The sequence below is a fragment of the Puerhibacterium sp. TATVAM-FAB25 genome (assembly GCF_046535855.1).
Taxonomy (GTDB): Bacteria; Actinomycetota; Actinomycetes; order Actinomycetales; family Cellulomonadaceae; genus Puerhibacterium; species Puerhibacterium variabilis_A.
Map to the genome: position 1 here is coordinate 55,254 of NZ_JAXUAK010000013.1, position 46,658 is coordinate 101,911.

A 46,658-nucleotide genomic window follows, 5' to 3' on the forward strand; every position below is an offset into this window, starting at 1 on the left:
CCTCGTTGGCCTTGTTGGAGCCGGCGGACTGCAGCCAGTTCACCTCGACCGCGTCGCCGAGCTCCTTCTCGATGAGCCCCTGGTCGCGCACGACGAGGCTCAGCGGGTTGTACGTGGCGAAGTCGATGTTCAGCGTGTCGGTGCTCCACTCGGAGCCGGCCGTGGAGTCCCCGGCCTCGGCGGCGGAACCCTCGCCGGCGACGCAGCCGACGGTCGCCATCAGGGTCGCGGCGGCGAGGGCCGAGGTGACGGTGGCGAGGCGGGCGGTGCGGATGCGCATCAGGACTCCTGGGTGGGGACGGCGAGCGGGGACAGGTCAGGGGTGGTGCCGTGGTGGGCGTCGACGCCGAGGCCCGCGAGCAGCTCGACGCGCAGCTCGGCGAGCGTGCGGTCGGCGCGGTCGCGCGGGCGGGCGCCCGGCACCTCGACGACGCGCGCCACGCTCGGCGCGGCGTCGGCGTCGTCGGCGGTGCCGCCGAGCGAGCGGAGCAGCAGCACGCGGTCGGCGAGGTAGAGCGCCTCCTCGACGTCGTGCGTCACGAGCAGCACGGTCGTGGGCCGGGCGGCATGCACGTCGAGCAGCAGGTCCTGCATGCGCAGGCGGGTCAGCGCGTCCAGCGCGCCGAACGGCTCGTCGAGCAGCAGCACGCCGGGGTTGCGCGCCAGCGCCCGGGCGAGCGAGGCGCGCTGCGCCATGCCGCCGGAGACCTGGCGCGGGCGCAGGTCGGCGGCCTCCTCGAGGCCCACGAGGTGCAGCAGCTCGGCCACGCGCTCGCGGCCCTCACGCCGGGCGGTGCCGCGCGGCAGGCCGAGCGCCACGTTCTGCGCGAGCGTGCGCCACGGCAGCAGGCGCGGCTCCTGGAAGGCGACGGCGGTACGCGGGTCCGCGGCGGTCACGGCCGCGCCGTCGAGCAGGATGCTGCCCGACGTCGGCGCGTCCAGGCCGCTGACCTGGCGCAGCAGCGTCGACTTGCCGCAGCCCGAGGGCCCGACGATCGCCACGATCTCGCCGGCGCGCAGCTCGACGTCGACGGCGCGCAGCACCTCGCGCGGGCCCGCCGGGGTGTCGAAGGAGCGCGCCACGGACTGCAGCGCGACGGCGTGGGCGGCGCGGCGGCCCGGCGCGTCGGGGCGCGCGGTGCCGGCGGGGCTCGTGAGCGTGGAGGTCATGGTGGCGTCCTGGGTCGGCGTCGTGGTCGGGCGCGACCGGCCGGACGCGCCGGCGGCCGCGGGGGCCTGCGGGGCACCGGTGCGAGCTCCGGGAGGTCCCGGTCCGCGCCGAGGCGCGGTCACATGCCGGTGCGGCTCCGCATTCGACAGCGGCGCCCGGGGCGCGCGGCGGCGCAGCCCGGGGCACGGCGCACGGGGAGGGCGACGGCGGTCATGGCGGTCTCCTCTCCGGGCGGGCGCCGGTCGGCGGGCGGGGTCGCCCGGCGGACGCAGGGCGGCCGAGCGGCTCCCTGTCTCATATATCGAGACGTGTCCACCACTCGGAACGAACGCTAAGGAGCGCGGCACTCGGGCGGAACCCGCGTCCCGCGATGTGGACAGGTAAAACAGCCGTACCGTGAGACGGTTGCCACGGACCGGCGACATCCCGGGCGCCGGAGGTCCCGCGGCGCGAGAGACTCGGCGGGCACCCCGTCGTCGAAGGAGGACCCCATGACCGACGTCGCGCTGCTCGGCACCGGGCGGATGGGCCACGAGCTGGCCGTCCACCTGCTGCGGGCAGGCCACCGCGTCACCGCCTGGAACCGCACGCCTGCCGGGGCGGACCGCACGGTCGACGCCGGCGCCGAGCGGGCCGCCACCGCGCGCGAGGCCACCGCGGGCCGGCCCGTCGTCATGACGGTCCTGTTCGGGCCGGACGCCGTGCAGGAGACGGTGCTCGACGGCGACGTGCTCGACCCCGGCACCGTGTGGCTCGACGTCACGACCGTGGGTCCCGAGGACGCCGCCCGCTACGCCCGCTGGGCCGCCGCGCACGGCGTGCGGTACGTCCACGGCCCCGTCGTCGGCACGCTCGGGCCGGCCCGCGCCGGGAAGCTGGGCGTCTACCTCGGCGGCGAGGAGGCGGCGGTGCAGGAGGTGCTGCCCCTCGCACGGCTGTGGGCGGACCCCGAGCGCCTGCGCGTGGTGCCGCGCCCGCAGGACGCGGCGGTGGGCAAGCTGCTGGCCAACCTCGCGCTCGGGGTGAGCGTCCAGGGCCTGGTCGAGGCGCTGCGGCTCGCCCGGTCGCAGGGCACCGCCCCGGCCGACGCGCTCGCCATGCTGGGCAGCACCGGCCTCGGCTTCATCGCCGGCATGAAGCGGGACGTCATCCTCGACGGCACGTTCGAGGACACCCAGTTCTCGGTGGACCTGCTCGCCAAGGACGCCCGGCTCATGCTCGCGGCCGCGGGGACGTCGCTGCCGGCCGTCGAGGCGCTGCTGGGCACGCTCGAGTTCGCCCAGGCGGCCGGGCGCGGCGACCACGACATCGCCGCCGCCGTCGTCCCGGAGCTCCCCGCCGACGACTGACCCCGTTGTGGGTACAGAACACGCCGTGCGGCCCGCGGGACGCACGGCGTGTTCTGTACCCACAACCTCTGGGCGGACGGGCTCCGGGTCAGCGGCGGACGAGCGCCGGGTGCCGCGGGTCGTCGGCCCGCACGACGACGTCGGCCCGCCGCTCCGGCTGCACCTCACGCCGGTAGCGGTCGTACGCGGCGAGCTGCCACGCGTCGTCGAGCGGGGTGTTGCGCGTCTCGGTGGGCGTGCGCAGCGCGAGGTGCACGGTGAGGTCGACGTCGAGGCCCCGGCCCATCGCGAGCGTCCCGTCGAGCACGACGACGGTGCCCTCCGGCGCGTCGGCGTACGGCGCGCGCGTCGAGCGGTCGGTGACGGGGTCGCGCAGCGTGGGCAGGTAGCGCCCGCGCTCGACGACGGAGCCGAGCACCTCGCGGTTCAGGCCGCCGACGTCGATCCAGGCGTCCAGCAGCGAGTCGGGGTCGCGCCGGCCGTGCTCGAGCCGCAGCGAGGCCGCCCGCAGGAAGTCGCGCACCCGCACCCGGGCGACGGGGCGGCCGGCCGCGCGCAGCGGCTCGACCAGGGCGTCCGCGAGCGCCTCGGGCCGGGTCGAGGGGTGGCCGTCGACCAGCACGCGCACCGCCCGCCCGCGGGGCCGGTCGGTGACCAGCCCGACGACGTGGTCTACCACGACGTCGAACGACACGGGCTCCACACGCACCCGGCCATGCTGCCACGCCGCCCTCGTGTCCCGCCGAGACCTGGGCTGTGGCCGCCTCCGAAGGTTCCGAGGCGGCCACAGCTCAGGTCTCGGCGCAGGTCGACGGCCTGCGAGCGCGCCCGAGCCGTGCCAGCCTCCGCCCATGACGACCGACGCCACGCAGCACAGCGCGACCGACCCGCAGACCCGGCTGTCGCGCTCGGTGAGCGGCAAGCTGCTGTACCTGTTCATCCTCGGCGACGTGCTCGGCGCCGGCGTCTACGCCCTCGTCGGCGAGATGGCCGGGGAGGTGGGCGGCGCCGTCTGGCTGCCGCTGCTCGTCGCGCTCGGCCTGGCCCTGCTCACCGCCGGCTCGTACGCCGAGCTGGTCACCAAGTACCCGCGGGCCGGCGGCGCGGCGGTGTTCGCCGAGCGTGCGTACAAGCAGCCGGTGATCTCGTTCCTGGTCGGCTTCTCCATGCTCGCCGCGGGCGTCACCAGCGCGGCCGGCCTGTCCCTCGCGTTCGCCGGGGACTACTTCGGGGCGTTCGTGGACGCGCCCCAGCGGCTGGTCGCGGTGCTGTTCCTCGTCGCCGTCGCCGCGCTCAACATGCGCGGCATCCGCGAGTCGCTGCGCGCCAACGTGGCCATGACGGTCATCGAGGTCGGCGGCCTCGTCACGGTCGTCGTGCTCGCGCTCATGGTGCTCGGCCGCGGCGACGGCGAGCCCGGCCGGGTCGGCCAGCTCGCCGAGGGCGTCGCGCCCGGCACGGCCGTGCTCGGCGCCGCCGTGCTGGCGTACTACTCGTTCGTCGGGTTCGAGACCTCGGCCAACGTGGTGGAGGAGGTCAAGGACGTGCGCCGGGTCTACCCCCGGGCGCTGTTCGGCGCGCTCCTCACCGCCGGCGTGGTCTACGTGCTCGTGAGCGTCGCGGCCGTCATCGTCGTCGAGCCCGAGACCCTCGCCGGCTCGAGCGGCCCGCTGCTCGAGGTCGTCGCCGCCGCCGGCGTCGTCCCCGAGCAGGTGTTCTCCCTGGTCGCGCTCATCGCCGTGGCCAACGGCGCGCTGCTGACCATGATCATGTCGAGCCGCCTGGCGTACGGGATGGCGGAGCAGCAGCTGCTGCCCACCGTGCTGGGCCGCGTGCTCCCCCGGCGCAGGACGCCGTGGGTCGCTATCGTCGCCACCACGCTCGTGGCCATGGCGCTGGTCTTCACCGGCGACCTCGCGGCGCTGGCCGAGACCGTGGTGCTCCTGCTGCTGCTCGTCTTCCTCAGCACCAACGTCTCGGTGCTGGTGCTGCGCCGCGACACGGTCGAGCGGCCGCACTTCCGCGTGCTCAGCGTGGTGCCGGTGCTCGGCGCCGCGAGCTGCGTGCTGCTGCTGACCCAGCAGGACGGCACCACGTGGCTGCGCGCCGGCGTGCTGCTGGCGGTCGGCGTCGTCCTCTACGTGATCATGCGGATCACCCGCCGGTCGCGGGGCGCCGACGCGACGCCGGGCACCGCCGTCCGCGCCGACTGACACCCCTCCCCTCGCCGAGACCTGACTTGTGGCCGCCTCCGACACCTCGGAGGCGGCCACAAGTCAGGTCTCGGCGCTCGTCCACCGGGGCTCGCGGCGCCCGCCGGCCGGCGCGTCAGCGCGCGTGCTCGACGCAGCGGGTGGCCGCCGGGCGCGCCTCGAGCCGCCCCGGCGGGATCGGGCGGCCGCACACCTCGCAGCGGCCGTAGGTGCCGGCGTCCACCCGGGCCAGCGCGGCGAGCAGCCGCTCGCGCTCGGCCGCCGCGCCCGTGGCTAGGGCCGCCGCCTGCTGCCGCTCCCACGCCAGGGTCGAGCCCTCGGGGTCGTGCTCGTCGTCGGCGTTCGCGTCCCGCCCGGACTCGGCGATCTCCGCCGCGAGCGCGGACTGCCCGGCCAGCAGCCGCTCGACGTCGGCGAGCCGGGCGTGCAGCCGCTCGCGCGCCCGGGGCAGGTCCACGCCGTCGTCCGTCACGGGCCCATCGTGCCCGGCCGACGCCCGGCGGGCGCGGCCACGCGCGCAGCACCGCGCCCGCGGCGGGCGGCGCCGACGACGGACGTGGTGCGCCGGCGTGCCCCAGCGCCGGCGTGCCTCAGCGCCCGGGGCCGGCGCGGCCGCCCGGCGTGTCGTCGTCGCGCGCGTAGAGCTCCGGCTCGGGGGCGCCGACGGTCTGCGGCGGGGCCTCCGCGGGCGCGGAGGCGTCGACGTACATGGGCCGCAGTCGGGCCCACACCGCGAACACGATCGCCGCGGCGACAAGGGCGATGCCCGTCCACAGGTTCGCGTGGATGCCGCCGGTCTTGTCCAGCTCCGGGTCGGCCACCGCCGCGACGATGAGGAGGAATATGCCGATGAGGCCGAGGGCCACGGCGATGAAGTACCGCACGTCGAACGCGCCCACGGTGCGTCGTGCTGACGTCGGGCCGACGGATGCCATGGTCGTCTCCTTCCGAGGTCAGCCGAACAGCAGGTTGAGGCCGATGACGAGGGCGAGGGACACGCCGGCCATCGGCACCGGGCGCTGGTACCACGGGTGCCGCGAGGCCTCCGGGTCGGTGCGGCGCTCCTTCGGGGTCAGCGAGTACACGAAGCCGACGAGATCCTTCTCCGGCTTGGGCGCGGTGAACTGCGTGACCACCACGGACACGACGATGTCGACCACGAACGCCGTGGACGCTGCGACGAAGGAGAGCCCCTGGTTGGACAGGTCGAGCACTTCCATCCGGCCGAGGATGAACACCACGACGGCGGACAGCGTGCCGAAGACCAGGCCGGACCAGCCGGCCGCCGCCGTCATCCGCTTCCAGAACATGCCGAGGATGAACGTGGCGAACAGCGGAGCGTTGAAGAAGCTGAAGAGCGTCTGCAGGTAGTCCATGAGATTGGAGAACCCGCCGGCGATCAGCGCGGTGAAGATCGCCACGATGGTCGCGATGACCGTGGCGATGCGCCCCAGCTGCAGGTAGTAGCGGTCGGGCTTGTCCTGCTGGACGTACCGCTGCCAGATGTCGTAGGTGAACACGGTGTTGAAGGCGGAGACGTTCGCCGCCATGCCGGCCATGAACGCCGCCAGCAGGCCCGTGATGGCCAGGCCCAGCAGACCGTTGGGCATGACGTCGCGCATCAGGTAGATCAGCGCCTGGTTCCATGTCACCTCGCCGCCGGACGGGCCTCCCGCCTCCTTGTACTGGATCATCTCCGGGACGAGGACGGCCGAGATGAGGCCCGGGATGATGACGATGAACGGCACGAACATCTTGGGGAACGTGCCGATGATCGGCGTCATCCGGGAGGCGCGGATCGAGTTCGACGCCATCGCTCGCTGGACCTCGACGAAGTTGGTGGTCCAGTAGCCGAAGGACAGCACGAAGCCGAGGCCGAACACGAAGCCGATGATCGACAGCACCGGGTTCTCGATGCCCGACAGGTTCGAGCCCGGCCAGGAGGACAGCTGCTCGGCGCCGCCGCCCGCGGAGGCAGACACGCGCTCGACGAAGCCGTCCCAGCCGCCCACGCGGTTGAGGCCGATCAGCAGCAGCGGGAGCAGCGCGGCGACGATGACGAAGAACTGCAGCACCTCGTTGTAGATGGCTGCGGACAGCCCGCCGAGCGTGATGTAGGACAGCACGATCGCCGCGGCGATGATGAGCGTGACCCACATCGGCCAGCCGAGCATCGCGTTGACGATGGTGCCCAGCAGGTACAGGTTCACGCCCGCGATGAGCAGCTGGGCGAGGGCGAAGGAGATGGCGTTGACGAGGTGCGCCGCCTTCCCGAACCGCTTGAGCATGAACTCCGGGACCGACCGCACCCGGGAGCCGTAGTAGAACGGCATCATCACCAGGCCGAGGAACAGCATGGCGGGGATGGCGCCGACCCAGAAGTAGTGCACGGTCGGGATGCCGTACTGGGCGCCGTTCGCCGACATGCCCATGATCTCGACGGCGCCCAGGTTGGCGGAGACGAACGCCAGGCCGGTGATCCAGGCCGGCAGGGAGCGCCCCGACAGCAGGAAGTCGATGGCGTTCGAGACGTGCCGGCGACCGAGGAAGCCGATGCCGAGCACGAGCGTGAAGTAGATGACCAGGGGGACGTAGTCGTACCAGGCCACGTCGATGATCGTGTCCACGAGCAGCCTTCCTTCCCGGTCGACGACACCGGTGGCTGCGCTGCGGCGACGGCGTCATCGGCTCACGAGCGGCGCGGGTCCCTGCGGCCCACCTCTCCATGGTGGACCTGCCCCTCAGAGGCCGCGCGCGGGCGCCTGCCGCGGGGTGGGCAGGCTCCGGTCAGAGCGTCCGGTGGGTCCAGCGGCCGGCGAGGAGGGTGCCCGCCACGGGCATCGCGCGCAGGTCGGTGGCGGCGTCCAGCGGGTCGGCGTCGAGCACGGCGAGGTCGGCAGGCATGCCGGCCGCGAGCGCCAGGGGGGCGCCGTCGACGGACGCCTCGAGCGCCGGCACGACGCCGATGCGCTGCTCGGGGTGCCACGGCGCGCGCCCGTCGCGCGAGCGCGTCACCGCCGCCGCGACCGCCTGCCACGGGTCGAGCGGCGCCACTGGCGCGTCCGAGCCGAGCACGATCCGCACGCCCGCGGCGAGCATCGTCGCGAGCGGCATGTTGCGGTCGGTGCGCCCGGCCCACAGCCGGTCGGCGACGTCGCGGTCGTCCATGGCGTGCTCCGGCTGCACGCTGGCGACGACACCGAGCGCGGCGAACCGCTCGACGTCCTGCCACCGCAGCAGCTGGGCGTGCTCCACCGAGCCGCGCGCGCCGGTGGCCGCGAACGCGTCGAGGGCCAGGGTGTTCGCGCGGTCGCCGATGGCGTGGATCGCGCAGCGCAGCCCGGCGGCGTGGGCGCGCGCCATGACCGGCACCAGGTGCTCGGGCGCCACGTTGAGCACGCCGTGCGCGTCCGGGCCGGTGGAGCCGGCGTACGGCTCGAAGCAGCAGGCCGTGCGGGTGTTGAGCGAGCCGTCGCTGATGACCTTGAACGGCCCCTGGGTGACCAGCGCGCCGTGCCGGGTGTCCCCGGCGAGCGGGTCCCCGGTGCGCAGCCCCTCGGCGAGCACCGCGTCGAGGTGCTGCTCCCACACGCCCGCGCGCACCCGCAGCCCGTCCCAGCCGGCGGCCAGGCGGCGGCGCCAGACGGCGAGGTTGTCGGCGAGCTCCAGGTCGACGACGCCGACGACGCCGCGCGCCGCGGCGGCCCGGGCGGCGTCGGCCACGAGCGCGTCGGTGACGTCGTCGGGCACGGCCACCAGCCGCGGGCTGGCGGGCATCCACTCCTCCTCGCGCAGCAGCCCGGTGGGGTGCTCGACGCCGAGGAACCGCAGGCCCGCGCTGCTGGCCCACGCCGAGTGCAGGTCGCCGGAGACGAGCACCACCGGCACCTCGCCGGCGACGGCGTCGAGCACGTCCGCCCTCGGCTCCTGCGCCCAGGCGGCCCACCGGAAGCCGAACCCGACCAGCGGCCGGCCCGGCGCGGGCGCGGTGGCCGGGTCGGCCAGCCCCGCACGCACGAGCGCGGCGGCGTGCTGCGGCGACGACGCCGCGGACACGTCCAGGCGCCGGCGCACCAGGGCCCACTGCGTCAGGTGCGTGTGCTGGTCCCACAGGCCGGGGACGAGCGTGCGCCCGTCCAGCGCGACCCGCTCCGGCGCGCCGACGTCGGGCCCGGTGGCCGCGGTGCCGGCGGGGACGACGGCGCTCACGGCGCCGTCGTCGACGCGCACGTCGACGAGGCCGTCGCGCCCGAGCACGCGGGCGCCGGTCAGCAGGAGCGAGGCGGTCACCGGCACACCGTAGCCGCGCCCGCGGAGGTCCTCGGACCGGGCGTGCTCAGACCAGCAGGCCGCCGAGCGCGGACAGCCCGACGGCGAGCGCCGCCGCCGCGGCGAGGACGGCGAAGGCGCGCGACTCGGTGCGCGGGCGCACGGTGGTGGACAGCGGCAGGTCGGCGGTCGTCGAGGTCATGGCTCGACGCTACGGACGCCCGCCCGGGCGCCGCGTCGCCGCCCGGGCGGATCTCCCCGGCGGCGTGTCCGACCCTGGGTGGACACCCGGTTCCGCCCGGCGGGCGAGCGTCCCGGGCCCGACCCACCCTGGCGGCATGGCCGGTGGGCTCCCGGACGAGCGCGTGCGGCCGGCGCTGAGCCTGCAGCGCTGGGACCGCGTGGCGTTCGTGCACTGGCGCTACCGCCCTGACGAGCTCCGCCCGCTGCTGCCGCCCGGGGTGCGGCTGCAGGTGGTCGACGGGTCCGCGTGGGTGGGGCTGGTCCCGCTCGTCCTGCACCTGCGCGTCCCCGGACTGCCGGCGCCGGGCTGGGCGACGTTCGCCGAGGTCAACGTGCGCACGTACGTCACGGACGGCGAGCACGACGGGCTGGTGTTCCTGCGGGTCCACTGCGCGCGGCGGCTCGTGGTGGCCGCGCTGCGGGCCGGGCTGGGCCTGCCCTACGCGTACGTGCCGGGCAGGGCCGGCACGCGGGCCGGCGTGACGACCTGGGCGATGACCGGCACGCGGGTCGCGGTGGAGGCCGGGACGCCCGCCGCGCCGGACCCGCTGCTGACCGCGCTGACCGCCCGGTTCTCGGCCTTCACCCGCCACGTCGGCGCCACCTGGCGAGTGCCGGTGGAGCACCCGCCGTGGCCGCTGCACGAGGCCCGGGTGCTGCGGCTGCGCACGGACGCGCTGCGCCGCGCCGGCCTGCCCGACCCGCGGGACGAGCGCCCGCTGGCGCACTGGTCGCCCGGCGTGGACGTCCGGGTGGGCGCCCCGCGCCCGGCGGCGCCGGGGCGGGTGGCGCTCTGAGCGCCGGCCGCCGTCACTCGCAGGCGACGCCGTCGCCGTCGCCGTCCATCGCCTCGCGGTAGCCCGGCTCGCCGCGGTGCAACGGGGCGGCGCCGGCGGCGCGCGCCTCGGAGCACCCGGCGTAGGAGACGGCGGGCTCCTCGGCGGGGGCCGCGGGCGACGGTGCCGCGGACGACGGTGCGGCGCTCGCGGCGCCGCGCAGGCCGCCGGCCGGCAGCGGCTCGTCCGGGCAGCCGGACAGCACGGCGACCATCGCGTCCTGCTCCGCCTGGGTGACCCACAGCCCGTACAGCTGCTTCACGGCCACCTGCCGCGCCACGTACTCGCAGCGGAAGGAGCGGTTCGGCGGCAGCCAGGTCGCGGTGTCGCCGTCGCCCTTCGACTGGTTGACCGACCCCTTGGACGCCATGAGGTTGAGGGGGTCGTTGGCGAACGACTGCCGCGTGGCGGCGTCCCACTGCTGGGCGCCCTTCTGCCAGGCGTCCGACAGCGCGACGACGTGGTCGATCTGCACCATCGCGCTGGTGTCCTGCCCGCGCTCGAACGCGATCGTCTCGCCGGAGTACGGGTCGTGGAACGTGCCCGTGAGGATGACGCAGTCCTGCGTGCCGGCCTTCGCGGTGACGTCCACGAGGTCGCGGCGCAGGACGTCGTTGCGCTGGTCGCAGCCGTTGTGGTCGACGTCGGCCCACGCGGCCCCGAAGTTGGCGCGGTCGTAGCCGGTCTTCGGCGCGCGGCCCTTGACGGTGAGCTCCCGGGCGGCCGCGAGCGCCGGGCCTGCGTCGGGCGTCGTCGTCCCGGCGGACGCGCCGGCGGACGCGTCGGGCGACGATGACGGCGCGCTCGGCGTCGCCGTGCCGCCGACCTGCGGCGACACGTCGGCAGGGGAACCCGCCGAGGTCTCGACGGCGCACCCGCCCAGCGCGAGGAGCGCGGCGACGCCGGCGCCCAGCAGGCGGGCGACGGGGCGGCGGGCGGCCGAGGTGGTGGCGGATCGGGTGGAGCGGGTGGTGCGGGACGCGGTCACGGGGTCCTCTCGGGCGGGCGGCGGGCGCGACCCCCTACTCTCTCGCGCCGTGCGCCCGCCCCGGCACCGCCGGCCGGGTGACGTGCCGCACGCCGCTCAGGAGCAGTCGCCGGCTCCCGGGCCGGTGCGGACCCACGAGGGAAGGTCCGCCCGGAAGGCCTCCGCCACGGCGGGGTCCCCGCTGAGGGACCAGCGCACCTGCGCGTCCACCTCCACCTCGTGCTTGTCCCAGTCGAACCAGTTGACCAGCCGCAGGTCCGGGAAGCGCACGTGGACGTCGTCCGAGAAGACCTGGCGCCACCAGGTCCGCTTGATCTCGAGCGCGAGGTCCGGGTCGGCGTCCGCGGTGACGAACGCGGCGGTCTCCGGGATGGCGAGCGGCTTGCCGTGCTCGTCGGTGTACGTCGCGTAGAAGTCCGGGAGGTTGCGGTCGTCGCCGCCGAGCCCGTCGTAGGTCCCGGTGAGCTGCGCCGCGAACTTGCCCTCCTCGGGGACCTCGTCCTCGCCCCAGGGGTACGTGCTGCCCCAGTGGTAGAGCGACATGCCCACCCAGTCCACCGCGTCGTCGCCCGGGTAGTACGGGGCGTACGGGTCGTCCGCCTGGGTCAGCTCGCCGTCGCCGTCGACGTCCAGGCGGTCGCCGTCGGCGGTGCCGACCTCGGCGGCGTGCCGGCCGCCCGCGAACGGGTACCCGCCGCCGTAGTTCGGCGCCCAGAGCATCTGGGACGCCGGGGCCCCGTCATGGACGGCGGCGGCGACCCGCCGGAACGTCGCGACGTAGGCCTCGGGCTGCTGTCCCCAGGCGTACCAGGAGCCGTTCATCTCGTGCGCGAAGCGGACCAGCACCGGCACCCCCGTGGCGTTGATCTCGGCGAGCAGCTCGGTGAGGTCGGCGATCGACCCGTCCGTGACCGCCGCCAGCCCGTCGTGCGGCTCGAGGGTCAGCATCAGCACGCCGCCGGTGGCCCCGACCTGCTCGGCGGCGGCCGTGACGTTCTGCGCGTCCGTGGCGGTCAGAGGCATCCCGACGAAGGACACGGCCGCCCCCGGGACCAGCTGCGTCGCGTCGGTGAACTGCTCGAGCGTCTCGGAGCCCCAGTCGGGGTTGACGCCGAACGTGACCTGCCCCGCGGGCAGCGCGGCGTCCGGCGGGATCGCGGGGCAGGGGGTGGGCGAGGCCGACGACGAGGCCGGCGCCTGCCCCACGTCGTCCGCGGCGCCGCACCCCGCCACGGCGAGCCCGCCGAGGGCGAGGCTCGCGGCGAGTGCGGTCAGGTTCCGGCCGGGACGGCGGGTCGAGATGGCGGGGCGGGGCACGTCACTCCTTCGTCGGGTGCGTCGGGTCCGGCTCACGCCGCAGCGCGATCACGGTGAGGTCGTCCTCCTGGGGCCCCGCGGCCGCGGCCAGCGCGACGACGGCGTCGGCCGCCTCGCGCGCCGAGCCCGCGCCACGCAGCGCGGGCTCGAACCGCCGGAGGCTGTCCACCGAGCCGCCGGCGGCGTCCAGGACGCCGTCGGAGAAGATCAGCAGCACGTCGCCGGGGCCGACGTGCACGGTCGCGGCCTCGCGCGCCGACCCGAAGCCGACGCCGAGCGGCGGGCCGAGGGCGAGCAGGCGCTCGGCCGTTCCGTCCGCGCGCAGGAGGAAGCTCAGCCCGTGGCCGGCGTCGCCGTAGGTCACGAGCCCGCTCGCCGGGTCGAGGTGGGCGCGGAAGGCGGTGACGAACGCGGCGGCGTTGACCAGGTCGTCCGCCATCGCGTCCTCGGTGCCGGCCAGGGTGCCGGCCACGTCGGCGCCGCGCGCGTGGGCCTGCAGGGTGGCTCGGGTCGACGCCGCGAGGATCGCGGCCGCGGGGCCCTTGCCCATGACGTCGGCGAGCGTGACCACGAGCCCGCCGCCGTCCGCCTGCCAGTCGTAGAAGTCACCGCCGACGGACCGGGCGGGCACGAAGCGGGCCGCCAGCTCGTAGCCCGGCACCTCCGGCGCGCGGGCAGGCAGCAGGCTCGCCTGCATCGCCGCCGCCCGGCGGAGCTCCTGGCGCTCGGAGGTGACGTCGCGCATCACCGTCACCACGCCGCCGCCGCTGGCCGCGGGCAGGCGGGCGGTGGTGAAGGTGACGATGCGGGACGTGGAGGCCGCGGGCGGGCGCACCAGCAGGTCCGTCTCGGTGACCTCCTCGCCGGCGAGCGCCCGGCGGAACGGGAGCTCCTCGGGCGGCAGCGGCGAGCCGTCGAGGCGGCGCAGCCCCGCGAGGTCCTCGCCGTCGGCGGCGGGCCCGGCCGCGGTCCCGCCGAGCAGCAGCCGCGTGGCCGCCGGGTTCCGCACGACCAGCCGGCCGGCCGCGTCCACGACGCGCACGCCCTCCGCCATCGTGTCGACGATCGTGGTCAGCAGCGCCGCCTGCGCCTGCGCGGCGTCGCGCGTCGCCGACAGGTCGCGCAGCAGCCGGTCGCGGTCGTCGGTGGCCAGGGCCAGCGAGAGGGCGAGCACGCAGGCGAGCCCCACGTAGAGCTGCGCCACCGCGACCTGCGACGTCGGGGAGGGCATGCCCACGAAGGGGCCGACGCCGTGGGCGGTGAGCGCCACGACGGCGGAGGCGACCACCGTGTTGTGCACGGTGACCACCGGCGACGGCAGCCGCACCCCCGCCCAGACCGACAGCGCGATGAGCGGGAACACGAGCACGATCTCGCCCAGGGCGATGAACCAGGCGACGTAGACCACGGGTGTCAGCACCAGGACCACCGCCCACTCGGCCGGCCGCGCCCGGCGGACCTGGCCCGGGGTCGGCAGGCCGGTCCGGGCCCGGCGCAACCAGGCACCGAGCACGAGGCCCACCGTGCCGACCACCACCACGGCGCCGCCGTTGCGGGCGCACCACAGCAGCAGCACCTCCCACGACCAGGTGCCCGAGTCCAGCCAGACGGCGAGGCCGGTGAGAGGCGCGGAGGCCAGCGCGCCGGCCGCCACGGCGGCGAGGAACCACCCGAGCTCGGCGTGAGGCAGGGCCCGCGTCCCGCGGCCCGCCCAGACCCGGCGGCAGCCGCGGGCCATCACGGCGCAGGTGACCACGGTCTCGACCACGGTCGCCAGCGCGCCCACCGCGGCGCGCTCCGGGCTCGCGCCGGTGGCGGCCACCACGGCGGCCGTGGCGCCGAAGAGCACCACGACGTCGAGCCAGGGCCAGGGCCGCCGGGCGCGGGCCAGCAGCCAGAGCACCCCCACGCCGGCGGCGGGCCACACGAGGCTCACGTTCGAGTCGGGAAGGACCGTGAGCCGGCCCAGGACCGCGGCCACCACGTACGCGGCCGCGAAGGCGGCCAGGAGCCCCAGGTCTCCCCTGGTCGGCACCCCGCCGCGCGACGGCGTCCGCCGCCCTGCACCCCCTGCCACCACGTCCCCCGCTCCTCGTCCGCACCGGCAGCCTAGGGGCTGCGGGCGCACGGCACAGCGCGAAGGGGGCGTCTTGTGGCAGGTCAGCGGCACGGCCGCTACCTTCACGGCATGGGGGGCATGCACCGGCGCGCAGCAGCCGCCGAACCACGTGACGTCCGGCTCCTGCTGCTGCGGATCGTCGCGCTGCTGACCATGGTGCTCGGCGTCAACTACGTCGTGTGGCGCTGGCTCGAGTCGGTGAACTGGAGCGCCTGGTGGATCGCCGTGCCGCTGGTGATCGCCGAGACGTACAGCTTCATCGACGTCGGTCTCTTCGCCATCACCATGTGGCGCGCGCGGCGGCGGCCGGAGCCGCCGGCGCCGGCCGAGGACGCCACGGTCGACGTGTTCGTCACGACGTATAACGAGCCGATCGACCTGGTGATGCACACCGCCGTGGCCGCCCGCGCGATCCGCTTCCCGCACCGCACCTGGGTGCTGGACGACGGCGCGCGGCCGGAGCTGGAGCAGGCCGCCCGCGCGGCCGGGATCGGCTACATCGTGCGGTCCGCGGACTGGCAGGACCGGCCGCGGCACGCGAAGGCCGGCAACCTCAACAACGCGCTGTTCCAGACCGACGGGGAGTTCCTGCTCATCCTGGACGCCGACCAGGTGCCCGACCCGAGCATCCTGGACCGGACGCTCGGGTACTTCCGCGACCCCGAGGTCGCCCTCGTGCAGACCCCGCAGTACTTCACCAACGTGCCCGACGCCGACCCGCTCGGCAGCCAGGCGCCGCTGTTCTACGGCCCCATCCAGCAGGGCAAGGACGGCTGGAACGCCGCGTTCTTCTGCGGGTCCAACGCCGTGCTGCGGCGCGAGGCGCTCATGCGCCTGGGCATCGTCGGGTACGTGCGCGAGACCGAGACCTCGGTCCGCGAGGCGCTCACCGCCGCCCGCCGGATGCTCGCCAAGGCCCGGCGCCGCGCCACCGACCCGGCGCAGGCGCAGGCCCTGGAGACCCTCGAGAACGGGGCGCGCGACGCGCTGGCGCGGATGCGCGCCGGGGAGCCGGTCGCCGAGGTCACGTACGGCTTCCAGCGGCAGGTCGACGCCGCGTCCGCCGCGCTGGTCACGGCGGACGCCGCGCAGATGGCCGAGGACCTGCGGGCCATCGCCGCGCTGCCGGTGCAGCGCGACAGCGAGCTGGACGCCGTCGTCGTCGACGAGCAGGCGCTCGCCCGCCTCGCCGAGCGCGACTGGACGCCGCTCGGGGCGATCGAGTCCGTCCAGGCGCTGATCAGGGCTGTCGACGTCGACCGCTCCGCGGAGGCCCAGGCAATCATGCCGCTGGCGACGATCTCGGTGACGGAGGACATGGCCACGGCCATGCACCTGCACGCGCAGGGCTGGCGGTCGGTGTACCACCACGAGCGGCTCGCCCTCGGCCTCGCGCCGGAGGACCTGAGCACGATGATCACGCAGCGGCTGCGGTGGGCCCAGGGCACCCTGCAGGTGCTGCTCAAGCAGAACCCGCTGCGGCTGCGGGGCCTGACCGGCGGCCAGCGGCTCATGTACTTCGCGACGATGTGGTCCTACCTGTCCGGCTTCACCGCCGTCGTGTACCTCGCCGCGCCGATCATCTTCCTGTGCTTCGGCGTGCTGCCGGTCACCGCGTGGTCGGTCGACTTCTTCGCCCGCTTCATCCCCTTCCAGATCGCGAGCCAGCTGCTGTTCCTCGTCGCGGCGCACGGCGTGCGCACGTGGCGCGGCCAGCAGTACAGCCTGGCGCTGTTCCCGGTGTGGATCCGCGCCACCGTCACCGCCGCGGCGAACGTGTGGTTCGGCCGCCCGCTGGGCTTCGCCGTGACCCCCAAGGTCCGCGGCAGCAACCGCGGCGCCTGGCGCCTCGTGCGGCCGCAGCTGGTCGCGATGGCGCTGCTCGTGGTGGCCGCGGTGGTCGGCATCGTCCGCGCCGGGATGGGGCTGGCGCCGTGGGTGGGCACCACCGTCAACCTGCTGTGGGTCGCCTACGACCTGGTCGTGCTGAGCGTGATCATCAGCGCCCTGCGGTACCGCGGGTACCAGGGCGCAGGAGAGGAGAGCTAGATGGAGTTCCGGGTCGAGGACGTCGAGGACGGGGCCACCGTCATCGCGCCGCAGGGGCGTCTCACCATGACGTCGGCCGGCGAGCTCAAGGCGCTGGTGGACCGGTCGGTCTCGCGCGGCCGCCCGATGGTGGTCGTGGACCTCGCGGAGACCACCTTCATGGACTCCTCGGGGCTCGGGGCCCTGGTGGGCGGCCTGCGCGCCACGCGGACCGCGGGCGGCGACCTGCGCATCGCGCGGCCGACCCCGCAGGTGGTCACCGTCCTGGAGCTCACGACGATGGACCGTGTGCTCCAGCCCCGCACCAGCGTCGAGGAGGCCCTCCGTGCCGGCTGAGACCGAGCCCGTCACCGTGCGCCTCGAGGGGCCGGCCGACGGCGAGCTCCTCGACGCGGTCCACGAGAGCGTGGCGCAGCTGTGGGCGGCGGCGCCCGACGTGCCCGACACCGACCGCATGCTCTTCGAGATCGCCCTCGTCGAGGTCGTCGCGAACGTCGTGCAGCACGCGGTCCCGGTCGCCGAGGGCGTCCACGTCGAGGTCGACCTCACCGCCGGCGGCGGCGGCGTGCAGGCCGAGGTGACGGACGACGGCGCGGCCACGCCCGTCGACCTCGACCGCGCCCTGCCCGCCGACACGTCGACGAGCGGCCGCGGGCTGGCGCTGATCCAGCGGACGGTGGACCGGTTCACGTTCGAGCGCACGGGCGACCGGAACGTGTGGCGGCTCGTGCGGGGCTACGTCCTGCAGGGCTGAACCGGACGCGTGCTGCTGAGCGGCGTGCCGCTCGGGGGGTGCCGCTCAGCGGTGCGCCTCGACCCAGGCGGTGAGGGCGTCGCGCACGAAGGCGGCGCCCTCGGGGCCGCCGTAGCTGGCCGCGAACCGCTCGTCGGCGACGTACATCTCCGCCAGGCCGAGCACGTACTCGGCCGGCGGACGCCCCTCGGCGTGCCCCGGCGTGCCGGGGATGCCGGCCAGCCAGGCCGCGTGCCGCCCGGCGAGCGCCTGCGCCCGCTCCCCCGCGGGGTCCGCGCCGTCCCGCCAGGCGCCTGCCAGTCGGCGTTGAGCTCGCCCACCTCGCGCAGGAACTCCTGCTGCTGCTCGGCACCGAGCCCGCGCCACCACGCGTCGCCGCGGGCGTACGCGTCGCGGCCCCAGCGCTGCTCGACCTCCTCCCGGTGCTCGGTGTGGTCGAACCCGTCCAGCATGTCGGCGGCCATGATCGTCTCCCTGTCGTCGTCCCCGGTGCCCGGGCCGGTCTCCAGCGCCACGAGGGTGCGGCGCACGGACCTGATCTGGCGGTCGATCCGGTCGCGCTCGCGGCGCAGCCCGTCGAGGTGGTCGCGCAGGGCGCGGGCCTCGTCGGCCTGCTCGCTGAGCACGCGGCCCACGGCCTCGAGCCCGAGCCCGAGCTCGCGCAGCAGCAGGATGCGCTGCAGCCGCACGATCGCCGTGCGGTCGTAGCGACGGGTGCCGCCGGCCGCGACGCGGCTCGGCGGCAGCAGCCCGACGGCGTCGTAGTGCCGCAGGGTGCGGCTCGTGACGCCGGCGAGGCGCGCGACCTCCTGGATCGACCAGTCCATGCCGGCCACCGTAGGAGTTGACGCTGCGTCAACCGCAAGGGGGTTCGGGCGGCCGTCCGTCGCTCGGGGCGGAGCCGCGGGTCAGAGCCCGGCGGGGGGCACGGACCGCCAACCCGGCAGCACCCGGTCGAGGGCCTGCCCGAGCTCGATGGAGTCACCGTCCTTGCCGCCCGCGCCGAGCACGAGCGGGGGCCGCTGCGGGCGCGGGTGCACGCCGCGCAGGCGGTCGACGACGGACAGCGGCGCCGTGAGCACGTAGAACTCGGCGTCGGTGCCGACGGCGGCGGTGCGGTCGACCCGCAGGTACCAGCCGCGCAGCGGCGTGCGCGCCTCGCCGCGCCCGCCGTACCCGCGCACGCGCAGCGGCTCCGGCTCGAGGCCCACCCGCCGCGCGACGTCGACGAACGCCTCGAGCATCGCGGCGGCGTGGGCGTGCTCGGCGTCCTGCTTCGCGCGCAGCCGCTCGGCCTTGACCTGCGCCGCCTCGGTGCGTCGCTGCGCCCAGTCGTCCCGGCGTGTCTGCTCGCTGCTCTGCTCGCCCACGGCCCCAGTCTTCCAGCGGGGCCGGTCGCACGTGCAGTGGTTGCCGCCGCGCGCTCGCGACACCCGCGGGGCCCTGCGCGCGTCAGCCCTGCAGCACCTCGCGCAGCCGCTTGGCGAACGGCTCGGGCTGGCCGGTCTGCCCGTACTCGCCGCCGAGGAACCCGTCGTGGCCGCCGGGGAACTCGAGCGGCTCGGTCCCGAGCCGCTCGGCCAAGGCGATCGCGGCGCGGCCGGTCATGACGCTCCGCGACTCCTCGCCGTACGCGGGCACCACGACCGTCGGCGCGGCGCGCACCGCCTCGAGGTCCGGCTCCCAGTCCGGGTACGTGCGCATGTTGATGCCCATCAACGGCTCGTCCCGCGAGCCGTCGTCCTCGGTGGGCATGCCGAACATCGCCGGGTCGGGCGCCGGCATCGCGACCACCTCGTCGGTGTACTCGCCCTCGTGGCTCACGATCGCGATGAAGTGCGCCATGCCGGCACCGAACCCCTGGGCCATGTAGATCTCGTGGTTGCGGCGCATGGCTGCGGCCGCCAGGTCCCGGTCGGGCAGCACCGCGGGCAGCGGCGGCTCGTGCGCCACGAGCGTCGCCACGTCGTCGGGGTGCGCTGCCACCCACGCCAGGGCCTCGACGGCGCCGCCGCTCGAGGCGAAGACGTCGACCGGGCCGCCGCCCACCTCCTGCACCAGCCGGTGCAGGTCGTCCGCGCGCGTGTCCGGCGTCACCGGGTCGTCGCCGGTCAGCGTGCTGCGCTCGACGCCGCGGGGGTCGTAGGTGACCACCCGCCGGTCGTCGAAGTGGCCGGCGAGGGTGGTGAAGCCGGCGGCGCCCATCGGCGACCCGATGAGCACCAGGGTGCGCTCCGAGCTCGGCGCGGCCGGCTCGCGCACGTCGTAGGTCAGGACCGCACCGGGGACCTCGAGGGTGCGGGTGGTGGGCTCGGGCATCGTCGTCCTCCGTCGTCGGTTCGCTGCGGTCAGCAGGGAAGACGGCGGGTGGATGCCGAACTCATCGGCGGGCGCGGGCAGCGCGCGCAGCAGGCCGAGAACCTTCTCGGCCGGGACCTCGCACGGCCGCAGCACCGGGCCCGACGACGTCAACCACACGTTCGCGCCGAAGCTGTCGGCGCCGCCGAGCTGCTCGGCCTCCAGCGTCACGGTGCGGCCGTCGCCGCGCGCCACGCGGCTGACCGCCCAGGGCCGCCCCGCGATCTGGAACCGGGTCCAGCCCTCCGGCACGCGGGCGAGCAGGCGCCCCAGCTCCTCGGGCCCGACGTCGCCCGCCGCGGCGCCTACGCCCGCCGCGCCGGCCTCGCCCGCGTCCGCCACCGCCGTCGTCACCCCTTGAAGGCGTGCAGCGCCTCGACGACGAGCGCGTGGTCGTCCTGCTGCGCCAGCCCCGAGACGGTGACGACGCCGACGATGCCCACGCCCTCGACCCGGACCGGGAACGCGCCGCCGTGCGCCACGTACTCGGTGAACGGCAGGCCGTGCTTGTGGTTGAAGTCCTGGCCCTTGGCGCGCGCCCTGAGGCCCTGGAGGTACGACGACGTGCCGAACCGGTAGACGGTGCGGACCTTGCGCTCGACCCAGGTGTCGTTGTCGGGCGTGGTGCCCTCGCGCGCGGCGTGGAACACCTGCTGGGTGCCCTTGCGCACGTCGATCGTCACGGCGTGGTTGCGCTCGGCGGCGAGCTCGAACAGCAGGCAGCCGAGGCGCCAGGCGTCATCGTGCGTGAACCGCGGCAGCACCAGGTCGCGCTCCTCGGCCTCGACCTGGGCGATGGCCGTCGCGATGTCGGTCTCGTCGATGTCACCGGAGGTGTGCGCGCGGGTGGTCGTCATGGGTCCAGGGTGGCACGGGCGCCGGACGTTCGGCGGGTGACCGGCGGGCGCGCTGTCCGCGCTCGCCGGCCACTCGCCCGGTCACTCCGTGGCGGGCGGGCGACCGGGTCGGCGCACCATCCCCTGGCCGTCCTGCGCGAGCCGCGGCACGAGATGGAACCCGTCCGGAGTGTCCGGGTCGTACAGGACGACGGCGTTGAGCTCCCGCAGGTCGCGCAGCCAGGAGCTCAGCCGCAACCTGCCCACCGCGCCCGGGCCCTGCCCCGCCCGACGACGCGCCTCCATGCGCAACATCGTCGGGTGGTAGCCGTGCTGGTGCTCCGGTTTCACGTGCAACCAGGGCAGCAGGTCGTCGTCCGGGTGCGGCTCGGCGGAACGAGACGTCATGGGTGCCTCCCACGTCAGGAGGAGCCGTCGCCGAGGCTTGAACGAGCCGCCGGCGAGAGCTGCCTCGCACTTCCCGCGGCGGTTGCCGGCGGGCCGGTCTTCCTCCTGGGGCACCGTGCGCGAGGGGCGCGGTTGCCGGACCAGCACGCGGAGGGCGTATCGCTGATCGCTCGTGACCTGGACGCGGACGGTAGTGCAGGTCAAGGCGGTGACGCAAGGACGCTCAAGCGCGGCGAGGCAGCGCTGAAGGGCTGCTGGGATCGGGGAGGCGGCCCAGGAGGCGCGAGACGAGAGCTAGCCGACCGCGGCGACTGCTGCGACCACCTTCTCAGCGGCGGCGGCAGGGCTCTCGTGCTCCCACAAGCGGAGCACCTTCCAACCCATGGCTGACAGCACCCGATCGGTATCGCGATCGCGCACCTGATTCGCCGTCAGCTTCCTCGTCCACCAGTCGCTGTTGGCGCGAGGTCTGGTCCCGTGCTCCGGGCATCCGTGCCAGAAGCATCCGTCGACGAAGACAGCGATCCTCTTTCGCGTGAAAGCGATGTCGATCGTCCTGCGTCGCTGCCCTGGGACGGGGTAGGCCACGCGATATCGCAACCCACGGGCGTGAAGCTGCCGGCGTATCGCGAGCTCGGGCGCAGTGTCGCGGCGGCGAGCCGTACTCATCCGCCGCGACACGACAGCCGAGGACGGACCAGGGTGCGCTGGGACGAACTGCGGATTCAACGTCAGCTCGCAAGCGCCTCGACGTGCACGTCGGAGCCGCGGGCGGTCTCGGCAGCTGGCTCCAGGATCCTCATGAGATCGGGCTGATGGAACGTCGGCGTGCCGATCGACGGCGCGACCGTCTCATCCCAAACACGAGTCTGCGAGCACGCCTCATAGAGACCGGCCAACGCGGGGTCGTCCGGAAGTGCGGATCGGAAGTGGTGACCCATGAACTGGACGAGCGCGAACTTGACCGCACCGACGTGGACGGCGTTGCCGAACTGCTTGTAGAAGGCGCGGTCCCACTGCTCCGGCTTTCTGGATCCGTCGTGCCGCAACCGCGCCATGGCCTCATACACGCGGTCCGGGAATCCCTGGAGACGCCCGGCCTCGTACGGACTCAGCCGGCGCATGTCTGACCCGAGGATCGGCGTCTGCGTGATTGCCACGAGCGCAGGGGCGTACGTCGCCTTTTTTATCCGGATGCCGGAAGGGCGAAGCTGAATCAGACACTCGTCAAGAGAGCGCGCGTCGCCGGCTTGCCACTCGAGCTTCTTCCAACTGTTGTTGCCGAGAGCGAGGATCTCCTCGCGCGCGCCCGCCGCATCGATCTCGGTGGCGTAGTCGTCCAGGAACTTCACTGACTTCCTGACGAAATCCGCCTTCCACGGTTGCCCCATGGCCGCCGCTTCCGCGTACTGCGACGCTCGCCACGTCGGTTCTGCGACACGGAACCAGATCGGATGTCCAGGGAACGGCACGGCACCGTCCGGAAGGCCGTTGTTCACGACAGCAGCCAAGAGGTCGCGCCAGGGGGCCACCCACTCCTCGTCGGCGACCGCGAGGTCTCGGCCATCGACGTCGCAGAGACTCGCCAGGCGTGCGGCCGTCTCCGGGTCCGCTGAACGAAGCCACGCCTCGCTGATCGCCGCAGGCGCCTCGTCCCACAGCTTCGTCTCGGCGATGCGCCACGTCGTAGGATCCCAAGACCCGAAGTCGAACCCGGGAAACTCAGTTTCGTTCACCGCGAGGTCGCGACGGATCGCCATGATGTAGACGCGCTCACGAACCTGCGGCCCTCCGCCGAGATGGTTCGCGATCTTGTGCGGCGAGATCAGCGTCGGCTTGTCGCTCACGACATAGCCAACCCCACGGAGCGCTTCGACGATCGTCCTGAACGTCGAGTCCCTGTGCTTGGGGCCTACGAGGTTGCGCACGTTCTCGAGAAAGACGATCTTCGGGTGCTTCTCCGCCACGATCCGAAGAATGTTGTAGAAGAGCGTTCCGCGCGTCTCGTCGAGCACACCCTTCTGGTGACCAGACTTGCTGAACGCCTGACAGGGAAAACCGGCAGCGAGGACGTCGAAGTCAGGGATGTGCTTCAACGTTCCGCCACCGGCACGGCGAGCAGTCTCGGCGAGCTCCGCGATCGTCGACACGTCGTCCAGGGGCGGCACGTCGTCGTTGATGTCCCGGGTGAACGGAAAATCTTCGGCGACATCCGCGAGCCATGCGGTCTTGTACACAGCGCGCGCGTCGTCGTCCATCTCCGCGACGTAGACGCACTCACCGCCGAGCGCGCTGAGGGCGGCATGGAACCCGCCGATACCTGCGAAGAGATCGACGAACCTAAACGTGGACAAACCGACCCCCAGAGGTACGCACCGAGGACGCGATGATACGTCCGGGTGACGGGCAGAGCTAGTCCGTGATCCACAGCGTCGCGCGTCGCCGGCCGGGCTCGCGGCCAGCGCGCCGGAGGTCTGGCGCTCCGTCATGCAAACCCCGGACCGCGACGTCCTGAACGGCGGAAAGTTCACCCTCTCGCCGCCTCGGCGCCGCGACACGATGCGAGTCGCTCGCGGCGGGCGATGTGTACTGTTTCCAGCACTATGCGGCACGCGGCTGAGCAAGGGGGACTGCTGGTGGAGTACGCCAGCGCCACCTCCAAGTCTGCAGCGGTGGCAAGGATGTACCTGCTTGCCGGCATCCCTGCCGAGCCCCTTGGTCCTGGGAGCAAGGAGAAGCGCTCCGCGCTCGAGGCACTCGGCTCCGCTGTAGGACTCGATCTCCGCGAGACCCGGACCAAGCACCGTTGCGCAGAGGAGATTGCCCACGCCGTCGACGTCGCCTGGGACGACCGCTGCAGGTCGACCGGAGACACGATCACGCTCGAGGGGATGAACCGCCTCGTCGATGCGGTGGCTCTCGCGCGGCTTCGAGCCGTATCGGCGGACGAGTCCGCCAGCCTCGTAGAACGACTTCTTGCCTCTCGAACACCGGATCCCTACCAGGGATCGCAACCGCACGACAAGGAACCCTTCATGCCGCAGGACGCCACCGAGCTCGAGCAGAACATCGCTGACTACCTCGCGCGGCTCAGCGAGCCAGGGCCGGTGCCCGAGGACTTCGACGAGCCCCACGAGAGGTTCGCAGCCGAGGACGTCCGCTTCGACGACGGCTCATGGCGCCAGCGTCTCGCCGATGTCCAGGCGTGGCTTCATTTGCCGTCCCCGCTCGACGAGACGTCACCTGCAGCGTTCGACGCGAGCCTCAGCGGCGCACTTGGCCTTGAAGTCTCCGCCATGCCGGAGGATCTCCTCGACTCCCTCGCCCAGCGGCTCGACCGCGCTCTGGCACTCCGCGAAGAGTTCGCGGCTGCGATGGAGCGGACCGTCGAAGGCACGGAGACTCTCACGAGCGCTTCCCTGAAGTGGTCCGACGCCTGGGAGGACGCGGCGGAGGACGACGGTGTCGAGCAGAGTGGCCAGATTGACGCCACGGCAGAGACATGGCCGATCCAGGACTTTGTGCAGCGTGCGCGCTACGGCCAGCTCAACCTCAGCCCCTCCTACCAGCGTGCTGACGTCTGGCCGACCGGGGATTCTCAGCGGCTCATCGAGTCGATCCTTCGGGGCATCCCCCTGCCGTCCGTAATCATCTTGGAGAAGGTGGTCGATCGACGCACCGAGTATGAGGTCGTCGACGGGAAGCAGCGCCTCACGTCAGTCCTCCGGTTCATCGGTGCCCACCCGCACGCTGTCGAGGTCGTGAAGCAGAAGTCCGACGAATGGTCCGAGCCCGGGGCGCTCGAGTTGTTCAGGCGCAATTACCCCGAGTTCAAGGCGCTATGGGCCAAGCACGAGAAGCAGCGTCTGACAGCGCAGGTGGAGCGGCAGAATCACTTCCCATTCCCGCTCCGGGCAACCGACACTGCAGACAGCCGCAACCCGCTGACCGGCGACCGGGAAAAACTTCGCGGCAAGTACTACTGCGAGATCCGTGAAGAGATCATCGAGATCCAGGGGCAGCCGCTGCCCGTGAACGACATCTTCGAGATGGCTTCGACCTACAAGGTTCCAGTCATCAAGTACAAGAAGGTGACGACGGCGCAGGTCCACGAAGTCTTCTCTCTCTACAACAAGCAGGGCAAGCACCTGAACGCCGAGGAGATTCGCAACGCGCTCTACCACGAGCTCCATCTGATGCGAGCGCTTCTCGTGACCGCAGGCGACTCGAAGGACGTGAAGGTTGTCGCCGACTTCCTCGTCGACGACTGGGACGACCTTCGATCGACCGGTGAGATCCTCACGCAGTACGCGTTCGGTGACGTCGGCTACAAGCGCACCAAGATTCTCTCGTGGGTCGCGGCCGCGCTCTTGCTTGAGGAGCCCGGTGTCACAGCGATCACCCGCTCGACCGCAGGCCAGATCAACGCGCTGCTCCACCGCGTGAGCGAGAACAAGCGAGATCACCTCCGCAACCCCGAGATCGTGCGCCAGCTGATGCTCCTGATTGACCACGGCCTCGATGCTCATGCGGCACCAGCCGAGGTTTGGTCGAAGTCGTTCCGAAGCGGCAGCGAGAGGGGTTCAGGGAAGTGGCAGGAGCTCCGACTCGTCGCGAGCCTCATCGGCCTGACCGCAGCGGCTGCCGTGCTCGGTGACGATCTGACGGACGCGTTCGAGAGTGTGGCGCCAGATGTTCTCGAGGCCTCGGCAGCCTGGGGCAAGCCTGCGCGCAATCAGTCCAAGCAGCAGTGGGACTGGATCGGGTTCGTCGTCGGTCAGCTGCTCGAGCTGGTCGGAGTGGACGCTGACAAGGCGGACCGCGCGCTGCGGGAGCGCTTCGGCTCGTCCGGCCTCAAGACCCTTGTCGGTCTTCCTGAGGCCGCCCAGCAGTCGTGAACGAGAGCAGCACGCCCTACGGCACTGAGACTGTCTCTCTCGCGGACCCGCTCGTCGCGTCCTGGTGGTCCGCCTACTCGAACCGGCTTCAGGTGTCCGGCATCGGGAGCGCGAGCAGGGAAGTGATTGGTGCCGATGCCCGGTACATCGTCGAGAACGGCATCTTCGGTGCTGGGCCAGCCGGTGCGCCAGCGTGGCCAGTGTCCCGCGAACGCCGCGGTCTGGTGATGGGTGCGGTCCAGTCCGGAAAGACCGCGTCCATGATGGCAGTCGCTGCGATGGCGCTCGACGGCGGAGTCGATGTCCTCATAATCCTGGGCGGCACCCGTACGGCACTGTGGGTGCAGACGCTCGAACGCTTCGTCGATCAGCTCGACACCCTGCCTGACTCTCATCTGAGACGGGTCCGGATGCCAAGCGGCCCCCCAGGTGCAGTCGAGGGTACTGACTTAGACCTGCTGTACTCGATGAACACGGGGCGAGCTACCCGTGCCGTCGAGCGCAGGCGTCCGATCGTGTGCGTCGCGATGAAGAACACCGCGCATCTAGAGAGGCTCGGCCGCGCCCTCCACGAGACCGTCTTCCCAGCCGCGAGCCGGACTGGCGAGCCCTTTCACCTCCTTGTCATCGACGACGAGGCCGACGACTCGTCTGTCGTGGACGCAAGTGCCGACGGGCCTGATCAGATCGACCTGTTGCGCAAGCAGGTTCCACGCCGGATTGTCGATCTTTGGGAGTCCCGCCAGCGCCCCGGTCAGACGGCTGAGCCAAACCTGTACGCGACGTACCTCGCGTATACCGCTACACCGCAGGCGAACTTCCTGCAGGACGTGCGTAACCCGCTGGCACCCGTGGACTTCGTCGCGAGCCTGCGCACTCCTGGCTCGTCCGGTGATCCACGAGTCCGTGAGTCGTCCTACCGCGTGCCAGAGGGCCTCAAGGGTTGGTACACCGGTGGGGAGATCTACTACAAGTCACTCGTCTCCGCCCCGCTCTGCGTACCGACGGACGCGGCCGAGCCGGACGACCTCGTGCCCGACGCCGCGCGCGCGTACCTCGTCGCTTCTGCCGTGCGGGTACTTCGTGAGGCGGAGAGGCTGAGCCCTGCTGCCGCCCGTGGCCGAGCGTTTGGCTCACGGGACGAAGCCAAGAGCAGCGTCGTGCCAGTGATGTCGATGCTGGTCAATCCGTCGGCAGCGATGGAGAGCCACTTCGACGTCGCAAATAGCCTGCTCGCATGGTCGTACGGTTCAGATTCTGAGATACCTCGCGAGGCCGACGGGCCGTCCGGGCGGCCACTGGGCACGCGCGGCATCGAGCTCGACATGGACGAGAACGCGGGACGCTGGGCAGTGTGGCTCGATCGCTACCGTGCGACCGCGAGCGAGGTGGAACGTACTTTCGCGCTCGACACTCCGCGGCCCGTCCCTGCTGCCGAGTCGTGGGACGAGGTGCGCCGGACCATCCTGACCGAGCTGGTCCCGGGAACCGGCGTCTCCGTAATCAACAGCGACGAGAAGGCCGACGACCGCCCGGAGTTCTCGCCGCGCAAGAACGACGACGGCACCTGGTCTGCCCCTGCCAACCACTCGACGATCTTCGTTTCTGGCAACGTCATGTCGCGCGGCCTGACGCTAGAGGGCCTGACCACGACAGTCTTCACCCGGAGCGCCTCGACGCCACTCGCCGACACCCAGATGCAGATGCAGCGCTGGTTCGGCTATCGCGGGGGATACATCGAGCTGTGCCGCGTGCTCATGCCGCAGGATCAGATCGACCTGTTCACCCAGTATCACGAGAACGACGAGGCGCTCCGCCGCGACGTCCTGGCCGCGATGGAGGCGGGCAGCACCCCTGACCTGACGATCTTGCAAGGTCGTTCGTTCCTCGCGACAGGCAAGATCGCCAACCTCCGGTCCGAGCCACTGTTTCCTGGGCACGAGCCGTTCATCAGGCACATGAATGCGCCCGGGAACGACGACGACAATCTCAAGCTCGTCTCCGAGCTCTTCAGCGGCGACGCTCACCCCGTCCCTGACGAGTCGGCGCGGCGCGGTTTACTCCTCGACGAGCCAGTGAACCTTGTCGAGGCGGCTGACATCCTCGATCGACTGCGGTACGCCGACCACGGCGCGTCTCCGACAAGCGTGGAGGCAGCGCGGTGGATCTCGGTCGCGCATCACGCACAGATGCCCGACGACGACCCGCTGGTGCCGTTCTACCGTGCACCGGTCGTGGGCGCCTCGGTCGAGCTAGGCGTCTCCTCGCCCTACTCGATCGCTGCCTACCTACGGCTCTGGGCGGCAGCCATCACGCGTGGTGTGCCTGCCTTGATGACTACCGACGCCCGACCAGTGCGCTGGAACATTCTCACCTCTGCCGAGCGCGAGAGGCGCGAGCCGCGGTTCTGGCTCGGCCTCCGCTTCGGCGCCGGAGACCCTGTGACCGAGGGCCCGCTCTCCTCCCTGCGGTGGCCGGTCCGCCCGATGAAGCGCCGGCTGGTCGACGCGACGAATGACCTCGACGGCACCTGGGGCTCCCGGAACCGAGCAGGCGAGACGATCCGCGGCGACGAGGTCTTTGACTACACGGCTCGGGGCATCGACCCGCCCCTGAACCTTGATGGGGCCCGCCTGCCGGGCTCGGACGGCATGATCCTCTTTCACGTGATCGGTCGTGAGGACGGTTCGCAGACCATCGCTGTCGGTCTCGGCATCCCGCTCGGCGGTCCGGACCATATCCGTGCACGAGCGGGGACCGAGTCGTGACCGCCATGACCAGCGCGACGTTCGAGGCGTTGCGCGCCCGGCTCGAGCGCCACCCACCTGCAGCCGCCCAAGATCTGCGCGAGCTTGTTTGGGCTGACGGTCAAAGGTCGCTCGCCGGCTCCCGAGACGTGAACGGCGCGCTTGAGGTGTTCATCGTGGGCCGTGCGCTGCAGGCGATCACCCCGACGCTCAAGGCGGTGCTGCACCACCAGGTATGGCAGACCTCGACCGGGGAGTCACTCGACGCGAACCACATCGTCCTGCCCGACGAGGCCAACTTCCCAGGCGTCGCCGCATTCATCTGTGCAGAGCTTCTGGCCAACGGTCTGGTCGCCGACCCGCAGACCGCCTTTGCGCGGACCGAGCCGGTGATTGCCGCCCTCCTGCAGCGCGAGCAGATCGGGAGCCAGGTACTCGTTGGCCTTGCCGGCGAGCTCCTTCTCCTCGAAGCGCTCACCCGGCACGCGAAGTCCGCGCGATGGGTTGCGGCTACGTGGCAGGGCAGCGCACCGTCCTCGCGGGACTTCCAGCTTGGTCCCGTTGGGGTCGAGGTCAAAGCCACGACGAGCGCCTCGTCCACCCACTCGGTGCAGGGATTTCACCAGGTCGAACTTGGCCATCCCGACGGAGGCGAGCCCGAGACCGATCTCTACCTCCTGAGCGTCGGACTGCGCTGGCTTCCCCCGACCACAGACGGCGGTACGTCGATCCCAAGGCTCGTCGACACCATCGCGTCTCGGCTGGATCCCGAGGCGCAGGATCAGTTCCTTGCCCGCGTCCGCCAGTATGGCGGCGATGCCGGGATCGGCTACGACCATGCTCGAGACAGTACCGACGTTCGCTACTCGAGGAGGTTCCTCCCCGCGTTCGAGCGGCTCTATGACATGACCGACGAGAGAATCCGGCTCCTACGCTCGAACGACGTCGAGGGCCGTCCCCACATCGATCCGGCATCGATTTCGTTCCGTGTCGTCCTTCCGGCACAGGTAAACGGTGATCTCAATCCGATAGTCGGGATCGAGCCGATCGCCGACCACATCGTCTCTACGGTTGACACCCACCTTGAGCGGTAGCCCGAGGACCGCCTCGATCAGTAAGGGCGGAACTCACCGCCACCACCCCGGTACTTCAACCCGAACCCGCGCTCGAACAACGGGTTCTCCGTGTCGTCCGGCACGTCCCCGAGCTGCTGCTCCACCTCGGCCATGCTCGACGGCAGCTCGAACGGCAGCGTGCCGCCCGGCCGCTCCTTGCCCAGCACCGTGCGCAGCAGCACGTCGTCGGACACCCCGTAGTTGGCCAGCACGGCGTCGGAGTGCTCGAGCACGTTGCCGAGAATCAGCGGCCGCGACAGCTGCGGCGACGCCACGGTCGTCGCGCCCGCCTCGTGCGCCGCTACCAGCGCCCGGTAGTCGTCCTCGTCACCGGAGAAGTCGAGCCCGGTCAGGTCCTCCCCGCCACGGGGGTCGGCCAGCCGCACGACGGCCAGGTCGGCGTCGGCCGGGTCCTCCACCACGCGCAGGCCGAGCGCCTCCGCCGCCTCGCGCTCCACGCCGTACAGATAGACGGCCAGCCCGTGCTTGCCGGAACGCACCGGGAGCGTGCGGCCGTCGTCGTGCAGCAGCGTCAGCGACCGCGCCTGCATCGCCTCGCCGAGCCGGTGGTGCGCCTCCGCCCCGACGACGCGGTCGGCCGCGGCCGGGTCGACGTACGGGTCCTCGAACAGCCCCAGCCGGAACTTCTGCGCCAGCACCCGTCGAGCGGCGTCGTCCACCCGCTCCTCGCTGAGCAGCCCCTGCTTGACCGCCTGGACGATGTACTCGGGATGGTCGTCGCCGCCGACGATGTCGACGCCGGCGTTGATGGCGCTCGCGAACCGCTCGGCACGGGTCAGGTCCTCCACGCCCCACGGCATGCCCACGCCCCACGGGCCGACGAATGACGCCGGCGGCCGGTTCTCCCGGCACTCCTGCGGGCAGTCGCCGGTGATGCCCCAGTCGCTGGTGATCACGCCGTCGAAGCCGTACCGGCCGCGCAGCAGCCCCTGCAGCAGCTGCTCGTTGTGGCCGGCGCCCACCTGCTCCACCGACTCCCCGTCGAGCCGCAGGTCCTTGAGGATCGAGTACGTCGGCATGACGCCCGCGGGGTTGTTGCGGAACGCCGCCTCGAACGGCACCAGGTGCTCGCCGAAGTTGCCGCCGGGGAACGCCGCGAACCGGCCGTAGTAGTAGTGGCTGTCGTAGCCGTTGACCTGCGCGCCGTAGCCGGCGAAGTGCTTGACGACGGTGGTGACGCCGTCGCGCGCCACGCCGTCGTCGTCGCCCTGCAGCCCCGCGACGTACGCGGCGACGTGCCGCGCGGCGAGCTCCCCGGTGGAGCCGAACGTGCCGTTGATCCGCGTCCAGCGCGGCTCGGTGGCGATGTCCGCCTGCGGCGACAGGGCCTCGTGGATGCCGACGACGCGGTACTCGCGCCGGATCACCTCGCCCATCCGCTCGGTCAGGCGCGGCGAGTCGATCGCGCCGACGCCGATCGCGTCCGGGAACGCGGTGAAGTCCCCGTTCGAGACCGTCTGCCCCTCGGTGACCGTGAAGCCGTGGCGGGGGTCGGTGCTGATCTTCAGCGGGATGCCGAACGGCTGCTCCTCGGCGGCGGCCTGGAGGTCGTTGTGCTCGGTGGCGAGCTCGACGGCGCCGACGCCGAGCCGCGAGATGTAGGTGGTGACGTGCTGCTCGAGCAGCGAATCGAAGGCCGCGCGGTCGTAGGTGCCCTCCCCGCGCAGGCTGCCGTGGATCAGCTGGCCGGCCTTCTCCTCCAGGCTGAGGCGCCCGACGAGGTCGGCGGCGCGCCGCTCCGGGCTGAGACGCCAGTCCTCGTACGGCGTGAGCTTCCCGTTGCGGTCCAGGTCGCGGAACCTCGCCCCGTCGACCCGCAGGATGGGGGCCGAGCGGCTCTCCAGCGCCGGCTGCTGCCGGCCGTGACCTCCGTGGGCCGGCATCGCGACCGCGCTCACCCCGAGCGCCGACGGCGCCACCACGGCGAGCGTCGCGGCCATCGCCGCGCACGCCGCCCCTGCCGTCACTGCCCGTACCGCGCGCGTCGACCTCGTCGTCATCGCGAACACTCCCTCGTGTCGTCGGTCGTTGCGACCGTAACGGCACGATCCGGGCATTCGCACCTCGTGCTCACCCCGTTCAAGGCGCTCACCAAAGCGCTTGCCTGGCCGTCACCGCCGACCCGTAGAATCGTTTCGACCCCGCGCGCGCCCGGCCGTCGGCCGCCCGCGCGGTGCACCTCCGGGCCGACCGACCGGCCGACCGACCGGGACGACATCGCCCCACGGCGCCCCGCGCGCTGCACCACCCCACCCACCGCCGTCGGAGGCCCCATGACCACGCCCACCACCTCGCGCCCGTTCGTGCCCGTGGTCGACGAGCGGCGCGCCACCGTGATCCTCGTGGCGATGGCCATCTCGACCTTCCTGTTCGTGCTGGTGGAGAGCCTGCCGAGCGGCCTGCTCACCCTCATGGCGCCCGACCTGGGCCGGTCCACCTCCGAGATCGGCCTGCTGGTCACGGGCTACGCGCTGGTCGTGCTGGTCGCCTCGGTGCCGCTGGCGCAGTGGACCAAGCGGGTCCCGCGCCGGTGGGTGCTCTCGGTGTGCGTCGGCGTCGCCGCGCTGGCCACGCTGTGGGCCGCGTTCGCCCCCACCTACGAGCAGATCATGGCCGCCCGGCTCATCACCGCCCTGGCCCAGGCGCTGTTCTGGGTCGCGGTCATCCCCGCCACCACCGGCCTGTTCCGGCCCGCCGTGCGGGGGCGGGTGATGGCCCGGCTGGCCGTCGGCAACTCCCTGGCCCCGGTCCTCGGCGTGCCGGCCGGCACCTGGCTGGGCCAGCAGGCCGGGTGGCGCACCACGTTCTGGGCGGTCGCGGCGCTGTCTGCGGTGATCTTCGTGATCGTCATCGTGATGTTCCCGCTGGTGCGCCCCTCCGAGGGCGGCGCCTCGCGCGCCCCGTTCCCCCACCGCCGGCGGTTCTGGACCCAGCTGCTGACCACGGTCTTCGTGGTCACCGGCTCGTTCGGGCTCATCACCTTCGTCACCCAGCTGCTGCAGGACGTCGCCGGGTACCGCCAGGAGGACATGTCCTGGCTCCTGCTCATCCAGGGCGGCGCCGGCGTGGTCGGTGCGCTGGTGGTGGCCCGGTTCATCGACCGGCACCACACCGCCGTGCTGCTGACCATCCTCACGCTGATCACCGTCGCGCTCGGGCTGCTGTGGCTGGTCGGTTCGAACCCCGTCGCCGCCGTGGCCTGCCTGGCGCTGTTCGGGTTCGCGTTCTCCACCGTCCCGCCGACGCTGTCACACCGCATCATGCTGGTCGCGCCCGGCTCGACCGACATCGGCATCGGCCTGCACTCGTCCACCTTCAACCTCGGCATCGCCGCCGGGTCGGGCCTGGGCGCGGCGCTGACGGCCGCCGTCGGCGTGCACGCCGTGCCGGCGGTCGGGGCGGGGCTCGTGCTGCTCGCGCTGGTGGTCACCGTCGTCGAGGAGCGGACGAACGCCCCGCTGCCGCAGCACGGGCACGAGCTGGACGCCACCGTGGCGCCGCAGGCCGCCGAGGTGGCCGCCGACTGACCGCCGAGGCGTCCGGCAGCACAGGCGGGGCCGGGCACACTGAGTCCGTGCCCCTCTCCGTGTCCGACGACGACCGCTGCCCGTGCCTGTCCGGCGACGCCTACGGCGCCTGCTGCGGGCCGATCCACCGCGGCGAGCGCCCCGCCCCCACCGCCGAGGCGCTGATGCGCTCGCGCTACAGCGCCTTCGCCGTCGGCGACGCCGCCTGGCTGCTCGCGTCCTGGCACCCGCGCACCCGGCCGGCCACCGTGGACCTCGACGACGACGTCGCCTGGCGCCGCCTCGACATCCTGGCCACCCGCGCGGGCGGCCCGTTCGACGACCAGGGCGAGGTCGAGTTCGCCGCCTTCTGGCGCGACGCCGCCACCGGCGAGCGGGGGCGGCTGCACGAGGTCAGCCGGTTCGTGCGCGAGCCCGCCGGCCCGGGCGGGCGCTGGCTGTACGTCGACGGCGACACGCAGCCCTGAGCCGGGGCGGCCGGCGCCCCCGCACCGCACGAGCACCGCACAGCACGACGGCGGGGTGGTGGGTCCGTCCCCACCACCCCGCCGTCGGGCCTCCTGCGACGACGACGCGTCAGTCGCCCAGGCCGGCCTTGAGGTCGGCCTCGTAGTCCTTCAGGTACGCGGAGAACTCGTCCCCGAACAGCGGGTCGACCTGCATGTAGTTGGTCGACATGTACTCCTCGAAGGAGTCGGTCTCGACGTACTCCTTGCTGGCGTCGACCCAGTACTGCTTGGCCTCGTCGGAGATGCCGCCCGGGGCGATGATGCCGCGGTACTGCGAGAACGTGACGTCGATGCCCTGCTCGACCGTGGTGGGGATGTCGGCGAGCTCCTCGTACTCGTAGCGCTCCTCGGCGATGACGCACAGCGGCTTGAGGTCACCGGACTCGAGCTGGCCGATCACCTCGCCGGGGTTGGTCAGCGCGACGTCGACGTGGCCGCCGAGCGCGGCCGCGATGGCCTCGCCGCCCGACTCGTAGGGCACGCGCTGGAAGGTGACGCCCTGGTCCTTCTCGATCAGGCCGAACTGGATCGCGTCGTTGCCGGTGGCGCCGCCGGACACGGCCACGCGGACGTCGCCCGCCTTGGCCGCCTCGACCACGTCCGTGCAGGTGGCGTACTGCGCGTCGGACGGGACCACCATGATCGTGGAGTCCTGCCCCACCTTCATGATCGGGGTGAACGACTCCCAGCTGAACGGCACGTCCTGGGTGAGCGCCAGGTTGATCAGCGCGGTCTCGGTGGCCAGCAGGGAGTCGGCCTTGCCCTGCAGCCCCAGGAAGTTGGCGTAGCCGATGGCGCCGCCACCGCCGTCCTGGTTCTCCACCGAGAACGACTTGCCGGTGACCTCCTCGAGGCCCGCGGCGATCGAGCGGCCGGACAGGTCCGAGCCGCCGCCCGCGCCCATCGGCACGATCATCGTCAGGCGGTCGCCCGGGTCGAACCCGCCGCCGTTGCCGCCGGAGCCCGAGGTGTCCACGCCCGCGCACGCGCCGAGCGTGAGCGCCGCGGCGCCGAGGCCCGCGACGAGTGCCGTCTTCCTGAGAGCTGCCATGGTGATGAGTCCTCCTTGACCCGGGGGGGGTTGAGTGATGGGATGCCCCGCCGGCGAGAGCGCCGGCGGAGCGGGTCGTGCTGATCGAGGTGCTGATGAGGTGCTGATCGAGGTGCGACGGCGGTGCGCCGTCACTCGTCCCTGCGGCGTCCGAGCTCCGGACCGCCGGTGCCCGGACCGCCGGTGCCGCCTCGCTGGGTCCCGGCGACGCCGTCCGCCGATCGGTGCGGGGCCGCCGTGGCGCCCACGGGGGCGGCCCCGGGCGCCGCGGCGTCGGCCGCGTCCCCGACGGCGAGCTCGGCCGCCGCCGTCGCCTCGGCCTTGCGGCCGCCCGCGAAACGCTTGAGCAGCGCCGGGACCGCCATGATCGCCGCGGTCAGGACGAGGATCCCGAGCGACAGCGGCTCCGTGAACAGCACGGTGAGGTCGCCGTTGGCGTAGGACGACGTCTGCACGAGCGCCTTCTCGACCATCGGGCCGAGCACCAGGCCCAGGATCAGCGGCGCCGTCGGGTAGCTGAACTTCTTGAAGAAGAAGCCCGCGACGCCCGCGATCAGCAGCACCGGCAGCGCGAACAGGTTGTTCTGCACCGCGTAGGCGCCGAGCATGCTGAAGAACAGGATGGCCGGGTACAGGTAGGCGTACTTCATCCGCAGCACCTGGGCGAACGCCGGCGCCAGCGGCAGGTTGAGCACCAGCAGGATCACGTTGCCGATGAAGAACGACGTCAGCAGGCCCCAGACCAGGCTGGGCTGGTTGTCGAAGAGCAGCGGGCCCGGCTGGATGCCGTACATGACGAACGCGCCCAGGAGCACCGCGGTGGTGGTGCCGCCGGGGATGCCGAGCGCCAGGGTGGGCACGAAGTTGGCGTTCGCCGCGGCGTTGTTGGCCGACTCGGCCGACGCCACGCCCTGGATGGCACCCTTGCCGAACATCTTGCGGTGCGGGCTGACCTGCTTCTCGACGCCGTAGCCGACGAGCGCGGCCAGGGTGGAGCCGGCGCCGGGCAGGCAGCCGAGCAGGAACCCGATGCCGCTCCCGCGCACGATCGCGGGCATCGAGTCCTTGATGTCCTTGGCCCGGATGACCATGTCCTTCATCCGCGTGCGGATCGGCTGCACGCCGCCGTCGCCGATCTGGCTGACGACCTCACCGACGGCGAACACGCCGATCATCACGACGACGAAGTCGATGCCGCCGAGGAGGTTGACGCTGCCGAAGCTGAAGCGGGACTGCACGAAGCCGGACGACATGCCGACCGTGGACAGGAAGATGCCCAGCCCGGCCATGACCAGGCCCTTGGCCAGGTTGTCGCCGGAGAAGGAGATGATCGTGAGCAGGCCCATGATCATGATCGCGAGCATCTCGGCGGGGCCGAACTTCAGCGCGAAGGTCGCGAGCGGCGCGGCGACCAGCATGAGCAGCACCAGCGACGCGATCGCGGCCACGAACGAGCCGATCGCGGCGATGGCCAGCGCCTTGCCCGCCTGCCCCTTGCGCGCCAGCGCGTAGCCGTCGACGACGGTGGCCACGGCGTTCGCGTCGCCCGGGGTGGCGATCAGGACGGCCGCGATGGTGCCGCCGTACTGGCAGCCGTAGTAGATGCCGGCCAGCATGATCAGGGCCGTGACCGGCTCCATGCTGAGCGTGAGCGGCAGCAGGATCGCGACGCCGGTCGTGGCCCCGAGGCCCGGCAGCATGCCGATGACCGTGCCGAGGAGCACTCCGACGAAGCACCAGAGCAGGTTCTCCGGCGTCAGGGAGGTCTGGAATCCGAGCAGGATGTTGTCGAGCATCTCTACGCCTCCCTTCAGATCAGCCCGAGCGCGCCGGTGGCGAGCGGGACGTTGAGCGCCATGCCGAACACGAGGTAGCCGAACGCGAAGGCGCCGACGCCGGCGACGAGGCCCACCCACAGCGGCTTCTTCTCGACGAACGTCAGCAGCACGACGACCATCAGGCTCAGCGCCAGGAGCAGTCCGATCGCGTAGGCCAGCACGACGGCCAGCAGGATCACGCCGAAGACGACGGCCACGGCGCGGTTGCGCTGACGGCTGGTGCGGCCGAACACGTCGAGCTGCGCCGCCTCGTCGGCGGCGACGCCGTCGGCCCCAGCGCCGTCGGCCTCGGCGGGCGCCGCGGCGACCGCGGAACGCTCGGCCCGGAACGCCTTGAGGCACTCCCAGGCGCCGGCGACGACCATGAGCGCACCGGCGGCGACCGGCATCATGCCGGGGCCCACGAGGCCCTCCGGCGTCTCGACGCCGTAGCCGATGCCGCCGAGGAGCACCGCGGCGCCCAGCGCCAGCAGGGCCAGGCGCATCACCCACGCGCCGGTGCTGACCGTCGCCGTGCGCGCGCTCACTGCCCGCCTCCCTGGTGTCGGGTGGCGGTGCGCGGCGGGCAGCTGCCCCGCCGCGCGGTTCCAAAGCCGAGCCTCATCATCGATGGCTGCCTCTCTGCGGGAGAGCCCCATAGCTCTCACCCTCACTGCGTCGATCCAATAGGATCTATCCGAGAACGATCCGTAGTGTGCCATGTCACACCAGCCGGTGCAATCACTGCTGACCTGCGGCGATCGCGGTGTGCGCCGGTACGGCGGCCGGCTCGCGGAGCCGAGCGACGGCGGGGGCGCCTGGGCAGGCCCGGCGCCCCCGCCCGGGCTCAGACGATCGCCGGGACGCGGTTCTCCTGCGTGCGGCGGCCGAGCGCGACGGCGATGCCGAAGGCGCGCTGGGTGGGCCCGAGGTTGGCCTTGTTCTGGCCGACGATCCCGTAGGCGGTGCCGTGCGCCGGCGTCGCGATCGGCACCGGCAGGCCGCCCTGCACGGTCACGCCCTGGTCGAAGCCCATGAGCTTCATCGCGATCTGGCCCTGGTCGTGGTACATCGTCACGACGCCGTCGTACTCGCCGTCGCGCGCGGCGATGAAGACCGTGTCCGACGGGAACGGCCCCGACGCGTCGATCCCCTCCGCCTGGGCCAGGCGGACGCCGGGGGCGATGTGGTCGATCTCCTCGCGGCCGAACTGCCCGCTCTCGCCGGCGTGCGGGTTGAGCGCGCACACCGCCAGGCGCGGCTTCTCGACGCCGTTGGCGTTGACCACCTCGTGCAGCAGGCGGATGGCGTCGAGCACGGAGCGGGCGCTGATCCGCTCCGCGACCTCCTTGACGGCGCAGTGCGACGTCACGCGCGACGTGGTGAGCCCCGGGACGAAGTTGAGCTCGGAGGTGACGCCGTCGTAGCCGAGCTCCTTGGCGAACCAGCGCAGCTCGTCCTCCTCGTGCATCCCGGCGTCGTGCAGGGCCGACTTGTTCAGGGGCAGGAACATGATCGAGTCGACCTTGCCCTGCTTGAACAGCTCGAGGCACTCGAGCAGGTCCTGCAGCACGCGCGAGCCGCCGGCCACCGAGGCCACGCCGCGCTCCACCGGCTGGTCGGCGAGCCGGGACCCCACGAGCGTGACCTTGCCGGGCTCGGGCTCGGTGGAGGTCGGGACCTCGACGCCCACCTCGGCGCTGTAGAAGTCGACCTCGGCCTGGCTGGCCAGCAGGTAGATCTCCGCCTGCTCGCGGTTCTCCTCGCTGGCGAGCAGCTTCATCGCCAGCTCGGGGCCCACGCCGGAGGGGTCGCCGAGCGTCAGGGCGAGCCGGGGGCGGGTGGTCACGGTCGTCGTGGTCATCGGTTCTCCTCGCGGTGGTGACGCAGTCGGCCGTCGGGGGACGGCGTCGAGCAGGGGCTCGGGTCCGCGGTGCCGTGAGGTGCTGCGCGCCTCGTCCTCGAGCCGTCAGGGCGCCGCCCGGTCCTTTCCGGGTGGCGTGGTGCGTGGATCCTATGGGATCTATGTGGTGCGTGTCACGCCGAGCTGCTGATGGGGGCGGCGGGCTCAGCGCTCGGCCGCGGCCTCCGCCTGCGCCCGCTGCGAGACGCCGTGGAGGTGGCGCGCCATCGCCCCGACCGCCGCCGCCCGGTTGCCGACCTGGAACGCCGCGAGGATGTCCGCGTGCTCGCGCAGGGCGTCGGCCGAGTCGGTGAGCCCGACGTCCATCGTCTGGCGCATGCGGTGCACGTTGGCGCCCAGGATGGAGGCCATCTGGTCGATGAAGCGGTTGCCGCACCCCCGGATGATCGCCTCGTGGAAGGCCCAGTCGGCGCGGAAGTACTCCAGCAGGTGCCGTTGGGTGATCTCGCCGGCCGACTCGGCGCGGTCGAGACCGTAGCGCTCGATCACCGCCTGGTGCTCCGCGTGGGCCGCCTCCAGCCGCTCCGCCAGGCCCTCGGCGCCGACCGCCCGCTCGACGGCGGCGAGCTCCAGCACCTCGCGGGCGTCGACGAGCTCCGCCATCTGCGCGGCGGTGAGCGGCGCCGTCACCGTGTACCCCTTGAGCGCGGCCCGGATCACCAGGCCGGTGTGCTCGAGCTGCACGAGCGCCTCGCGCACGGGGGTCTGGGAGACACCGAGCTCGCGCGCCAGCGAGTCGATGCTCAGGGACTGCCCGGGCGCGAGCTGCTGGGTCATGAGCATCTCGAGCAGGGCGTCGTGCACGTCGTCCCGCAGGATCTTGCGCGTCAGGGGGACCGTTGCTCGGGGCGTGAGCGGGACCGTCTTCGTCGACATGGCCGCCATCCGTTCAGGTGTGATGAGCGTTACTGCCTGGATCCTATAGGGAAACGCCTCGGGTCATGAAGGACCGCCGGCGACGTCGCGTCGCGCGACCGTTCCCGCGGCCCGGGCGCCGGGGTCAGCCGCCGCGCACCCCGCCGTCGAGCAGCCCGCAGAACGCGCCGAGCTCGAGCAGCCGCTGCGGGCTGATGGGCAGGTGCTCCACGAGCGCCGGCGAGTGGACCACGTACGCGCACCACTGCCCGCGCGAGACCGCCACGTTGAGCCGGTTGCGGTTGAGCAGGAACTCGACGCCACGCGGCACGTCCTCGGCCGACGACGCCGTCATCGACACGATGACCACCGGCGCCTCCTGGCCCTGGAACTTGTCCACGGTCCCGACGCGGACGTCGTCGTACCCCGCCGCCTCCAGCGCCCGCCGCACGGTGGCGACCTGCGCGTTGTACGGCGCGACGACCAGCACGTCGTCCTGCCCGAGCGGCCGCTCGCGGCGGCCCGGGTCGCGCTCGCCCGGGTCGGTCCAGGCGCGCCCCAGGTGCGAGCGCACCAGCTCGACGACGGCGTCCGCCTCCGCGGGCGAGAACGTCGCGTCGCCGGGGTGCCACACCTCCACGGGGTGCACGCCGGGCGCGACACCCTCGAGCCACCGCTCCTTGGCGGCCGGGGCGCTGTGCAGGCGCCGCTCGTAGCTCAGCGCCGACACCGCCTCGCACAGCGCCGGGTGCATGCGCCAGGAGGTGTCGAGGAACCAGCCGTGCGAGTCCGGCAGGGTCGCGTGCCCGCCCAGCAGCCACGACAGCGCGGAGACCTCGACGTGCTCGGCGTGCGGCGCGGCGCTCACCTGCGGCAGCTGCTGCGGGTCGCCGAGGAACAGCACGCGCCGGGCCCGGCGCGCGGCGGCCAGGGTGGGCGCGAGCGAGAACTGCCCGGCCTCGTCCACCACCAGCAGGTCCAGGTCGTCGCCGCGCGCGAACAGCCACGCGGTGCCGCCCACCACGCAGCCCGTCCCTGCCGCGGCGTGCTCGCCGAGGAACGCCGACGCGTCGGCGGGCTTGGCCAGCTCGCCCCAGGGCCCGTCCGGCCGGCGGGGGTCCGCCCCCGAGCGGTACCGCGCCACCTGCTGCGGCCCGAGCCCGCCCTTGCCGGCGACCGCCCGCAGGAAGTTCGCCACCGCCTCGTGCGACTGCGCCGTGACGCCCACCCGCCAGCCGTGCTCGGCCGCGAGCCGGGCCACCACGCGCGACCCGGTGTAGGTCTTGCCGGTCCCGGGCGGGCCCTGCACCGCCACGTAGGACCCGTCGAGCACGAGCAGCGCCTCGACGATCTCGTCGGCGGTGTCCCCGCCGTCGCGCCGGGCGTGCACCGGCGCGCCGTCGCCCGTGCGCGGCGGGCGGCGCAGCAGCACGTCCCACGCCAGGCCGCGCGGCACGTCGGGAAACGCCGCCTCGACGTCGGCGGCGTACTCCAGCAGCACCGCCTCGAGCGGCACGGTGTTGATGCCCAGGGCGGCCGGCGCCAGCGCGTACGGCAGCTGCGCGTGCGTGGTCACGCCGTTCTTCAGGTCCGTCGCGCCGATCCGCTCCTCCACGACGACGACGTCGCGCCCGTCGTCGGCCGCGGCGACGTCGAGGACCGTGCCCTTCTGCGTCACGCCGTGCCCGCGGTCGCCGCCCTGGCTGGCGCACGGCGGCAGCGGCGGCGCGTACATCAGCCACACGTCCGAGCCGGCCCTGAGCAGGCTGCCGGGCGCGATCTGGCCGGTGACCTCCAGCAGGCGGCCGACGCCCCGGCGCCCGCCGAGGTCGCGCCAGTCCTCCACGACGCGCACCGACTGTGGGTCGCTGGCCACCACCGTGTCGCGGGTGTCGGCCCAGTCGTCCGGCTCGCGGCTCAGCCGGTCGTGGTGGCCCCACCAGAACGGCTTGGTCTCCAGCTCCCAGTACAGCAGCGAGTGCGCCACCTGGGCGGCGACCTGCTGGGCGTCGGTGCGCTCGGCGGCGGGAGCGTCGCCGGCCAGGGCCAGCAGCCGGTCGGCCGCCTCCTGCACCGCGGTGCGGTGCTCCTGCCGGCGCTGCTGCTGCGGCGTGAGCGGAGCCTCGGCGTCCGACGACGGTGCGTCGGCGGGCGTGGTCGACGGCCCGGCGTGGGCGTCGTCGGGGCGGGCGGCGTCCGCGCCGTCCGGGCGCGCGGCGTCGGGCGGCGCGCCACCTGCGCCACGCGCACCCCCGCCGTCGGCGATCTCGCGCAGCCAGCCGTGCAGCCGCAGCGTGGAGACGCAGTCGTACTCGTTGTAGTCGAGGATCGAGCGCATCGTGCGCGCGAACTCCTCGGGGTCCGACTCGCGGACGGCGCAGGCGCGGCGGTACTCGACGACGGAGTCGGCGGCGTTCGTGACGCCGTCCGCGTCGCGCAGCTCGTCCCCCATGTAGAACGGCTCGAGCTTCTTGATGGAGTACGACTCCTGGCCCACCCGCAGGCTGCGGCGCACCGTCGCGTACAGGTCCACCAGCACGCCGTCGCGCAGCAGCTCGTCGACCTCGTTCGCGCACACCCCGTGCCGGGCCGCGAGCCGCAGCAGCGCCGTCTTCTCGTAGGGCGCGTAGTGGTAGACGTGCATGCCGGGGTGCCGGCGGCGGCGCTCGACGACGGTGGCGACGAAGTCGACCAGCGCCTGCTTCTCCTGGGCGCGGTCGTGCGCCACCAGCGCGCGGAACGGCGCCTGCGCGCCGGGCTCGGCCGGCCGCTCGACCCAGCCGAACAGGTACTCGAGCCCGTACTCGCGGCCCCACCGGTCGGCGTCCGTCCACAGCGGGTCGCCCTCGAAGTCGAAGTAGATGTCGCCCGGGTCCGGCGGCGGCAGCTGCTCGATCGGGGCGGCGTCGACCAGCTCGAACACCGGGTGCCCGGCCTCGGCCTGCCGCACCTGGATGCGGGCCTGGGCGCGCAGGTGCTCCCACGCGCCGGTGCCCATCACCAGGCCGGCCGGCAGCTCCGGCGGCGCGGCGGCGAGGTCGTGCACCGTCGTGATGCCCACCCGGCGCAGGCGGGCCCGCTGCGCGGTGGTCAGGTGCGCGACGAGCAGCACGTCGTCGGCGGCCCGGACCTGCGGCTCGCAGACCGCGCAGCGCCCGCAGGCGGTGTACCAGCCGTCGCCCCAGACCACCGTGGCGTCGCCCGCGCGGTGGGCGTCGAGGATCGCCTCGAGCCGGGCCCGGCGACGGCGGTAGACCGGGGCGAGGTCGTCCAGCGCGAAGCGCTCGGTGCGGCCCGTGCCGAGCAGCAGGCCGACCTGGTCGGCCACCCGGACGCCGGCCTCCCGCAGGCGCTCGGCGTAGGCGGTGACCTGCAGCAGCGCCGTGACGCGGGCGGTGCGGGCCAGCTTGGAGTCGAGGACGGCGAACACCGGGCCGCCGGCCGCGCCGGCCGCGCTCGGCGGCGCGGTGGTGTCGTCGTCGCCGCCGTCACCGCCGTCGCCGCCCCCGTCGCCGCCCTGGCGGACGATGAAGTCGGCGTACCCGCCGAACCGGCCGTCGAACACGTAGCCCTGCGCGACGACGTCGGCCCCGCCGCGCAGGGCGGCGAGCGTGAGGGCGTCGCGGTCGCGGTGCTCGGCCGCCGACCGGCTGCCGCCGAGGTGCGCCACCTCGACGACGCCGCCGCGCCCGCCCGGCGCCCAGCGGCCGTAGGTCTCGACGTAGCCGGCGAGGATGTCGGCCTCCTGCTGCGCGCCCAGCACGCCGGCCGCGGCCAGCAACCCGTCGCCGTCGTCGGGCACGGGCTCGCCGCGCCCGAGCAGCACGTCGAGGCGGCGCAGCAGCGCGTACTCGCACTCCGCGGCGTGGGCCAGGTCGGTCGCGCTGTAGACCAGCGTGCCGTCGTCGAGCAGCTGCACCGGCCACCTCCTCGCAGCACAGCATGCATGCCACCGCCCACAACGGCCCAGCCCAGCCGGTCACCGGGCGCCTCGACGTCGCGCCTTCCCGCCCCCCGGTCTGCGGCGCCCGCCGCGCAGGCTTCCGCCGCCGTTCGCCGTCCGGCAACCCGGCCGCCGCCGGGCGGCCACCACCGCCTGCCTACCGTCGTGGCGACCGCATCGACGAAGGGACCACGATGACCCTCACGCTCACGCTCGTGCGCCACGGGCAGACCCACTTCAACGCCCGCCGCCTGCTCCAGGGCAGCAGCAACTCGCTGCTCACACGCACCGGGCAGGAGGGCGTGCGCACCACGGCGCGCCACCTGGCCGGCACCCGCTTCACCGCCGCCTACTGCTCCCCCGCGGGCCGCGCCGTCACCACGGCCGTCGAGATCCTGCGCCACCACCCCGACCTGCGCCTGCGCGTCGAGGCGGACCTGCGCGAGTACGACTTCGGCACCTTCGAGCGCAAGCCCGAGCACGAGCTCGAGGCGGTCCAGCCGTGGGCCGAGCTCATCACCGAGGTGCTCACCGAGGTCCACCCCGGCCTGCCGCAGGGCGAGTCGGGCGCGCAGTTCATGGGCCGCACCCGCGACGTGTTCGCCCGCATCGCCCAGGCACACCCTGAGGGCGAGGTGCTCGTCGTCGGGCACGGCCTCACCCTGGGCGCCTGGCTGTGGACGCTCCAGCCGACCGGCCTCGTGCCCCTGCCGAACGCCTCGGTGTCCACGGTGCGGGTGCACCCCGACGGCGCGACGGAGGTCGTGGAGATCGGCCGCGACGTCGCCGGCCACGGTGTCGTGACGCGCGTGCCGTCGCGCCCGGCCGCCCCGCAGCCGGCCGGGGCGCCGACGCAGCCCGAGGCCCACGTGGTGCCGACGCCGGAGGCGGAGCCCGCCGCGGTCTGAGCCCGACGGCGCTCCGACCGCCGCGGAGGCGCCGCAGAGGCAGCCCGAGCGTCGTAGTTTCTCGGCCAAGGCCGCCCGGAAGCCGGGGAACTACGACGCTCGACGGGTCCTCGCGGTCAGTCCTGGACCCGGTCCGCGGCGGACGGGGCCGCGGGCCGGCGCCCGACGGCGGTCACGACGGCCGCCGTCACGGCCGCCCCGAGCAGCCCGCCCGCGGTGTTGAGCACGAGGTCCTGCACCGTGCTGACCCGGGCCGGGATGCCGAGCTGCGCCAGCTCGATCGCCGCGGAGAACGCGCACGCCACGCCCGTCACCGGGAGCACCAGCCGCCAGGCCCCCGCACCGGCACCACCCGCGCGCGCCGACCGCCGTCGGGCGCCCCACCACAGCAGCAGCACCAGCACCCCGAACGGCACGAACATCACCAGGTTCGACGCCGCCTCGAGGAACGCGACGGTCAGCGTCAGGCCCACGGTCGCGGCCGCGCGCACCACCGCCTCGGCCCAGGACGGCACGGCGGTCTGCTCCAGGGACGGCCACATCGTCAGGCACAGGACGGCGGCGAGATAGACCGCCAGGGCCGTGCGCAGGGCGAGGGTCCACCGGCGATCGAGCACGGCCGTCACCCTATGCGGCCGGGCCTAGGCTGAGCGCGTGACGTCGTCGAGCACCCCGCTTCCGCCCTTCGCCTCCGACAACTACGCCCCCGCGCACCCGGACGTGCTGGCCGCCGTCGCGGCCGCCAACGACGGCTACGCGGTCGCGTACGGCGACGACCCGTGGACCGCCCGCCTGGCGGAGCGCGTGCGCGAGGTGTTCGGCCCCACCGCCGTGGCGTTCCCGGTGCTCAACGGCACGGGCGCGAACGTCATCTCGCTGATGTCGGTGACCCCGCGCTACGCGGGCGTGGTCGCCTCCGACCTCGCCCACATCAACACCGACGAGAACGGCGCCCCCGAGCGCGTCGGCGGCCTCAAGCTGCTCACCCGCCCCACCACGGACGCGCGCCTCACCGTCGACGACGTCACCTCGTGGGGGCGCGAGATCGGCGACGTGCACCGCGCCCAGCCGGCCGTGCTGTCGCTGACCCAGTCCACCGAGCTCGGCACCGTCTACCCCGTCCAGGACCTCAAGGAGCTGGCCGCCGCCGCGCACGAGCTCGGCATGGCCGTGCACATGGACGGCTCCCGCCTGGCCAACGCCGCCGCCGCGCTCGGCGTGAGCCTGCGCGCGCTCACCGCCGACGTCGGCGTGGACGTGCTCTCGCTCGGTGCGGCCAAGAACGGCGGCATGATCGGCGAGGCCGTGGTGGTGCTCGACGCCGAGGGTGCCGGCACCGGCGGCGCCGCGGCCGCGCGGGCGGTGCCGTTCCTGCGCAAGGCGACGATGCAGCTGGCGTCCAAGGCGCGGTTCGTCTCGGCACAGCTGCTCGCGCTGTTCGGCGAGCCGGGCACCCCGGTGGGCACGACGCCGGACGCCGCGCCGGCGGCGGACGCCCCGCTGTGGCTGCGCAACGCCGCCCACGCCAACGCGATGGCCGCACGGCTGCGCGCGGGCGTCGAGGCGCTCGACGGCGTCACGGTCACGCGCCCGACCGAGGCCAACGCCGTCTTCGCGACCCTGCCGCGCGCCGCGGCCGAGCGGCTGCGCGCCCGCGCGCGGTTCTACGACTGGGCCGGCGGCGAGACCCGCGACCGCGTCGAGGTGCGGTGGATGTGCTCGTGGGACACCACCACCGACACCGTGGACCGGTTCGTCGCCGCGCTGGCCGAGGAGCTGGCCCGGGGCTGAGCCGCCGCCGGCCGGGCGGCGTCGACGGCCCCGCCCGGGCGCGCACCGTCCAGCGCCTGGGACGCCGTGCCGAACCGCCTCGGCCGGTCTACCGTCTGTCCATGACCGACCGCCACATCGCGACCGCCTCCACCTTCGTCGCACAACCGCCCGAGCGCGTGTGGGCCGAGCTCCACCACCCGGGGGCGCGGTGGATGCTGGGGGCCAACATCGAGTCCGACTTCAAGGTGGGCAGCCCCATCACGTTCGAGGGGCACTTCTTCGGCCGCGCCTTCCAGGACCACGGCACGGTGCTCGCCTACGAGCGGCCGCACCTGGTGCGCTTCACCCACTTCTCGCCGCTCTCCGGGCTCGAGGACGTGCCCGAGAACTACCACGACATCCGCATCGAGCTGGACCCCGCCGACGGCGGCACCCGGATCACGGTGATCCAGGAGAACATCGACACCCCCGAGCACGCGGCCCACAGCCAGCAGCAGTGGGAGCAGGCCCTGGGCACCCTCGCGCACTCCGACGGGGCGCGCCGGCGCTGATGCGGCGCGCGGCCGGCGCGGCGCCCGGGGCGGCCCGCCTCGGGCGGCGCAGATCGGAAGAGAACCACACGGAGCTCCAGTAACGCCTGATCCTATCTCGTATGGAGTA

General features: G+C 73.3%; 39 protein-coding genes, 1 pseudogene and 1 riboswitch (1 of these 41 only partly in view). Of the genes and pseudogenes, 14 read left to right on the forward strand and 26 right to left on the reverse strand.

Going from position 1 to position 46,658, the window contains the following annotated elements:
• Together U5M74_RS12400 and U5M74_RS12405 are read right to left on the reverse strand one after the other, a co-directional pair.
• Positions 1-280, reverse strand: the 5' portion of a protein-coding gene (locus tag U5M74_RS12400; RefSeq protein WP_410909252.1) for an aliphatic sulfonate ABC transporter substrate-binding protein. The gene continues 752 nt to the left of window position 1, outside the view; only the first 280 of its 1,032 coding nucleotides appear in the window; it begins with the start codon at positions 278-280; its stop codon lies off the left edge, out of view.
• A complete protein-coding gene (locus U5M74_RS12405) occupies positions 280-1,170 on the reverse strand; it encodes an ABC transporter ATP-binding protein (RefSeq protein ID WP_410909253.1) in 891 nt (296 codons plus the stop codon). Before U5M74_RS12405 ends, U5M74_RS12400 begins: the two co-directional genes overlap by 1 nt.
• 492 nt (positions 1,171-1,662) lie before the next feature.
• Between U5M74_RS12405 and U5M74_RS12410 the strand changes: the two genes are divergently transcribed.
• On the forward strand, positions 1,663-2,520 hold the full coding sequence (locus U5M74_RS12410) for an NAD(P)-dependent oxidoreductase (protein ID WP_410909254.1): 858 nt from the start codon (positions 1,663-1,665) through the stop codon (positions 2,518-2,520).
• A gap of 88 nt (positions 2,521-2,608) precedes the next feature.
• Here U5M74_RS12410 and U5M74_RS12415 read toward each other — a convergent pair whose 3' ends face one another.
• On the reverse strand, positions 2,609-3,229 hold the full coding sequence (locus tag U5M74_RS12415) for a uridine kinase (protein ID WP_410909255.1): 621 nt from the start codon (positions 3,227-3,229) through the stop codon (positions 2,609-2,611).
• 142 nt (positions 3,230-3,371) lie between these two features.
• On the opposite strand from U5M74_RS12415, the gene U5M74_RS12420 reads away from it, so the two are divergent.
• On the forward strand, positions 3,372-4,733 hold the full coding sequence (locus U5M74_RS12420; protein ID WP_410909256.1) for an APC family permease: 1,362 nt from the start codon (positions 3,372-3,374) through the stop codon (positions 4,731-4,733).
• Between the two features lie 115 nt (positions 4,734-4,848).
• Here the strand turns inward: U5M74_RS12420 and U5M74_RS12425 are convergent, their stop codons facing one another.
• The 5 genes from U5M74_RS12425 to U5M74_RS12445 form a co-directional block, all read right to left on the reverse strand.
• Positions 4,849-5,205, reverse strand: coding sequence for a TraR/DksA family transcriptional regulator (locus tag U5M74_RS12425; RefSeq protein ID WP_410909257.1), 357 nt, complete (start codon positions 5,203-5,205; stop codon positions 4,849-4,851).
• 118 nt (positions 5,206-5,323) lie between these two features.
• Positions 5,324-5,668 carry a hypothetical protein gene (locus U5M74_RS12430; protein WP_410909258.1) on the reverse strand — a complete coding sequence of 115 codons (345 nt, stop codon included), beginning with the start codon at positions 5,666-5,668 and terminating at the stop codon, positions 5,324-5,326.
• Positions 5,669-5,686: 18 nt separating this feature from the next.
• Positions 5,687-7,366 carry a sodium:solute symporter family protein gene (locus U5M74_RS12435; protein ID WP_410909290.1) on the reverse strand — a complete coding sequence of 560 codons (1,680 nt, stop codon included), beginning with the start codon at positions 7,364-7,366 and terminating at the stop codon, positions 5,687-5,689.
• Positions 7,367-7,520: 154 nt separating this feature from the next.
• Positions 7,521-9,029 (reverse strand): amidohydrolase, encoded by a 1,509-nt coding sequence (locus tag U5M74_RS12440; protein ID WP_410909259.1) that lies wholly within the window; start codon positions 9,027-9,029, stop codon positions 7,521-7,523.
• A 40-nt stretch (positions 9,030-9,069) separates the two neighbouring features.
• Positions 9,070-9,204, reverse strand: coding sequence for a hypothetical protein (locus tag U5M74_RS12445; protein WP_290438896.1), 135 nt, complete (start codon positions 9,202-9,204; stop codon positions 9,070-9,072).
• A 136-nt stretch (positions 9,205-9,340) separates the two neighbouring features.
• On the opposite strand from U5M74_RS12445, the gene U5M74_RS12450 reads away from it, so the two are divergent.
• Positions 9,341-10,042 (forward strand): YqjF family protein, encoded by a 702-nt coding sequence (locus U5M74_RS12450; RefSeq protein WP_410909260.1) that lies wholly within the window; start codon positions 9,341-9,343, stop codon positions 10,040-10,042.
• 13 nt (positions 10,043-10,055) lie between these two features.
• On the opposite strand, the gene U5M74_RS12455 is transcribed toward U5M74_RS12450, so the two are convergent.
• From U5M74_RS12455 to U5M74_RS12465, 3 genes are all read right to left on the reverse strand, one after another.
• On the reverse strand, positions 10,056-11,069 hold the full coding sequence (locus U5M74_RS12455; protein WP_410909261.1) for a DUF1524 domain-containing protein: 1,014 nt from the start codon (positions 11,067-11,069) through the stop codon (positions 10,056-10,058).
• Positions 11,070-11,165: 96 nt separating this feature from the next.
• Positions 11,166-12,386, reverse strand: coding sequence for a glycoside hydrolase family 26 protein (locus tag U5M74_RS12460; RefSeq protein ID WP_410909262.1), 1,221 nt, complete (start codon positions 12,384-12,386; stop codon positions 11,166-11,168).
• Between the two features lies 1 nt (position 12,387).
• Positions 12,388-14,421 (reverse strand): SpoIIE family protein phosphatase, encoded by a 2,034-nt coding sequence (locus U5M74_RS12465; protein ID WP_410909263.1) that lies wholly within the window; start codon positions 14,419-14,421, stop codon positions 12,388-12,390.
• Between the two features lie 162 nt (positions 14,422-14,583).
• Between U5M74_RS12465 and U5M74_RS12470 the strand changes: the two genes are divergently transcribed.
• The 3 genes from U5M74_RS12470 to U5M74_RS12480 are packed head-to-tail and all read left to right on the forward strand — an operon-like array spanning position 14,584 to position 17,308.
• Positions 14,584-16,554 carry a glycosyltransferase family 2 protein gene (locus U5M74_RS12470; RefSeq protein ID WP_410909291.1) on the forward strand — a complete coding sequence of 657 codons (1,971 nt, stop codon included), beginning with the start codon at positions 14,584-14,586 and terminating at the stop codon, positions 16,552-16,554.
• The gene (locus U5M74_RS12475) at positions 16,555-16,890 is read left to right on the forward strand and encodes an STAS domain-containing protein (RefSeq protein ID WP_410909264.1); all 336 of its coding nucleotides are present in this window, start codon (positions 16,555-16,557) and stop codon (positions 16,888-16,890) included. It abuts the gene before it with no gap.
• Complete coding sequence (locus U5M74_RS12480; RefSeq protein WP_410909265.1) at positions 16,880-17,308, forward strand: ATP-binding protein; 429 nt, start codon at positions 16,880-16,882, stop codon at positions 17,306-17,308. The genes U5M74_RS12475 and U5M74_RS12480 overlap by 11 nt, the downstream gene beginning before the upstream one ends.
• Positions 17,309-17,353: 45 nt before the next feature.
• On the opposite strand, the pseudogene U5M74_RS12485 reads toward U5M74_RS12480, so the two are convergent.
• From U5M74_RS12485 to dcm, 7 genes and pseudogenes are all read right to left on the reverse strand, one after another.
• A pseudogene (locus U5M74_RS12485) lies at positions 17,354-18,135 on the reverse strand (MerR family transcriptional regulator).
• 81 nt (positions 18,136-18,216) lie between these two features.
• Positions 18,217-18,678, reverse strand: a complete 462-nt coding sequence (locus tag U5M74_RS12490; protein WP_410909266.1) for a hypothetical protein — start codon at positions 18,676-18,678, stop codon at positions 18,217-18,219.
• A gap of 82 nt (positions 18,679-18,760) precedes the next feature.
• Positions 18,761-20,020: an alpha/beta fold hydrolase gene (locus U5M74_RS12495; protein ID WP_410909267.1), complete on the reverse strand. Its 1,260-nt coding sequence runs from the start codon at positions 20,018-20,020 to the stop codon at positions 18,761-18,763.
• The gene (locus U5M74_RS12500; RefSeq protein ID WP_410909268.1) at positions 20,017-20,523 is read right to left on the reverse strand and encodes a heme-degrading domain-containing protein; all 507 of its coding nucleotides are present in this window, start codon (positions 20,521-20,523) and stop codon (positions 20,017-20,019) included. Before U5M74_RS12500 ends, U5M74_RS12495 begins: the two co-directional genes overlap by 4 nt.
• Before the next feature lie 81 nt (positions 20,524-20,604).
• Positions 20,605-20,910 (reverse strand): hypothetical protein, encoded by a 306-nt coding sequence (locus U5M74_RS12505; protein ID WP_410909269.1) that lies wholly within the window; start codon positions 20,908-20,910, stop codon positions 20,605-20,607.
• Between the two features lie 61 nt (positions 20,911-20,971).
• Positions 20,972-21,088, reverse strand: a riboswitch (SAM riboswitch).
• Positions 21,089-21,204: 116 nt separating this feature from the next.
• The gene (locus U5M74_RS12510; protein ID WP_410909270.1) at positions 21,205-21,579 is read right to left on the reverse strand and encodes a very short patch repair endonuclease; all 375 of its coding nucleotides are present in this window, start codon (positions 21,577-21,579) and stop codon (positions 21,205-21,207) included.
• Positions 21,580-21,641: 62 nt separating this feature from the next.
• Entirely contained in the window at positions 21,642-23,399 is a 1,758-nt protein-coding gene (gene dcm / locus U5M74_RS12515; RefSeq protein ID WP_410909271.1) for a DNA (cytosine-5-)-methyltransferase, read from the reverse strand.
• Between the two features lie 147 nt (positions 23,400-23,546).
• Between dcm and U5M74_RS12520 the strand changes: the two genes are divergently transcribed.
• The 3 genes from U5M74_RS12520 to U5M74_RS12530 are packed head-to-tail and all read left to right on the forward strand — an operon-like array spanning position 23,547 to position 29,649.
• Complete coding sequence (locus tag U5M74_RS12520) at positions 23,547-25,808, forward strand: DUF262 domain-containing protein (protein ID WP_410909272.1); 2,262 nt, start codon at positions 23,547-23,549, stop codon at positions 25,806-25,808.
• Entirely contained in the window at positions 25,805-28,576 is a 2,772-nt protein-coding gene (locus U5M74_RS12525; protein WP_410909273.1) for a Z1 domain-containing protein, read from the forward strand. Before U5M74_RS12520 ends, U5M74_RS12525 begins: the two co-directional genes overlap by 4 nt.
• A gap of 5 nt (positions 28,577-28,581) precedes the next feature.
• Positions 28,582-29,649, forward strand: coding sequence for a PD-(D/E)XK motif protein (locus tag U5M74_RS12530; RefSeq protein WP_410909292.1), 1,068 nt, complete (start codon positions 28,582-28,584; stop codon positions 29,647-29,649).
• Positions 29,650-29,666: 17 nt separating this feature from the next.
• On the opposite strand, the gene U5M74_RS12535 is transcribed toward U5M74_RS12530, so the two are convergent.
• Complete coding sequence (locus U5M74_RS12535; RefSeq protein ID WP_410909274.1) at positions 29,667-31,691, reverse strand: glycoside hydrolase family 3 protein; 2,025 nt, start codon at positions 31,689-31,691, stop codon at positions 29,667-29,669.
• Between the two features lie 273 nt (positions 31,692-31,964).
• On the opposite strand from U5M74_RS12535, the gene U5M74_RS12540 reads away from it, so the two are divergent.
• Together U5M74_RS12540 and U5M74_RS12545 are read left to right on the forward strand one after the other, a co-directional pair.
• Entirely contained in the window at positions 31,965-33,218 is a 1,254-nt protein-coding gene (locus tag U5M74_RS12540) for an MFS transporter (protein WP_410909275.1), read from the forward strand.
• Between the two features lie 47 nt (positions 33,219-33,265).
• Positions 33,266-33,685: a YchJ family protein gene (locus U5M74_RS12545; RefSeq protein WP_410909276.1), complete on the forward strand. Its 420-nt coding sequence runs from the start codon at positions 33,266-33,268 to the stop codon at positions 33,683-33,685.
• A gap of 109 nt (positions 33,686-33,794) precedes the next feature.
• On the opposite strand, the gene U5M74_RS12550 is transcribed toward U5M74_RS12545, so the two are convergent.
• The 6 genes from U5M74_RS12550 to U5M74_RS12575 all read right to left on the reverse strand — a co-directional run bounded on the left by U5M74_RS12550 (position 33,795) and on the right by U5M74_RS12575 (position 43,293).
• A complete protein-coding gene (locus U5M74_RS12550; protein WP_410909277.1) occupies positions 33,795-34,778 on the reverse strand; it encodes a tripartite tricarboxylate transporter substrate binding protein in 984 nt (327 codons plus the stop codon).
• Between the two features lie 131 nt (positions 34,779-34,909).
• Complete coding sequence (locus tag U5M74_RS12555) at positions 34,910-36,574, reverse strand: tripartite tricarboxylate transporter permease (RefSeq protein WP_410909278.1); 1,665 nt, start codon at positions 36,572-36,574, stop codon at positions 34,910-34,912.
• Positions 36,575-36,588: 14 nt separating this feature from the next.
• Positions 36,589-37,143: a tripartite tricarboxylate transporter TctB family protein gene (locus tag U5M74_RS12560; protein ID WP_410909279.1), complete on the reverse strand. Its 555-nt coding sequence runs from the start codon at positions 37,141-37,143 to the stop codon at positions 36,589-36,591.
• A gap of 299 nt (positions 37,144-37,442) precedes the next feature.
• A complete protein-coding gene (locus U5M74_RS12565; protein ID WP_410909280.1) occupies positions 37,443-38,459 on the reverse strand; it encodes a 4-hydroxythreonine-4-phosphate dehydrogenase PdxA in 1,017 nt (338 codons plus the stop codon).
• Between the two features lie 204 nt (positions 38,460-38,663).
• Positions 38,664-39,395 carry a GntR family transcriptional regulator gene (locus tag U5M74_RS12570; RefSeq protein ID WP_410909281.1) on the reverse strand — a complete coding sequence of 244 codons (732 nt, stop codon included), beginning with the start codon at positions 39,393-39,395 and terminating at the stop codon, positions 38,664-38,666.
• Between the two features lie 124 nt (positions 39,396-39,519).
• Positions 39,520-43,293 carry a TM0106 family RecB-like putative nuclease gene (locus tag U5M74_RS12575; protein WP_410909282.1) on the reverse strand — a complete coding sequence of 1,258 codons (3,774 nt, stop codon included), beginning with the start codon at positions 43,291-43,293 and terminating at the stop codon, positions 39,520-39,522.
• Between the two features lie 218 nt (positions 43,294-43,511).
• Between U5M74_RS12575 and U5M74_RS12580 the strand changes: the two genes are divergently transcribed.
• Positions 43,512-44,225 carry a histidine phosphatase family protein gene (locus U5M74_RS12580; protein WP_410909283.1) on the forward strand — a complete coding sequence of 238 codons (714 nt, stop codon included), beginning with the start codon at positions 43,512-43,514 and terminating at the stop codon, positions 44,223-44,225.
• Positions 44,226-44,341: 116 nt separating this feature from the next.
• Here the strand turns inward: U5M74_RS12580 and U5M74_RS12585 are convergent, their stop codons facing one another.
• Entirely contained in the window at positions 44,342-44,842 is a 501-nt protein-coding gene (locus tag U5M74_RS12585) for a VanZ family protein (protein WP_410909284.1), read from the reverse strand.
• 37 nt (positions 44,843-44,879) lie between these two features.
• Between U5M74_RS12585 and U5M74_RS12590 the strand changes: the two genes are divergently transcribed.
• The gene (locus tag U5M74_RS12590) at positions 44,880-46,016 is read left to right on the forward strand and encodes a threonine aldolase family protein (RefSeq protein ID WP_410909285.1); all 1,137 of its coding nucleotides are present in this window, start codon (positions 44,880-44,882) and stop codon (positions 46,014-46,016) included.
• A 101-nt stretch (positions 46,017-46,117) separates the two neighbouring features.
• Positions 46,118-46,549, forward strand: coding sequence for an SRPBCC family protein (locus tag U5M74_RS12595; protein WP_069983172.1), 432 nt, complete (start codon positions 46,118-46,120; stop codon positions 46,547-46,549).
• The last annotated feature ends 109 nt before the right edge of the window (positions 46,550-46,658 follow it).

What these genes read in the sequence shown, in the direction of transcription:
- U5M74_RS12430 (WP_410909258.1), bottom strand. Translation starts at nt 5,668, where the DNA reads ATGGCATCCGTCGGCCCGACGTCAGCACGACGCACCGTGGGCGCGTTC.
- U5M74_RS12580 (WP_410909283.1), top strand. Translation starts at nt 43,512, where the DNA reads ATGACCCTCACGCTCACGCTCGTGCGCCACGGGCAGACCCACTTCAAC.
- U5M74_RS12500 (WP_410909268.1), bottom strand. Translation starts at nt 20,523, where the DNA reads ATGACGACCACCCGCGCGCACACCTCCGGTGACATCGACGAGACCGAC.
- U5M74_RS12535 (WP_410909274.1), bottom strand. Translation starts at nt 31,691, where the DNA reads ATGACGACGAGGTCGACGCGCGCGGTACGGGCAGTGACGGCAGGGGCG.
- U5M74_RS12405 (WP_410909253.1), bottom strand. Translation starts at nt 1,170, where the DNA reads ATGACCTCCACGCTCACGAGCCCCGCCGGCACCGCGCGCCCCGACGCG.
- U5M74_RS12555 (WP_410909278.1), bottom strand. Translation starts at nt 36,574, where the DNA reads ATGCTCGACAACATCCTGCTCGGATTCCAGACCTCCCTGACGCCGGAG.
- U5M74_RS12570 (WP_410909281.1), bottom strand. Translation starts at nt 39,395, where the DNA reads ATGTCGACGAAGACGGTCCCGCTCACGCCCCGAGCAACGGTCCCCCTG.
- U5M74_RS12565 (WP_410909280.1), bottom strand. Translation starts at nt 38,459, where the DNA reads ATGACCACGACGACCGTGACCACCCGCCCCCGGCTCGCCCTGACGCTC.
- U5M74_RS12550 (WP_410909277.1), bottom strand. Translation starts at nt 34,778, where the DNA reads ATGGCAGCTCTCAGGAAGACGGCACTCGTCGCGGGCCTCGGCGCCGCG.
- U5M74_RS12420 (WP_410909256.1), top strand. Translation starts at nt 3,372, where the DNA reads ATGACGACCGACGCCACGCAGCACAGCGCGACCGACCCGCAGACCCGG.
- U5M74_RS12510 (WP_410909270.1), bottom strand. Translation starts at nt 21,579, where the DNA reads ATGAGTACGGCTCGCCGCCGCGACACTGCGCCCGAGCTCGCGATACGC.
- U5M74_RS12595 (WP_069983172.1), top strand. Translation starts at nt 46,118, where the DNA reads ATGACCGACCGCCACATCGCGACCGCCTCCACCTTCGTCGCACAACCG.
- U5M74_RS12470 (WP_410909291.1), top strand. Translation starts at nt 14,584, where the DNA reads ATGCACCGGCGCGCAGCAGCCGCCGAACCACGTGACGTCCGGCTCCTG.
- U5M74_RS12450 (WP_410909260.1), top strand. Translation starts at nt 9,341, where the DNA reads ATGGCCGGTGGGCTCCCGGACGAGCGCGTGCGGCCGGCGCTGAGCCTG.
- dcm (WP_410909271.1), bottom strand. Translation starts at nt 23,399, where the DNA reads ATGACGGAGCGCCAGACCTCCGGCGCGCTGGCCGCGAGCCCGGCCGGC.
- U5M74_RS12505 (WP_410909269.1), bottom strand. Translation starts at nt 20,910, where the DNA reads ATGACGTCTCGTTCCGCCGAGCCGCACCCGGACGACGACCTGCTGCCC.
- U5M74_RS12475 (WP_410909264.1), top strand. Translation starts at nt 16,555, where the DNA reads ATGGAGTTCCGGGTCGAGGACGTCGAGGACGGGGCCACCGTCATCGCG.
- U5M74_RS12540 (WP_410909275.1), top strand. Translation starts at nt 31,965, where the DNA reads ATGACCACGCCCACCACCTCGCGCCCGTTCGTGCCCGTGGTCGACGAG.
- U5M74_RS12410 (WP_410909254.1), top strand. Translation starts at nt 1,663, where the DNA reads ATGACCGACGTCGCGCTGCTCGGCACCGGGCGGATGGGCCACGAGCTG.
- U5M74_RS12530 (WP_410909292.1), top strand. Translation starts at nt 28,582, where the DNA reads ATGACCAGCGCGACGTTCGAGGCGTTGCGCGCCCGGCTCGAGCGCCAC.
- U5M74_RS12445 (WP_290438896.1), bottom strand. Translation starts at nt 9,204, where the DNA reads ATGACCTCGACGACCGCCGACCTGCCGCTGTCCACCACCGTGCGCCCG.